Consider the following 57,671-nt stretch of genomic DNA (forward strand, 5'->3'; position numbering starts at 1 on the left):
AGAAATGGTTGAAGTTGATGAGAGTATGCTAGAGGACGATAAATATCGAATATCCATTTCCATACATGCTCTGGATGACGATAATTTACAAGCTTATGCAGAAAAGGTTGGGGCAAGTTTCGATCAGCTTAACAATCTAGATGATTTAAAAGCTATCGTGGTTGACACAACTACCCTTAAAGATGTAGAGGCTAAGAAGTTTGTAGAAGCAAAAGTGATCGAAACGGAAACCGGTGAGAGTCTTGAGATGAACTCTATCGACTGGGAGACAGAGGAAGAGCAGTTTTTAGGATCCGTGGAAATTGCCGCGCTGACGGATCAATTGCCTATGGGAATTACGCCATCAGGAATTGGTAGGTTAAATATCATTGTATCTCAACAAGCACTAGACCAAATCATCGGCAATAAGCCAACCCACGGTATCGAATCTAGTATCTTCTTTAATAGTACAGACCCGATCTCGACCCAGCAAGAAATACAGGACATGGTGATCACTATTGGGGAAAACCAATTGAATGTGTACAATGTATATCAAGTAAAGCAACAAGAACAGCAAATGATTTTGCTAATGTCCGTTTTTACGTACGGATTTATCGTGTTAATTACAGCCATTTCAATTGCCAACATCTTCAATACGATTTCGACCAGTATTTCACTGCGGAAACGGGAATTTGCCATGCTGAAGTCTGTCGGCATGACACCAAAGGGCTTTAATAAAATGATTAACTACGAAAGTATCTTTTATGGAGTGAGATCGTTGCTTTATGGGCTCCCCATCAGTATTGGTGTCATGTATTTGACTCATAGAGCATTGAGCGGAACCTTTTCTTATGAGTTTACGCTCCCTGTGATGAGTATGGGATATGCTGTAGCTGCTGTCTTTATGATCGTAGGAGCTGCCATGCTCTATTCGAGTGCGAAAGTGAAAAAAGAGAATATTATTGATGCACTAAAGCAAGAGAATCTGTAAATCCCATCAACACAAAAATCCTGTCTGAGCCAGATCACAGGCAGGATTTTTTGTTGATCGAGTTTTTGCTCCCTACAGTGTTTCCAATACTTACGGACACTGGTTCCGTCATTGTGAAACAAGAAAATCCAGGTGGTGGCACCATCAAAAGTAATCCAGAAACGCAGTCTGTCTAGTCGTTAAATAGCGTGCGAATTTTTGACAGGCAAGCCGTTCTCCACGTAAGCGTCCTTGGTCGTGTGCTTGTTCCGCTGTGATGTAGCCAAGAGCGAGTGCGGAGAGTGTTTGGATGTCGACCTCAAGCTCACTCGTTTCTCCAGACGGCACCTTCACAATCGACGTTCCTTCTATGCGCCAGTTTCCTTCATTCCATGGGGCGTAAGGGTCTTCTACTGTCAAAGTAACGGGTGCACTTTCACTTGTTTGCGCGATATATTTTGAGAAGAACGCTTCCACGTCAACGATTCGCGCCATGAAATAAGGAACTGTTTTTTGAGTGAAAATGGGGTTGGTTATTTCAAAAGCAAGCGTATCATCCGCTGTCATGACCATTTCGACTTCCTTCACCATCGAGTCATGCTGGCAAATAAAATTCCACAACCCTCTGCGTGCATCCTGATCTAGTGCCACCCATTCCGTCACGGTCATCTTTTCGTCCCGTACACGTGCAACGAGATACCCGGTTTGGTCACCATGATGATTTGTATAAACGGCCGTATATGTACCCTCTTTGACGAATTGACGCTCTAACCATTTGTCGGATCGGTTTAGAGTGCCGTTATATCGTGTAGCGAATTGCCGATAAATGTGTTGCATCGAGTAAATGGCCTCTTTGTGAGGAAAACGAGCGATCGTCCCATTTGCAGGTTGCATGGGGTGCAAATTCTCGAGCGACAATGTGTACCACTTTTGATCGACAAATAGCTCCCATCCAAATTTTCTGTAAAAGCTCACTTTGAACGGATGCAATAAGCTAATCGTTTGGCCTTTTTCCATCATGTAGGCAAGGGAGTGTGTGAGTAATCGAGACACGCTTTGCTTACGCCGGTGCTCAGGCCATGTGGCAACAGCAGCCACGCCACCCATCTCGTATGATTCTCCGTTAATCCATAGCTGAAGGGGGTAGACGTGAAGCTTTGAGATCATCGTATTTCCTTCAAAATCTCCCCATATATCTTGCTCGTGCCACAGTTCAAATCGTTTTTGCTTCGTTGCTTCGTCCAATTTGTATTGAAAAGCATATTCAGAAAGCGCGTTTGTGATGTCATACTGTTCTGGTTTGATACGGCGAATGGTAGGCATGTCGTTCCTCCTTGATATGTATCAATGATAATTACATTGTTTCACTTTTTTGAATAGAGCGCTATACTCATTTGTAATTTCAAATGAACTCTAGGCTGTTACGGACGATCAGACGAATATATCCGCGATCAGAGGCGGATATCCGCGATCAGGGGCAGATATCCGCGGTCAGGGGCGGATATCCGCGATCAGGAGAATATATCCGCGGTCAGAGGCGGATATCCGCGGTCAGGGGCGGATATCCGCGATCAGGGGCAGATATCCGCGATCAGAGGCAGATATCCGCGATCAGGAGAATATATCCGCGATCAGGAGAATATATCCGCGGTCAGGGGCAGATATCCGCGGTCAAAGGCGGATATCCGCGATCAGGGGAATATATCCGCGGTCAGGAGAATATATCCGCGATCAGGAGAATATATCCGCGATCAGGGGCAGATATCCGCGGTCAAAGGCGGATATCCGCGATCAGGAGGATATATCCGCGATCAGGAGGATATATCCGCGATCAGGAGGATATATCCGCGATCAGGAGGATATATCCGCGATCAGGAGGATATATCCGCGATCAGGAGGATATATCCGCGATCAGGGGAATATATCCGCGGTCAGGGGAATATATCCGCGATCAGAGGCAGATATCCGCGGTCAGAGGCAGATATCCGCGATCAGAGGAATATATCCGCGGTCAGGGGAATATATCCGCGATCAGGAGGATATATCCGCGATCAGGAGAATATATCCGCGATCAGAGGCGGATATCCGCGGTCAGGAGAATATATCCGCGATCAGGGGCAGATATCCCCCGGTCGCTTTTGAAAAGGCGGATGCTGACGTTGGAATCTGTGTTGGATTCAGTTGTAGAACGGGCTAGCAAAAAATAATGTCGTTCAGCAGACTATTTTGAATTTCAAGGTGTCTCTTTTGATGCTTTCTCTCTATATACAGGGTAGACAGGATCAAAGGAGGAGTCACTTTTGAATGCTAGAGTAGTAAATGATAGCTTGGCCATGGAAATTGGACTGAACGAGTCACTTTTGTTACAGGAGCTTTATGCCCAGGTGGTAGCGAGTCAGGCTGAATTTGAGGGGCGCAGGTGGGTGTATAAAACGTATGAGCAATGGCAGCAGCATTTCCCGTTTTGGACTATTTCGACAGTGCGACGGATATTTAGAAAACTTGAAAAGCTTGGCTACGTGCTGACGGAGCGCTTTAATAACCCCAAGACGGTCCACACAAAATGGTACACGATTGATTTTGATAAGACGGATATGCTTAAAGAGCAGCTTGATCAAACATGTGGTCAAAGTGACTGTTTGCCAGTTCAAAACGAATCGGTGACGACCCAAGTGGAAACGAGCGAAGTGATTCAAACAACTCACAAAGGGAATCTGTCCAAAAAAGACACACCTATAAAAAGCTCTTTAAGTACTTTAAGTTCTTTAGATCTTTATAAACCCAATTCTTTACAAACAAAAAAGCCTTTACATAACAAAGCACTTCTTTTTTTTGAACAAAATGGATTTGGAAAGGGAGAAGGTCATGTTCGTGAAGCCATTTGTAATTGGATAAACGAACTGAACGAAGACCTCGTGTTACATGCACTGACCCTCACTCGGGAAAAAGGTGTGGCGTCATGGGGGTACGCCCAAGGTATTTTGCGCAACTGGAAGAAGCAAGGAATTTCTACAGTTGAACAGCTCGAACCAAATCACAAAACTAAACGCACAATCCGCAAAGAAATGATTCCGGATTGGTATGAAGATCACCAAAAGGAACTTGCCATCGAAGTGCAACGAGCAAAAGCAGAGCAGAAAGCACGAAACATCGCGGTGGAGCGAAGGGAATTGGAAAAGCTGTTACGCGGTTAAATGTAAAATGTACAAGTTTCGAAACTAGATTCATTGGCCAGGATCCATACCTATCGAGCTAAATCAAGACTAGCACGCGTGCCAGGCTCGAACAGGAAAATTCAAGCCTACATCGAAAACGAGTGCGCGACGAATAATCGCCGAATTTGGGAAAATCCGCTCTGGGTCGTATGTGTAATTGACCGAGAACATATAGTGAAAACAACAGAATAGCATCGACATTTACGATTAAGGAGGCATTCCGTTGATCACTATGGATGACTTTGTAAGGGAGAACGATCCGGCATTGCGAAAAGTTGCGCGTGAAATCTCAGTACCTTTTGCAAAGGAACATCGAGAGTTACTTCAAGAAATGCGCACTTTTTTACTAAACAGTCAAGATACCACTTTGTGTAAGCGATATGAATTACGTCGTGGAGTTGGATTGGCGGCTCCGCAGTTAGGAAAGAGCGTCCAGCTGCTTACAATCTATACGTCAGATGAAGAAGGAAATCAGGTAGATCTCCAACTTGCGAATCCTAAGATCGTCAAGCAATCTGAGGAGCTCATCTATCTCGCTAGTGGGGAAGGCTGCTTAAGCGTCAATCGACCGGTCTATGGACTTGTGCCCAGATCGGCTACAATAGAAGTTGAGGCAAGCATACAATCAGGGAAAGCTTTTCGGGGCACTTTTGAAGGGTTTACTTCAATCGTACTCCAGCATGAGATTGACCATTTACAAGGTATCTTGTTTTATGATCGAATAAACAAGGAAAACCCATTTCATTTACTGGGAAATCCATGTGCAAAGCCGGTTCGCGATCTACAATAAGTGAACCGTAAACACCCACTGTATACAATAAGCGACACAAAGTACGAACTTTTTTGTCCGAAAGCAGGAATAGAGCACCATTTGTCGAAAGAAGTTTAGTAGGTAGAACTTTGTTCGTGTGAGAAAAGAGGTGACCGACTTGTCTATTTTCCAAACAGAACTTTTGGCGCAGGGGAACGCGTTGTTCTTTATTGTCCGTGTTTTATTGGAATGGGGGATGATCGTACTCACTGGGGTAGTGCTTGTCCGTCTAGCTATGAGGGCAAATCGTCACACATGGAAAGCAGTGCGCGATCGGCATTTACGGTTGGAATGTGCACGTTGGGAGCACACGAAGTATTGTCCACCTGTCATCATGTATTACTTAGAAAAAGAATCCGTATCAGTTCATTTTGATTATAAATTGTTTCGGCAGTTCCGCTCTGAGATGGAGCGCATCCACTCTACCCATAAGGATGAACTCGCCAAGCAGCGTACTCCGTTTCGAAAGCTCCTTGGTCGCCGCGAATGGGGGCTGTTTGCCGTAACGAGCTTTGCCTTTTTGCTCATTGTTCTTTTGGCAACGTCTGTACCGGTTCGTGACTGGATAGAAGAAGGCGTTTTTTATTTCCTTCCCATTTGTGTGGCAATTGCCGTTTTATGGAAAGGGATATTCCAAACGATTTTGCATTTTCATATAGAAGAGTGGAGTCACCGGCTGCATCATTATGAGGAATCACCGATTGAACTGGATCTTCTTCAGCCGCAAACTCCTCAAGGGAAAAAGATTGTCGAAGAATGGGCGACTCGCGCAAGGCAGCTACCAAAACCAACAGATATGCTAACGGAGCTGCCCTTTCCTTACCCAGGCTGGTCGTTACACGAGTGGGAAAAAGCACAAATCAAATCTGAACCTAAACAAAATGCAAAAGTGATCCCATTACAAAAACGAACGAAGCCGTTCACACGGTAACGTTCGTTTTTCTTGTAAGGCTGGCTGTTTTCTAAAGGCTGTTTTCTAAAAGATTGTTGCTTTTTTAATGAAATCTCATTATACAGTAGCATTATGATGCGACATACTGCTGTGTTGATTTCCGCTGCAGGCGGATGCTTTCCGCGGGGCGGGCGGTGAGCCTCCTCGGCGCAAGCGCCTGTGGGGTCTCACCTGTCCCGCTGATCCCGCAGGAGTCGCCGCCTTCTGCTCCAATCAACGAACAGATGGCGAGTCAAAACTAGCGAAGTGTATTTCCGCAGCGTATTCTAGCAGTTTCTTCATTACGTCGCATCATGAGATTACTGTATTGTAAAAACAACAAAGGATACGAAAAGAGCCTTTCTAAAAGATTGTTGCCTTTTCCAAAGATTCTCAGCTAGTCGTTGCGATATACATTTTCGAGGAGTCGACTGCCCTCCGCTCCAATCCTGAACTCAAACATGAACAATGTCATTTATGCAATGAAAATGCCCAGTCTCAATTCCGTCCATCGTTCATACAGTAGGAGGGAGATTTTCTGGAGGGGGATGCGGTTGGAAACGGTCGCTTTATTTATCAATGTGTTTGTTGTGAGTGGTTGGTTTTTGTTTGCGATTTACGAACGGGGATGGGGGTACACGAAAATTCAACAAGCGATGGGGACACCGGCGGAGCGCTATCAATTGAAGCAATTTTTCCGGTTGCTTCAGCATGTCAGTTCTTGGCTATTAGGTATGCTAGTTGCGACGACACTGGTACAGATTTGGGAGAGGGGGACGGTTTCCTTTGCAGAGGGAGTTCTCCTCCTTGCGTTTGTCTTATTTCTCGGTTTATTTTTGCCAGCTCAAAAAAAGGTGGAGCGTCTTTTCCGTCTCTCCAATGAACGACTGCCCATGCGAACTGTATTTTGGGCGCAGTTTCAGCGCATGCGTATGACGTTATATTTGCTGCATGCGATGATCTTGCTCCACGTTGTTTGGAGACTGGTGGAACAAAGGTAATTGTACAAAGGGTGCTAAAAAACCATCTGAGATCACTAGAAAAGGGAATGACCCGTCCAAGGTCATTCCCTTTAGTATTTCACTGAATTCCTTGTTCCTTTGCCATTTTCTTAGCGACTTGAGGAGCAAGCCATAAGGATGGCAATAAGATGAGCGATACAGGTACCGCAGTAACGACAATGAACGATTGAATCGAATTGACGCTGTTTTCTCCAAGGTTGAGCAGTACAACTGCCACCGCACCCATGGTGAGTGCCCAAAAAATCCGCATGAATTTCGGGGGATCACTCAACCCAGTGACAGATGCTGCGATTGTGTATGACATTGAATCAACAGTCGTTGCCACGAATAAAATCGTCACGAGTAAGAAAGCAAAGGCCAGTACGGTTCCAAACGGCACTTGTTCAACGATGGAAATCATCGCTGCGGGCATCCCGCCTTCGAGTAGTGCCCCCGTAACAGAGCCCTCATTTTGCTGTTCATAAAAGATTCCACTTCCGCCGACAATCGTAAACCAAAAATTTGAAACGAGCGGAGCGATTATGGCAACGGCCACAAATAATTGGCGAATGGTTCTCCCGCGGGATATACGACCAATAAAGATCGCCATCATCGGTGCATAGCCGAGGAACCAACCCCAGAAGAAAACAGTCCAAAGCGAGAGCCACGCTTTGTCCCCTCTGTACAAGCTGAGATTGAAGAATTCGCGAAGATATACTCCGTATCCGCCAAGGAAGGAGTCGATAATGAAGCCTGCTGGTCCCAGAACAAGCATGAGAACGACGAGTACTAACGTCCCAACAATGTTTAATACGCTCAGAAGCTGTATTCCTTTATAAATTCCAGTTGCAGCTGAAATAGCAGAAATCGCTACAAGCCCAAAAATGATGAGTGCTTGTGTCCAATACTCATTCGGAACTCCGAATAAAGATTCGAATCCGTAAGCTGCCTGCAAGCCAAGTAACCCGATTGGGCCAATTGTACCTGCTGCCACGGCAATGATCGAAAAGGCATCCACCAAAATACCAAATACATTGTTTTTCTCCATGATCTTCTTGCCAAACATCGGATAAAATAATGTTCGTGGCTTTAGTGGCATCCCTTTATGATAATGCCCATACATGACAACGACAGTGCTTAATGTACCGAGAATGGTCCAAGCAAGAAATCCCCAATCAAGAAACGACTGTGCTAGCGCATTATAGACGTTAAACGGCGACCCGGCTTCAGCTTCTGGAAGCATCGGTGGTTGTTCCATGTAGTGAAACATCGGTTCAGCAGCAGCCCAAAACACGCCGCCACTCGCGAGTAAAGTACACATAATCATAGAAATCCATTTAAAGTAGCCCGTTTCTGGTTTATCTAACATTCCGAGCTTTACTCTTCCTAACCGCGAACACGCCATAACAATTGTTACCGCAAAAAACGCAAGAACCAATAATTGCCAAAAGGCACCAAAATAATTGGCAGACCAAGCGAACGAATCATTTACAAACCTCTCGAGAAAATCCATATTGATCCAAGATAAAATAACAAATAAGATCAATACCCCTCCGCTAATGAAGACAACAGGCCAATCAGTACGAGGTGATTTCAATTGTGAGCCTCCCTTTTTTTCCTTAGTGTGATGTGTCCAAACTGTGACGAACATTTAAAACACATGTTTGACATCGTAACATGTGTTTACATGAAAAGAAAGCCATAACCCTTTTGGTCAACTTGGTGTGGTTGTCCTATAAGATGTTGTTTAAAAGTCTGGGGAAAATCCTCATAATAAGAGTGGACTTTGGCAGATGACTTAGGAAGGAATTTCGGAAAAAACCTAACAAAAGATCAAAAAATGCGCTATAATACACAAGAAGTTTATAGTGACTTGAAGACGAAATTTTTACAAAGTAAGGTGATGTTCTTATGATGAATACCCTTGTGCAGCGCATGGAGAAAGTACCCTTTTACATCGCTGGTGTGATTTATCTCGCATGTCTCATTGGAGCAGGATATGGGTTTTATGAAATTGGCATGTGGCTTGGGGACAACTATTAATACATGGGAAAGGGGATGACTCCTGACGTGGTCACCCCCTTTTGTTTTATCGAAATTCAGAGTAGGTTCGGCTAAAACATCTGCCCCTGACCGCGGATATCTGCCCTTGACCGCGGATATCTGCTCCTGACCGCGGATATCTGCCTCTGACCGCGGATATCTGCCCTTGATCGCGGATATATTCTCCTGACCGCGGATATCTGCCCTTGACCGCGGATATCTGCCCCTGATCGCGGATATATTCTCCTGATCGCGGATATCTGCCTCTGACTGCGGATATCTGCTCCTGACCGCGGATAACTGCCCCTGATCGCGGATATCTGCTCCTGACCGCGGATAACTGCCCCTGACCGCGGATATCTGCCCTTGACCGCGGATATATTCTCCTGATCGCGGATATCTGCCCCTAGCCGCGGATAACTGCCTCTGATCGCGGATATCTGCCCTTGACCGCGGATATATTCTCCTGATCGCGGATATCTGCCCTTGACCGCGGATATATTCTCCTGACCGCGGATATCTGCCCCTGATCGCGGATATCTGCCCTTGACCGCGGATATCTGCCCCTGATCGCGGATATCTGCCCTTGACCGCGGATATCTGCCCCTGATCGCGGATATATTCTCCTGACCGCGGATATATTCTCCTGACCGCGGATATCTGCCTCTGACCGCGGATATCTGCCCTTGACCGCCGCGGATTAGGTAGGTTGCGGAGATATCAGCACGCGCATGGTTTCCTGCATGTAATGGTCATACGGGAACGATACAACGATATGATGGTGACTTTCCTCATCCCGATATATTTGTCGAAAATCGGCAACACTCATCCCGCGAAATGAGCCATTTGTTTCTACAGATACCTTTTTTTGCATGGTCGTCAGCCGATTCATATGAACAATCCCATAAATGACCAGCAGATCATGAAGGGGAGGCCCATCCAATGAAGGTTTCAATTCTTTATACGCTTTTGCGTAATATTCCAGCATGGGACGGTACAACTGCCTAAACGAATTTTCACTTTTTGCATATAATGTTTTGCGAAACACTTTTGGCCACACAGCATTTACCGTAACGTTTAGTGGAAAAATAGTCACTTTCTTGCTTTTTTGCAAAACGATGTTCGTGGCAATCGGATCTCCGTGCCAATTTGCCTCAGCAACAGAGGTTACGTTTCCTGGCACGTGAAACGCACCGCCCATAAGTACGATATGTTGGACTTTTTCCATTGTCTTCTCGGATAAAATAAAGGCAGATGCCAATGATGTTGAACGGCCCACATCTACAATAACAAAATCAGGATCACTTCCACATTTGTCAATAATGTCAAATAGGGTACCGAAACCTTTTTCAACTCCTGGATACGACGGCGAAATAACTTGCCCAATCCCGTATTCTCCATGAATTTCCGGATAAAACACTTTGAAATCAGCAGACAAAGGTCCAACTGCCCCTTCAATAATAGGGATAGATTGTTTGCCAGCGAGATGGGTTAAAAAGTGGGCGTTATCAATTGTTTTCTGCTTACTAACATTCCCATAACTCGTCACAATCCCTACAACTTCAATTTTTTCATGCAGCAGCGCATACATAATGGCAAACGCGTCATCAATGCCCGGATCACAAAAAAGCAACACCTTCACACAACCGCCCCCCAAATATTTTAAAATTTTCCATATGCTACACTGTATCGTATGCAATTATCGGGAACAGGTACGCCCCGCCTTTTGTCGAAAAAATTCCAGGAACAGGTACGCCCCGGAATTTGTCGAAAAATATAATAAAAGCGCACTCAGGACAAAATCCCTCGGTGCGCTTTCACATATTACTGGTTTTCAACCCACTCCCGCCGCAGTAACCCCATCTCCACAAGCGACCACATTTCGCCTTCAAATGGCATGTTTTCGCGGAGAAGTCCTTCCCGTTTAAAACCGATTTTTTCGTACACGCGAATGGCCGACATATTGAAGTCCCAAACTCCTAGCGACACTCTATGTAGATTCATTTCTTCAAATGCGATTTGACAGGCTTTGTGCACCATTTTTGTAGCATACCCTTTTCCTCGGTGTTCAGGGGAAATAAACACTTTGCCAATCCGAGCTGAGTGTTGGAGTGGACCGAGTTGTCCGAGCGAGATGTGTCCGATGGCTTCCGAAGTTTGTGGATCGTAGGCAGTAAAGTTTCGCTGCGCCGCTTCACCTCGATACTTGTCCAACTGTTCTTTTGTTAATGGATATGTGAGCTTTGTACCTGCCCATTGCGCGGTGAGGCGAGCCGAGTTGATCCAGCTCATGAGCAGCGTGTCGTCTTCTTTGATGTACTCGCGTAAAGAAATCGTCATCGTGTACCCTCCTGTTGAAATTTTCGCCATCTTTAGTATACTAAACTGCAAAACTTACGAAAAGAAAGAGGAGAGTGAGCCGAGTGAGTCATGTGTATAGCAGAGAAAGACTGGAAGCAGAGCTAGGAAAGAACCCGGTAGATCCATATATAAAGGAAGAAGATGTGCTGGAGTTGCTAGACGCCATCGCAGCTGTTGGTCGCACGGCTGAGGGAGGCTTTACACGTCCACCGTACTCTGCAGAAGACAGAGAGGCGAAAGCAATTTTCCGTTCGCATATGGAGCAAATTGGATTGCCCACGTGGGAAGATGCTGCTGGAAATTTGTTCGGGAGATATGAAGGGACAGATCCGGATGCAGCCGTTGTGCTCACAGGTTCCCACTTAGATTCAGTGCCGAATGGAGGCGCTTTTGACGGGCCGCTCGGTTGTGTCAGTAGTTTGCTAGCTGTGAAGGCGTTGAAGGAGGCTGGCATTCGTCCGAATCGTTCAATTGATATCGTCGTGTTCATGGACGAAGAAGGATCCCGCTTTCAAAACGGCTTGTACGGAAGCCGCGTTGTCATGGGGGACGTGACGCCGGAACAGCTCCTCGCTTTTTCAGACGACAAAGGAATTGAACTTGTCGACGCGATGGCGGAACAAGGCTATGACTACAAAAAAATCGGTGAAGCGAAACGAAACGCAGCCGACATTCATGCCTTCATAGAGCTGCACATTGAACAAGGGAAACAATTAGAGGAAGCTGGCGTCCCGATCGGTGTCGTAAACGGAATAGCTGGACCTTCGTTTACAAATTTCACGTTTATTGGAGAAACTGACCACGCAGGGAATACCCCAATGACTAACCGCAAAGATGCGAACGCGGCTGCCAGCGAATTTGTCCTTGCCGCCGAAGAGGTAGCACCAACGATCAGTGAAACAGCCGTGGCAACTGTGGGTCGAATGATCGTTCACCCCTGTGGATCGAACGTGATTGCTGGGAAGGTAGAACTCACGCTAGATGCGCGTGATATTCACGAAGGAAACCGCGATAAAATGGTGGAAGAACTGATGGATAGAGCAAAGGCGATCGCCACGAAACGCGGACTTACCGTGAACATCGAAACCGCCATCCGCATCCCACCAGTACCAATTCACGAGGAGATGCAAACCCTGATCCGAAACGCGGCAGAGACGGCAGGTACTAAAAGTATGCCAATCGTCAGCGGAGCGGGACACGACGCCATGAACATCGGCCGCCACGTCCCAGTCGGCATGATTTTCGTCCCAAGCCACCGCGGCAAAAGTCACTCCCCGGAAGAATGGACCAGTTTACCTGACTGTGTGCGGGGTGTTGTTGTGTTACGGAATGTGTTGTTGGAGTTGGCCGAGGGGTAGGAAAGAGATGGGGAAAAGCACACCATTTTATGGGTGTGCTTTTTTAGTGGAAAGGACAGAGACTCAGGGAGGGATGCGGAGAATGCTCAGACTCAGGAAGAAATACGCAGACTCAGTAGGGGGATGCGCAGACTTAGAATGAGATACGCAGACTCAGTAGGGGATGCTCAGACTTAGGACGAGATACGTAGACTCAGTAGGGGGATGCTCAGACTCAGGACGAGATACGCAGACTCAGAGGAGAATGCGCAGACTTAGGACGAAATACGCAGACTCAGCAGGGGATGCTCAGACTCAGGAAGAAATACGCAGACTCAGTGAGAAATGCGCAGACTTAGGAAGAAATACGCAGACTCAGGAAGAAATACGCAGACTCAGCGGAGAATGCTCAGACTCAGGAAGAAATACGCAGACTCAGCGGAGAATGCTCAGACTCAGGAAGAAATACGCAGACTCAGTAGGGGGATGCTCAGACTTGGTCAAATAATACCCAACTTAGAGCCCGATAAATCGATAGGTGCTTGGTACCCGTCGTATTATACAAACCGGAATTGCCCCCCACGCCCAACCATCCTCAATAATGGAAGGTCCTCTGGATGAACATATCCAATAACCGCTACGTCGGGATGGGCAGTGAGGGCTTCTAATGTGATTTGCAATCTACCGGCGTAGCGTCCATATGGTACTTGATCAACGGTAATGCTGCCTACATTTCTTTCCGTATCGGTATACGCATCTAACCTCGTAAGAAAAGAAGTTTGCAAAGCGGAGTACCACCGAATTCTTGCTAGATTCATACCAACTAAAATCCCCAATGAAGCAAATAATGCCCCACCAATGGCAAGTAAAGTCATGATCAAAGTGTTTTCTCTATCCGCACCAGCGTTCACGGCGAAGTTTGCTCCCTGTTAGTTGCTTTGTAATGCCCCTCTTACAAACCCCTTTGATTCTAGCAATCTATTTTTTGCTTCCTGTAAGGAGCATGTAGACAAAATCATGACAATCGCTGTTTTTACATGTCGTTCCGAAGCCTCGAAATACTCCTGAGCCACTTCTTCGGTTACTCCAGTTGCATCTTGGATAATATTGAGGCTTCTTTGCTGGAGCTTCTCGTTCGTTGACTTCATATCAACCATCAAATTCTCATACACTTTTCCAATTCCGACCATAGAAAGAGTGGAGATCATGTTGAGCACAAGCTTTTGGGCGGTGCCGGCTTTGAGGCGAGTGGAACCTGTCAACACCTCTGGACCCGTTTCCACTTCAATCGGATAATCGGCATATGTGCTCATCGATGCCTTTTTGTTGCACGATACGCTCGCCGTCACTGCACCGAGCTCCTTCGCTTTCTTTAGGGCGCCGATTGCATATGGTGTGCGACCACTTGCAGCAAGTGCGATAACGACATCTCCTTTACGAACACCATGATTTTGCAAATCTAGCGCTGCGGCTTCCTCAGAATCCTCGGCACCCTCTTCTGCTTTCACATACGCCTCAGCCCCACCTGCGATAATTCCTTGCACTTGCTCGTAGGAAGCACCGAAAGTAGGGGGGCACTCCACCGCATCGAGAACACCGAGTCGACCACTCGTGCCTGCACCAATGTAGAAGAGTCGGTTGCCGTTCTGGAAAGTCTCTCTTACGGCTTCAACCACTTTTACAATCAAAGGAAGCTCCTTTTCAATCGCGACAGGTACTGTCTTGTCTTCGGTATTCATGACACGAAGGGCTTCCAAAATAGGAAGTTGGTCTAGTAAAGTTGTTTTGCTATTTCGTTTCTCAGTTGTTAAATGATCTATCATGTGAACACCTCTTTTAAAACGCTCTCATTTTACTTGTAGTGTAACACGGTGGAATTAAACGTCAATATTATAATAATTATTTGTGAAATTTAATTCCATACAGGATCAAAAAAGACGAGGGCTCGTGTGCCTACCGTCTTAATTTTACTGCCTCTGAGCGAGCATTATCAAACTGCTCAAGAACGTCCGCACCGATTTGGTGAAACAGGCTTACATAGAGCCCGTCAATAATATTCAGCTGCGTCATTTTAGAAGCAATACTTCCGATTCGATAGTCTTGCTCCAAATTTGGAGTGACGAGGAGTGTGTTGCTAATTTTTGCCAATTGGGATTTTGAGTTTGCTGTGATCGCCAACACATGGGCACCACGATTTTGTGCAAATTTAGCCAGTTCGCAGACGTCACTCGTTTGACCGGAGTGGCTCAAACCAATCAAAATGTCGTTTTCCCCGAAATGAGTGAGGTAGGAGAGCATGAAGTGGAAGTCCCCGGAAGTGAGCGCTGAATACCCTAGCTTGGAAAATTTGTAATAGCCATCGAATGCAGCTGTTGCGGAGCCTCCGACACCAAAAAAGGCCATCCTACGTGCTTCACCTAATGTTTTTACAGCATTTTCAAATTCCTTTTTCTGTAGAGTGGACTTTGAAAACTCTAGCGCATCCTTATTTAGCTGCGTTACTTTTTGGAACAATTCATGTGGGGTGTCCTTCTCTTTTAAAATGGAAAAGTCGTTTACGTTGATTGTGTGAGTGGCAAGCTCCCTAACAAGGGTCAGCTTGAACGTTTTAAAACTCCCGACCCCGATCGACTTACAAAAGCGAACGACTGTTGCATCACCCACTCCAACCTTTTGTGCAAGCTCATTGGTTGTCAAGTTTGGGATCAAATTAGGGTACTCCAACACATACTTTGCAATTTTGTGCTCTGCCTGAGTAAGGTGATCTTTCCATTGACTGATTGTTTGCAATAAACTCAAGCGCATTCACCTGCTTTGTGTATGATGTTTTCAGTATAGCATAGGCACGCTCTACGCTAGTTCCTTCTAATTCAAGACAATTGTGGTAGGTATTCACGGTGTGCTACTTGTAAATCGTCCAGCACAATTTTTACCTTCGTATTACTTGGTACGAGAGGGTTCATTGTTAATGCAAGTAGTGCCTTTTCATAGGAATCTTCTACATCAGTTTCAACAGCTACCCACTCATATGACTAAATTGTTGTACAAGTCCGTGTGCAGATTCAGGCAATCGATCGATGTGATGAGGAATGGGGGCGTCACTGTAATGAACTTCCATGTCGATCCCCTCAGCTTTAACCATCCTTTGTGCGAGTGACCCTACAATTTGTAATTTCTCTTTACCAGATTTAATATTCACAAGCCATAGTTCTGTGACTGGGAATTCACTCCAAACGTTGAAACAAAACTTCTACAAATCCTGGCGTGTAACTGGAGCCCCCACCAACTGTAACAACTTTTTACTTTTTGCGTTCAATGAAAACACCTCTTTACCCTTCAAATAATCCGTTCATATTTCCGAATACAATATAAAAAGTGACAAGTGCACTAACTAATAGGGAGATGGCTATGAAAAAGTAAAGTTGCTTTTTTGTATATAGTTTTCTTTCAATTTTCCATAGAACAAAGGTAAGACCTAAAGATAGAGATAAACTTGCAGAAATAAAGGTGGAGAGTTGGGTGTAAATCCCCATGATTTCAAATAAACTTGTCCCCGCAATAGTCCCTGCCACCGCAATGATAAAGAAAATAAGAACACTTTTGATCCCTAACGATAACGGATGTCGTTTTTCCATCATATGATTACCTCCTTATGCTAGAAGGGATAGGTAAACACCTATCCCCTTTATCGTCTTACATAGAAGTCGTCGATTCTGTCGTGGAAGAAGTCGTTACATCTTGTTGTTCTTCTGCCAACATTTTTTTGTCGTACATTTTAAAGAATGGGAAGTAGATTAGAACTGCAATGGTAATATTTACGAGTACAAGTACAACTGCTCGCCAATCCCCCCCAGTAGCTAAATACGCTCCAATTGGTGCAGGTAGTGTCCAAGGTGGCATTGTATAGGTTGCACTAACAAGTCCAACAACCGTTGCTATATACGAAAGAGTTCCCAATACTAATGGTGTAATAATAAACGGAATAATTAAAATAGGATTTAACACAATTGGTGCTCCGAAAATCACTGGTTCGTTAATGTTAAATAGTCCTGGGACAATGGATGTCCGCGCTAAAGTTTTAGTGTATTTTGCGCGACCAAAAAGCAGCATGGCAATGAGGAGACCGAGTGTTGCTCCTGAGCCTCCGATCCAAATGAACCATTGGTAAAAAGTTTCGGGTGCAATATAAGGAAGGGAAGAAGACCCACCAGCTACTGCTTCAGAGTTTGCAACAAGATAGACTTCCCAAATTGGACGAGCAACCGTTCCAACTACAGAAACCCCATGAATCCCGAAGCTCCAGAAGAACGTAATCAAAAAGACCGGAGTTAACACACCAGGAAGACTATCTCCAGCCGTAATGAGTGGTGCGGTTAAATCGCCTACTACTTCATGAAGATTCACACCAATGACAAGTGTAATAATCGCCATGAGCCCTACAAGAAAACCTACTGGTAGTAATGCCTCAAAAGAACGGGCAACAGAATCAGGGACCTGTTCTGGCATTTTAATGGTAATGTTTTTGGACTTGCAGAAGCGCAAAATTTCAACTGCAAATATTGAAACAAGCATCGTAACAAACAAACCTTCGCCACCGAGAAATTTCATTGGTAAGACAAACCCAAAATCTTCAGTAATTTGTGGTGTAAGTGTAAGTAATAAAGCACCCACAGCCATTTGAGCTCCAGACAATGGGTCTAGGTCATAGCTTTTCGATAAGTTATATCCTACCCCAAACGCTATATATAAGGACATGATGAACATTGTGACACGGTACGGAATTAAAATCTGCGCTGCGTTTTCGCTTGCCCATTGTGTAATACCCCAATCCTCTGGAAGCGGTGGGAAAGCCAAAATTAAGAAAAAGCTTCCGATAATGATGAACGGTAGTGCCGAAACCACCCCATCCCGAACTGCGCGTAAGTGACGTTGTTCAGACAATCGTGCCATAGGTCCTGAAACTCTGTTTTCAAGAAAGTTTACGAAGCGATCCAAGTAAATTTCCCCCTTTGTTAACGTTGAAACAACTTAGGAAGTCATTTCATTTAATTTTTGAAGTAATTTCGGTCCACCTAACGGACTATAAGCTTGTGGTGGAATCGGTTCACAAGGAACCCCCGCTTGATCCGCGACCTTTTTCACAGCGTCAAAGCGGTGACGTACTTGTGGGGCGACCATGACAACGTCCCATCCTTTACCAATTTCGCTCTCTACGTCACTCGTACCCACGGCATTTACGTCTACTTCCAACCCTTGTTTACTGGCTTCGATCTTCAATGCCTTTACGACAATCGCCGAGGACATACCGCCAGCACATACAAACAGAATCTTCTTCATTCTCTAACTCCCTTCTTAGTCAAATAATCACTGAGGCAAAAAGTACATCACGATCAAGTGCTCTTTCGACCCTTTCAGATTGACAAGATGATGATAAATACATATAAGCAATCAATGGCTGTTTGCAAAAAGATGCTATAAGAGGATGTTCAAAAAGTCCGGGAAACATAGCTGTCGAATTTCTTCGTCAGCTTGCTCCTCCGCTCCTCACGTACTCACACATGCGCACCGGTGCACGGAGTCTGCGCTTCATCGAAATTCTCGGCTCTTTTTGTCCTCCTTTTTGAACACGCATTATAGGGAAAATTTACTAATCTGAAGTTTTGAAAAAATGAAAGGGTTTTCAACCATAAATTCAGTATAGTGTTTTGATAGAGTAATTTCAATACATTTTTTAAATGATTGAAATAATACTCCGTTTTGTATGGACATGTTCCGAAACCATCTTGTATTCTGTAGGTAAGCGTTTTCTTAGGAGGATGAATATGAAAAACATAGAAACGGAAATTTTTGAATTAATCTCTTTTGGTGGGAATGCACGTGCACTCGCCTTTGATGCCTTAAAAGAAGCAGAGAATGAGAACTTTTCTGAAGCAAAAAAGTTAATGGAAGAGGCGGAGGCGGAATTAAATAAAGCGCACAATACGCAGACCAAGCTGATTCAATCTGAAATCAACGGAGAAGAGTTTGAAAAATCATTGTTGCTCATTCATGCACAAGATCATTTGATGACGGCAATAAGTGAACAAGGGCTCATCAGACACATGATTCGCATACTCGAAAAAGTAGAAGAGAAAATGAAAGGAGAGGATTTGTAATGGGTAAACTCGGAATTTCAATTTATCCCAATCATAGTACTCCGGCTGAGGATCAGACATATATCGATCTTGCAGCGAAGTATGGCTTTGAGCGGTTGTTTACTTGTCTCTTATCTGTAGAAGGCAACAAAGAACAAATTATTCGCGAATACCGTGAGACGATTGAGTATGCGAAAGAGAGAGGCTTTGAAGTGATTGCCGACATTAGCCCACGTGTGTTCGGTGCACTCGATATCTCTTATAGCGACCTCAGCTTCTTCAAAGAAATTGGAGCAAGCGGGATACGTTTAGACCTCGGGTATTCCGGTAATGAAGAGTCGATTATGACGCACAACGAACACGACTTACTTATCGAAATTAACATGAGCAACAACACCCCGTACGTCGATCAAATTTTGAGCTACCAACCAAACACGAAACGGTTGATCGGTTCGCACAACTTCTACCCGCATCGTTATGCTGGGCTTGCTTTCGATCACTTTGTCAAATGTAGTGAGCGGTTTAAAATGCACGGGCTAAGAACCGCAGCATTTGTTAGTTCACACGAAGCGAGCTTTGGACCGTGGCCAGTTGTGGAAGGACTTCCGACTTTAGAAGAGCACCGTGAGCTCCCGATTGAGACGCAAGCGAAGCACTTGTTTGCGACAGGATTGATTGATGATGTCATGATCGGTAATGCGTATGCATCCGAGCGCGAACTGGAGGCTTTACGCGACATTGATCAAGAGCGACTTACACTCAAAGTCCAATTGGAGGATGGGCTAAGCGATTTAGAGAGAAAAATTGTTCTAGAAGAATTCCATTTTTATAGAGGAGACGTATCAGATTATTTAGTTCGATCCACACAAAGCCGTGTGAAGTACAAAGGTGAACCCTTCCCACATCATCATACACGCGACATCGAACGGGGTGATATTCTAATAGAAAGTGATCTGTACGGACAATACGCAGGAGAGTTGCAAATTGCACTAAAGCCGATGAAAAACTCCGGTAAAACAAACGTCGTCGGTCAGATTGTAGAGGAAGAACGTTTTTTACTCAATTATTTGGCACCGTGGGGCAAATTTGCGTTTACTGTAAGGGGAGACGTATGACACTTTATATCGGCTGTATGACGGGAACCTCTTTAGACGGATTAGACGTTGCCTTAATAGAGGTGACAGGCGAAAAAATTTCGAGAAACACCGTACGCCTTGTCGACTATTCTTCTAGTGAGTACACACCTGAAGAGCGCGAACGCCTCGAGAACTGCATGAATTTGGACTCGGTTTCGATTGGGGCAATTAGCGAATTGAACTTTACGCTAGGAAAAAAAATTGCGGATGCCGTCAACGATTTGTTGGAGAAGACAGGCTATAGGTGTGAAGACATTCGTGCGATTGGATCTCATGGACAAACGCTCTACCACGGGCCCCCAGGAGTTGACGCGACTCCATCGACGCTTCAAGTCGGAGAGCCAGCCGTCATCGCTTACGAAACAGGCATACTCGTAGTCTCTAATTTTAGATCGATGGACGTCGTTGCAGGAGGACAAGGCGCACCACTCGTTCCATTCACCGAGTTTCTTCTATATAAAGGAGAGGAAGGTCTGCTCCTGCAAAACATCGGAGGAATCGGGAATGTGACAGTGCTACCACCTAACCCTTCAATTGACGACGTCTTGGCATTTGACACGGGACCTGGGAATATGATGATTGATGCGGTTTGTCGTAAAAAGTTCAACGTACCCTATGACAAAGGTGGCCAGCTCGCGGCGAACGGTGTTGTTCATGAAGGCTTGTTGGCAGAGCTTATGCAAGACGATTATTTAGAAAAGCCACTTCCCAAGTCCACCGGTAGAGAACGGTACGGTAGCCAGCTTGTCGACCCGCTACTCGAAAAGTGGGCAGAGCTTGATCGTCATGACATTCTAAGAACAGTGACGGAGTTTACCGCCCGTACGATCGAATTGAATTTACGAAAGTTTGTGTTGCCAAAGCATACGATCGGTAAACTAGTCCTGGGTGGGGGAGGAAGGTATAATACGACACTTATGGAATCCATCAAGGCTTGCTTGCCAGAGCTTGAAGTTTGTACACAAGAAGACCTAGGCTACCGATCCGATGCGAAAGAAGCAATTGCTTTTGCTCTTTTTGCCCATGCGTGTTTAGAAAGAATGCCTTCTAACGTAAAATCAGTGACTGGCGCCGCTAAATCGGTTGTGCTAGGAAGTATTACGAACCCATGAGTCTTGTAGTGCTAGGGATTGATGCTGGTGGGACGAAGACAGAAGGGGTTTTGTATGATGCCTTATCGAAAAATGAGATCAATAGATTCTTAGCCGGGCCTGGAAATCCCATTGTCCGAAAGAAAGAAGCATGGCAAAACATCGAGCATGTCATTTGTCAGGGCATCCAGCATGTCAATCTGGTCGGGCTCACGATGAAGCATATTGTTTGTGGCGTGGCAGGTGGGAACGCGTCAGAAGAATCAAGTAATTTTGCTAGGAAGACAAAAGAGAAGTACCACTGTAGCGTAATAATACTCAACGACGCCCAACTCGCGTACTATGCCGATTTTGGTCAGAAAGAGGGCGTGCTGACGATCGGAGGAACAGGCTCGATTTCCATGACGAGAAGGGGAGGAGACTGGATTTCAGTCGGCGGCTGGGGACATTTGCTTGGTGATGAGGGCAGTGCGTATTGGATAGCTATGGAAGCACTACGAAAGGTGATGAAGGAACTGGATCAAGGGCAGCTGTCGCGATTCAGTCAGATCATCGTAGACGAAATCGGCAGTGTGGAATCCATTGAAAAAAGAGTCAAGCAGTTTGTATATACGTCTGACAAGTCTGATATCGCTTCATTAGCTGTCACAGTCGGAGAATTGATGGAAGAAGGAAATATGGAAGCGATTGGGATCGGGGTAACTGCAGGGTACTTTCTTGCTGAACAAACGATCCAATGCGCTAGCCAGATAACTAATGCGGGAAAGCTGTTCGTCTCAAAGAGAGGCAGTGTACTAAAAAAAAATGAAACTGTCAGCAAAGCTTTCGACTTCCGAATACAACAAAAAGTCTCCCTATATCAATTTGATATGATCACAAGTACTGAGGGGAGCTGCTGTATAGGAGCTTTATATGCAATTTAACAAACCCCCTGGCCCTGAGGTTGAGTCAGGGGTTTTTTGGAACAAGCCACAATTAGTAGCTCGTTTGCTTTATTGGCACGTTCGTGGAATGCACTGAAACAACAGAAGTGAGCTTAGGAGGACTTAATCATCATCTGGCGAATTGTTAAATAGAGCACGGATAATCATGTAACGGTAACTTATGTAATGAGTATTATTAAAATGAATTTGTATTTTTACACGCCCCCAATCAAGGGGTGCACAGAAAGTAGTTTACATGTTTTTCTAGAATTGAAATCGTGGTAAGAAATTAATAATAGTATAGCGTAAATCGAACAGGGGAGGAGAATTGAATGGGTAAATTGGAAGTTGTTAGTTTGTCAATGTTTATAATAGGGATTTTGTTTCTCATTTTTGGTTGGACGCAATCATGGTCTTTTGGTGCGGACTCTTCTGAATTTGATGAAATTTTTATTGCTAGAACCGTAAAAACCTATGTGTTCATAATAAACGGAATAATTCTAATGCTATTGGGTTTGATATTTGAAGTAATTGATAGACACTTTAAGTCATTAGAAAGTAAAATATCGAATTTAAGTGATGAGTAAGATAAAGGATAACATTCTAGGATGAGAAGGACTGTTTTTACGGTCTTTTTTTTCATTATACTAACTAAATACTAGCGGGTACGCCAGAGTCTGATGAAGTTACTCAATCAGATAATTGGTATTATTCTTTCTGAATGGAAAAGTAGCTTATCAGGCTGTCGAGGGTGTCTCGACAGCTTTTATCGTTACCATGGATCGAATTACCTATACAAATATTTACAGTTCAATTCCGTTGACGTAGGATGTGTCTCTCCGTTATTGTAAAGTATAGTTTTCCAATAGGGATTTGTTATTCGTAGTTTTTCATGCTCGCTTTGGTTTTACTTCAGCATTTCGTCGTTTTGTGGCGGTCGGAAATGGTGAGGCGTTGCGGGCGCATATGGTGATGCTTGCTATATCGAGTACGTTATTTGCAATTATTCTTTCTACTGGATTTAGTTTAACAGGCGGGTCTGTTGCTGGTTATGTTTCACCAATTGGCGTGAGCGTTCTCGTTGGTGCTTTTTTGTTCGGATTGGGAATGCAGCTCGGGAGTGGGTGTGCGTCTGGAACGTTGTATGCGGTTGGTGGCGGAAAATCGTCTATGTTCATCACCCTTGCCGCGTTTATCGTTGGTTCTGTGTTAGGGGCGTATCATTGGAATTTTTGGATGAACGAAACGCCTTCCCTTGAACCGATTTCGTTGGCTGAAGTGACGCCGTTCGGTTACTTAGGTGGTTGGGTTATCCAAATCACCGCGTTTGCGTTGATCTACTTCGGAACGCTGTGGATTGCACGCAAGAAAAACCCTCCAAAAATGGAGCAGCCACCGACTACAGTAGGTTGGAAGCGATTATGGCGCGGGTCTTGGCCATTATTGACGGCGGCGATCGTGTTGGCCGTGTTGAATGCGCTCACACTTGTTCTTCGCGGTTCACCGTGGGGCATTACATCTGCCTTTGCGCTATGGGGTTCACAAGGACTTATGGCAATGGGTATAGATGTTAGTGAGTGGGCTTACTGGCAAGGGAAAGCGAGTCTGACATAATCTGTCTTCATGGATTCCACTAGTGTCATGAACTTTGGCATTATAGTGGGTGCGTTTTTAGCGTCACGTCAGCAGCGGCAGGTACGTTCAAGCTAGGCAAAATTAAGCCGGGCATTGCAGCAGCGTCTGTGATTGGTGGTCTTATGATGGGCTACGGTGCACGACTCGCATTCGGTTGTAACATCGGTGCCTATTTTGGCGGCATCTCATCATTCAGCGTACACGGCTGGGTGTGGATGGTGATGGCGCTTCTAGGAACAGGCGTGGCGTTACTCGTTCGCCCAATGTTTGGTTTGAAAAATCCGAAGCCGAATGATTCAGTTTGTTAGCGTAGAAAAAGCGTGTTCTCCTAAGGGAGGGCACGCTTTTATGATACGGCATTTTCGTAGGTAATCAGCAGTTACGTGATCACCTCACGTTTCGGAATTATTTACGCGATCATCCTGGGTGGCGAGACGCTTATGGAAACCTTAAACAAACATTGGCAAAGGTGTACAAGTTTGATCGAGAAGCGTATACCGAAGCGAAGACGGAGTTTGTTCTTGCAAGATTGAGACGGGCGTGGGAGTTAGGGTACTAAAGGAAGTATGTATGCATTTCCTAATCGGTGTAAACCCAGCAAAACGAGGATCCTTCTTGCCAGATGCCGTGATGGGATGTTGAGAAAGTGTTGCGCTTGTTGGATGGTGATGCTGGTGCCGTATAGAAATGCGTAATCTTGCATTGACGGTAGGTGGGCCTCTTTGCTGCGCGTGTAGCAGTGGGGGCACAACCAGTATCCATGCTCTCGGTTCATAGGGAGTGTGAAACAGGATGGACAATGAACGCCGGTTCGTATGTCAGTTACAGGAATTTGGAATAAGTTTAGGACGTTGTACTGGGGTGGAGTGTGTTTTTGTACTAGCTCAGTGGCTAATACTTCAAGCGTGGTGGGCGTGAAGACTTCCGGAGAGTAGAGTTGGTTTATTTTTGTTGGAAGGTTTTCGGCGCGCACGACCTTTCGTTGAATGATATTTTTGTGGTTGGTCTTGATGAGAGATGAGGCGTTAGCCAATACGACGAAAGAGTGAATAGAGATTTGCGGGTAATGGTGATGTGTAAGCCAAGTTGTGAGTTGGTCTTGGAGGCGATTGACTTGTGTGATCGGGTCTTTAAAGGCTTCTTCAAGGCCATCCTTTGTGCGAACGAGCTGATGAAATTCTTGGTCAAAATAGAGGGAGCCCAGTATGTTTTTCACTTCGAGGATGAGTGCATATTGCGGGCATAGGAGTAACGTGTCTAGTTGGAAGTGTCTGTTTTTGTGGTCAGCGAGTCGAAGGTCATGGAGTATATGGTATTTGTCTTCGGGTAGAAAGCTAAGATGATAGTCTAGTGACTGCTCCCCTCTGTATCCTGCCCAGCTGATGGCGAGCTCCTTTGTGATTTGTGGCATCTTCGGGTGGTTGAGGGGAAGACGACGTTTGGCTGCCTCCAATGCCCGAATCCGTATGGGAACACTTCTTTGTTTTCTAATCATGGATGGTCCTCCTATTCTATTTTCCTGTCCATATCCTAGTTCGACACGTTCTGCCAAAGTCCTTCTAATAGTTGCGCAAAAACGAGTCGAACACGCGCAAAACATGGCGCGCGTGCGCAAAAACGTGTCGAACGTGCGCACAAACATGGCGCACGTGCGCAAAAACGTGTCGAACGTGCGCACAAACATGGCGCGTGCGCAAAAACATGTCGAACACGCGCAAAACATGGCGCGTGCGCAAAAACGAGTCGAACACGCGCAAAACATGGCGCGCGTGCGCAAAACCATGTCGAACGTGCGCAAAAACATGTCGAACGTGCGCAAAAACATGTCGAACGTGCACACAAACATGTCGAACGTGCACACAAACATGTCGAACGTGCGCAAAAACGTGTCGAACGTGCGCAAAACCATGTCGAACGTGCGCAAAAACGTGTCGAACACGCGCAAACGGAGGAAAGTATCCCCAGTCCCCCGCACCCGCACCTCACTACTTCGCGGCCTTCTGTAATTTATGAATCACTTCCAATGACCGTCCTGTCCCAATCGCCACCGATTCGAGTGGGCTCGGCGCGAGGTGCACGGGCACGACGATTTCCTTTGAAAGCCACTCTTGCAAACCGTTTAACAACGCGCCGCCACCTGTCAAAATAACACCTCGATCGACGATGTCTCCACTAAGTTCAGCTGGGCAGTCTTCTAACGTCGCACGAATCGCTTCCAAAATATGTTCCATTGATTCGCGCAAAGCTGCTTGAATTTCTCGTGAAGATAGCGTAACGGTTTTCGGTAGGCCGGTCACGAGGTTGCGCCCGCGTACGTCCATCGTCATTTCAAGGTGATCATTAAGCACGTGACCGATTTCCATTTTGACTTGTTCGGCCGTACGTTCACCGATTAACAGCTTGTATTTTTTGCGAACGTATTGCATGATTTCGTCGTCCATGACGTCGCCACCGATACGGATCGATTGGCAAGATACGACACCGCCATACGAGATGATAGCCACTTCAGTTGTTCCTCCACCGATATCCACGATCACGTTTGCCACTGGTTCGTCGACTGGCAAATCTGCTCCGATCGCTGCAGCAACAGGCTCCTCGATCAAATGGACATTTTTCGCTCCGCACTGCTTGATTGCGTCGTGAATCGCACGGCGCTCTACGGAAGTAGAACCAGATGGCGTACACACAACGACATTCGGTTTGCGCATCGACACACCTACGCGTTTACTTGCTTTTCGCATGATTTGTTTGAGCATGCTGGTCGTAATGTCAAAATCGGCAATCACGCCATCCTTCAAGGGACGAATCGCCACTACATTCCCCGGCGTCTTCCCGATCATATTTTTCGCCTCAATACCGACAGCAAGTACTTGTTTTGTTTCTGTATTAATGGCGGCCACGGAAGGCTCGTTCAAAACGATCCCTTTTTGTTTTGTATAGACGAGGGTATTGGCAGTTCCTAGGTCAATTCCAATTTCAGCTGAAGATAACATAAAATTGTTCCTCCTAATTTGTCAATCAACTAATTTTTTTACATCACGTTTAAGAGCTTTATGTAGGACGCCCGTCAATGTGGGGCATGTCAACGACCAATTTCGACAAAAGATTCATGGTGTACTCTATCATTTTTGTCCGTCGGTTTGGGAGGAAGTTTATGGAAACCCATTGATGGCAGGGGGGACAAAGGGAAAAATGAATCAACTGTCTTATGACTAGGTAGGAAGTTGGGTGGCGATTGCTTTCTATATGAGTGCAAAAATTGTGATTATTTCGACCCAATTTCTGTTATGATAAGAATAAGGCTACGATGTGATCGGTGCTGAATAAATTCTTCAAGCCAAAATATGGGGTGGAAATGTGATGCGAGCGTACGTCGAAGATATTCAACAACACGAACAAAAGTACTTCGAAAAACTGTTTGCTTTGCTTAGACAAGAAAGTATTAGTGCGGACGGGACGGGTATCCGCGAATGCGCAGAACTCGTCGCTGATTATATGAGGAAAGCCGGTCTACAACCAGAAATTATCGAAACGAACGGTCATCCAGTCGTGTACGGAGAACGAATGATTGATGAGGCGTTACCGACGATTTTGTTTTACGGGCATTACGATGTGCAGCCTCCAGATCCTTTGGACGAATGGGTGTCACCACCGTTTGAGCCATCGATTCGCGATGGAAAACTGTTTGCTCGTGGTGTAGGCGACAACAAAGGGCAGTTTCTTTGTCACCTGTTGGCGTTTGAAACGATGCTACGCGTGGATGGTGAGCTCCCTTGTAACGTGAAGATGGTTGTCGAGGGGGAAGAAGAGAGTGGTAGCCCTAATTTAGAACCGTTTGTTGCAACTCATAAGGAGAAACTAGCAGCTGATCTTGTCTACACATCAGACGGGCCGATGCATTCTAGTGGAGCGCCGTTCGTATTACTAGGGGTGCGTGGCATGTTATACGTAGAATTCACGGCAAGAGGAGCCAAATGGGACAATCATTCGGGGAACAAAGGGAACATTGCCCCGAATCCAGCGTGGGACCTCGTTTATTTATTAAATACGATGCGGGATGAGAGCGGTCGCGTGACAATTGAAGGGTTTTATGACGATGTCTTGCCAGTAACCGAGATTGAGCGTAATCAGCTACGCGCCTTGCCATACGACGCGGAGGAAGTGGCAGAGACAGTTGGGGTGGAAGAAATACGATTCGATGGAGAAGAATATTACGAGCGACTCACGCTTGAGCCGACGTGTAACATTGCAGGCTTTCATAGTGGATACGGCGGACCTGGATCGAAGACGATTATCCCGAAGGAAGCGATGTTGAAGATGGACTTCAGGCTCGTGGCTAATCAAGATCCCGTCAAAATTTTTGAAGCAATTTGTGCTCATGTAAAGAAGCACGCTCCACTTGTTGACGTGCGTCACCACGGCTATATGTACCCGTCGCGAACCTCGTCTGAGTACCCGCTCGTGCAGGCAGTGATTGGCGCAGTGGAGACGGCTTACAGGCAGCCACCTGTCCTGCAACCGAGTTTAGGTGGAAGTTTGCCTGACGCAGTGTGGACGAAAACATTAGGCACACCGTCCGTCATTGTACCGTACGCCAACTCTGATGAAGCGAATCACTCACCGAATGAAAATATGAATGTCGATCTCTTTCCGAAGGGGATTCTGTGTACGTGTTCCGTGTTAGCTAAAATTGCAAAGTAAAGAAACGAGCTCCTCTGCGTTATGAGGGGCTTTTTTTTTTTTTAGCAAAATTGTTTCCTGGGATAAAAAAGCGCCTTACTTATCATATTTACACCTCTGCAACGTACAAATTCGATACAGAGACTTTTGGGTAAACCTCCATTTGATCGACAAAAAGGGCGATTTGATGGATAAAGTTTTATCATCGAGCGATAAACCCGCCCCTCATCTGCTATACTGTTCGATTAGAGAGGTGTTGGGTTCATGATTCATAAATGCTTACAGGCATTGAATGAAGCGAACATTCCGTATACGATTGGACCGAGGAATTCGGAGCTGACGAACGAACTTTGGGGACAGCACTTTCTTTAGACAAAAGAAAGTTCTTGGAAACCGAGCTTCGCAACATACATAGAAAGAGGCGTTAACATGAAACGAATTGTGCTGACAGGAGGGGGAACGACCGGGCACGTGGCGGTGAACGTATCGCTCATTCCTCATTTGCAAGAAAAAGGGTGGTCAATTTCCTACATCGGTTCGTACAAAGGGATTGAAAAAGAGTTGATCGAGCCGCTTGAGGGAATTGATTACCACGCGATTTCTACTGGAAAGCTAAGGCGGTATTTGAGCGTAGAAAACGTAAAAGACGTGTTCCGTGTGCTCAAAGGCATACACCAAGCAAAAAAGATTCTAAAAAAATTGAAGCCAGATATCGTGTTCTCCAAAGGTGGTTTCGTGTCTGTCCCTGTTGTGTTGGCGGCAAAGCAAATGAAGATTCCGGTTGTGACACACGAATCTGATCGCTCACCAGGACTTGCTAATCGTATCGGTCTTCCAATAGCAAAAAAAGTGTGCGTGACGTTTGAAGAGACGATCAACCATCTACAAGGGGACAAAGGGGTTTTTGTCGGGCCAGTTATTCGCGAAGCCATTTTTAACGGTTCGAGAGACGCTGGTCGTGCGCTCGTTGGTGCCCAAACATCAAAGCCGATTCTCCTAGTCATGGGAGGTAGTCAAGGTGCGGGCAGCATGAATACGTTCGTGCGCAAAAAGCTAACCGCATTGACAGAGCAATTTCACGTCGTCCACCTTTGCGGAAAAGGCAAAGTAGATGAAATGCTTACAGATGTTACGAACTATACACAATTTGAGTACGTAAACAAGGAGCTTCCCGACGTGCTCGCTGCAACCGATCTTGTCATGACACGAGCGGGGGCCAACTCTATTTTTGAAGGCATTGCCCTGCGCAAACCTATGCTGCTCGTCCCGCTGCCACTCAGTCAAAGTCGAGGAGACCAGATCGAGAATGCTGAATATTTCCAGCAAAAAGGCTTTGTGCATGTCGTGGGTGATGAAGTACTCGAAAAGGAACCGGACCGTGCCTTTGCAGCGCTTATGAAGACGTACGAAGCACGCTATGAGTTAAAAGAGACACTACGAAGTGAGACATCTGAAAATGGTGTTCATAAACTGGTGGGCGTTCTAGAAGAAGTCGCAAGGTAACCAACAACAGTTCTCTTAAGGAGTTTGTCCGATGAATTTTGACGACCAATACATTTTACCTGCTGTTCGTTCTATGAAGGAATTCGATAAAATGCTGGAGACTTCTTATACGTGTGGGGTATTTTTGGACGTGCATGTCGGGATGTTGAAAAGTATTTTTGCCTACGCACGTCAACAGGAAAGAAAGATGTTTTTACATGCCGACCTCATTCAAGGCTTGAAAAACGACGAATATGCAGCTGAGTATTTAGCTCAAGAAATAAAACCATACGGCATTATTTCAACAAAGGGAAGCACCATTCAAAAAGCACGACAAAAAGATGTGTTTGCCATTCAGCGTGCGTTTATCATTGATTCAAGTGCACTGGAAAGAAGCGTCCAGCTCGTGAAAAAGACGAATCCAGATTTTATCGAGATTTTGCCTGGCGTCGTTCCGAAAGTGATCTCGCAAATGAAAGAACGGACGGGTAAACCGATTATTGCCGGAGGACTAATTGATTCGAAAGAAGAAGTGGAAGCAGCGATTAAAGCAGGTGCGACAGCGGTTAGCACATCTAATCAATCTTTGTGGAAGGTATTTGATCAGAGGGACTAGCCAAACGGAGTTTTCTGTTAAATTGGATCCCACCTGTTGACAGCGTTTTCAAATGAGGGTATGATAGTATCAAAGTTAATACTTGTGACGGAGATATGGAGACTCACACATCGAACCTGGTTAGGGAGAAGTGTGAGTCTTTTTGTTGTACGTTGCAAATCCAGTAAAGGGAGGAACGATGATGTCACCATTTTTAGGGGAATTGGTTGGTACTGCCATTCTTGTTGTTTTCGGAGCAGGAGTCTGTGCGGGGGTCAATTTGAAAGGCTCGTTCGCGAATAACTCCGGATGGATTGTCATTACGATGGGATGGGGTCTAGGTGTCGCCATGGCAGCGTATGCTGTAGGGAACATTAGTGGGGCACATCTCAATCCAGCGGTCACCTTTGGGTTGGCGTTCAATGGAGATTTTGCGTGGCAAGATGTACCCGCTTACATTTTAGCACAAATGCTTGGAGCGATGATCGGTGCAGCGCTCATTTGGCTGCATTATTTGCCACATTGGAAAGCTACTGAAGACCCAGGGACAAAACTAGGAGTCTTTAGTACTGGACCGGCAATACCAAACTATTATGCTAACTTGATTAGTGAAATCTTTGGGACATTTATTTTAGTACTAGGAATTTTAAGTATCGGAGCGAATGAATTTACAGAAGGGTTAAATCCATTTATCGTTGGGTTCCTTATCGTAGCTATCGGACTTTCTCTTGGCGGAACTACAGGATACGCTATCAATCCTGCTCGTGACCTAGGACCAAGAATTGCTCACTTTCTTTTGCCTATTGCAGGAAAGGGTTCGTCGAATTGGAAGTACGCGTGGGTACCGGTAGTAGGACCGATCCTCGGAGGTTCTCTTGGTGGACTGTTTTACAAGACGGTTTTTGTAGGAGAGTCTACACCGTATTTAGTCATTGTACTCATTCTCACAGCAGTGGTACTCATTGCAGCATACGTCGCTGGAAAGAAGCAGCAATCTGGAAACTTACCCAATAGAGTAAGTGCTTAATAGATTAAGAAGGAGGAAGATACATGATGGAAACGTACATTTTATCACTCGACCAAGGCACAACAAGCTCGCGCGCTATTTTATTTAACAAAAAGGGACACATCGTACACGTCGCTCAAAAGGAATTTCAGCAAATCTTTCCGAAGCCGGGTTGGGTGGAACACAACGCGAATGAAATTTGGGGCTCTATCCTGTCTGTCATCGCATCTTGTTTGTCAGAGGCATCGGTGAAACCGGAACAGATTGCAGGGATCGGAATTACGAATCAACGGGAAACAACCGTGGTGTGGGACAAAGAGACAGGTGATCCGATTTACAATGCGATTGTTTGGCAATCTCGTCAAACCGCAGATATTTGTGATGAATTGAAATCAAAAGGACATAACGACACATTCCGGCAAAAAACTGGCTTGCTCATTGATGCGTATTTTTCCGGGACAAAAGTGAAATGGTTGCTTGACAATGTGGACGGAGCGAGGGAACGCGCTGAACGAGGAGAATTGCTTTTCGGAACGATGGATACGTGGTTGATTTGGAAGTTGTCTGGTGGAAAGGCGCACGTTACCGACTACTCCAATGCGTCTCGAACGCTCCTGTATAACATCCATGAACTAAAGTGGGATGAGGAATTGTTGGAAATTTTGGGAGTGCCAGCTACTATGCTTCCTGAAGTAAAGCCTTCATCTGAGGTTTACGCTCATACTGTTCCGTATCATTTCTTCGGACAGGAAATCCCAATTGCCGGGGCAGCGGGCGATCAGCAGGCGGCACTCTTTGGGCAAGCATGTTATGAGGAAGGAATGGCTAAAAATACGTACGGAACAGGTTGCTTCATGCTCATGAATACGGGGGAAAAGGCTGTTGCTTCAGAAAACGGATTGTTGACGACAATCGCCTGGGGTGTTGACGGCAAAGTTGAGTACGCGTTAGAGGGGAGCATTTTTGTGGCAGGCTCCGCGATTCAATGGCTGCGTGATGGGATGAGAATGTTGAAAGAGGCAAAGGACTCAGAAGGCTACGCGACGAAGGTAGAGTCAACTGATGGTGTGTATGTCGTACCTGCTTTTGTCGGACTCGGTACGCCGTATTGGGACAGTAACGTGCGTGGCGCTGTGTTTGGATTAACACGCGGTACGTCGAAAGAACACTTTGTTCGCGCTACGCTAGAATCGCTTGCCTATCAAACGAAAGACGTACTGACAGCGATGGAAGCAGATTCTGGGATTTCTTTGAAAGCACTACGAGTCGATGGTGGCGCAGTGAAAAATGACTTCCTAATGCAATTCCAAAGCGACATGCTTGAAGTCGATGTCGAACGCCCAACAGTAAACGAAACGACGGCCTTAGGAGCTGCTTATTTAGCAGGATTAGCAGTAGGGTATTGGGAAAACCGAAAAGAAATTGCTACCCAGTGGAATCTAGAAAAAACATTTCGTCCAGAAAAACCGAAAGAAGAGACAACAGCCCTTTACGAAGGTTGGAAAAAAGCCGTACGGGCAGCTCAAGCTTTTCAATAATTAACTTTCCTGTTATACTAAACACAAGTTAATACTACGGTTGGAGAAATCGAGAGACCATACTTTCCTGTACGCAAATTTTGCATAACAGGCGAAGTGTGGTCTTTTTTAAATTATAGGAACTGGTACGACCCGAAATTTGTCGAATTCGACAAAAAACGGGTCGTACCAGTTCCGGGAATGGGGAATTTCATATGACGACTCACACATTTTCAAGTTTGGATCGTTCCGATGGCATACGAAAGCTGCAGCAAACAAAATATGATCTCATCATCGTTGGGGGTGGGATTACAGGAGCCGGGATCGCGCTGGATGCTGCTTCTAGGGGGCTGAAGGTGGCTCTTGTGGAGATGCAAGATTTTGCTGCGGGTACTTCTAGCCGTTCTACGAAGCTCGTTCATGGTGGATTGCGATATTTGAAGCAATTTCAAATTGGCGTAGTGGCTGAGGTGGGTAAGGAGCGGGCGATTGTGTATGAGAATGGGCCTCATGTAACGACCCCGGAGTGGATGCTATTGCCTATTTATAAAGATGGGACGTTTGGGAAGTTTTCGACGTCTATAGGATTACGTGTGTACGATTTTTTGGCTGGCGTTGTGAAAAAAGAACGGCGAAAAATGCTATCTGTAAAGCAAACTTTAGAAAAGGAGCCCCTCTTAAAGCGAGACGGTCTTGTTGGAGGTGGACATTATGTGGAATACCGTACTGATGATGCGCGCCTGACCATTGAAGTGTTGAAAAAGGCAGTGGAATTCGGGACTACGGCGCTTAACTATACGAAGGTGACGGCGTTTCAATACGATGAGAACAAACGTGTGCAAGGTATCGAGGTGGCCGATCAACTGACTGGCGAAACGTATGCCATTTCAGGGTCTATCGTCGTGAATGCTGCGGGTCCATGGGTAGACCAGCTCCGAGAAATGGATCGCTCGAAAACAGGAAAAGTGCTTAAGCTTTCAAAAGGCGTTCACATCGTGTTGGACAAATCGGTATTTCCGTTACAGCAGGCTGTCTACTTTGACACACCAGACGGACGCATGATATTCGCTATTCCACGGAACGGGAAAACGTACGTCGGAACAACGGATACTTTTTATGATGGAAACATCACCAATCCGAAAATGACAGAAGCAGACCGAACGTATTTGCTGGAAGCGATCGATCGCCAATTCCCAGACGTTCAAGTGACTGCGGAAGACGTGGAGTCTAGTTGGGCAGGGGTGCGCCCACTTATTTACGAAGAGGGGAAAAATGCTTCTGAAATTTCCCGTAAAGATGAAATTTGGACGTCTCCAAGTGGGCTCATCACCATTGCTGGGGGAAAGCTAACCGGCTACCGAAAAATGGCAGAAACTGTTGTGGACGTGGTGAGTAACCAGCTGGATAAGAAGGTGGAATCAAAAACAAAGACGTTGCCAATTTCAGGTGGAGATATCGGCGGATCGGAAAAGTTGTCCGACTTTGTTGCTAAAAAGGCGCGGCAATCGCTTACGTACGGATTTACTGAAGAAGAAGGAAACATGCTGGCAAAATGGTATGGATCCAACGTCGATGAAGTGTTCCGCTATAGCAAACGAGTGGATGAACTCCAATTAAAGATTTCAAAAGTAACAGGCGCGCAATTGCTCTATGCGATTTATCATGAAAACGCCGTGACTCCGGTTGATTTTCTCTACAGAAGAACGAGTAAAGCCTTGTTTCGTCACGCAGATTCCATTGAAGAAAAAGAGGAAGTCATTCAAGTAATGAGCAAAGTGCTTCAATGGAGTGAAGATGAAAAAATGAAATATGCCAAAGAACTAGAAACCGAGTTACATGATACGGTTAGAGGCGAATAACCCGTTACTAAAAAGAAAATTTCAAGAAGAAAAAGCGAACGTTGACGACTAGTTCCTTACTGTCGCCCCCGTTCGTTTTTTACTTGTCTCTCTTTAGAAGCCCATTCCTTCAGATGGCTATCAATCTCCGCCCTGATAATGTTCATTTCCTTTTGTGATGTAGATTGAAGCAGATCGAGCAAGAGCAACTGGAAAGTGAGACGATCCTGACTTATTTCTTCCTTCTCTCTACGAATGACTCGGTCACTCCTTCGCGGCAAAGCTAGCTTGTTTTCTTCTCGCTTTGTGGGGAAGTCGAGAATTCATTTCTTAGTTGTTGCTGAACATCCTGCACGTGACCGTCAAGTAACGTACGTAACCTAGCAGCTTCCAATTTGGCAACGAGTGCTTCTCCGCCATACCCAGCCAGCACTGCGGTTAATAGTAACTGCCCCATAGTGGACGGGGTTGTGATGGTGACAAAGGCTAGTGACGCAACACCACCAAACATCATGTCAAGCAGAAAGCCGTATTCAAATACCCGCTTCTTGTTGTGAGGTTTAACCACTTTCCCATTGCGCTTTGCGTGCGTCAGAATGCCCATCCCACAGCCGATTAAAAACGCATACAAGTACTCCATTTGGGTTCTTCCTCCCTTCCGAAACCGTTATGAGTATCCTCACCGCGGGTAGATCTCACCTCCTCTCTTATGACAAGCTTATTCAACATCTTGAGCAAATTTCCATAAACATCCTCTAATTCCTTCATTTTTGGGAATATTTATCAAAAATCGTTCTCTTGACTGATGCGTTACGCTAGGAACCTTGTGTCAATAGACCCGGTGTTTCATACAAGAACGTGTGTATTAGGCTATAATTACCAGACCTATCCGAAATCTATATAAAGAGAGCAGCAAACAAAAAAGCAGGGAAGAGTAACCTCCCTGCTTTTTCACTGTTATTCAGCTTTTTCGATCTTGACAGCAGTCCCTGATGCAACAATCATCATCATTCCGTTTCCATTTCCAACGGTTTCGAAGTCTAAGTCGACTCCGATAACCGCATTTGCCCCGATACGCGCAGCATGATCTTTCATTTCCTTTAAAGCGATTTCTCGGCCTCCCGCAACTTTGTCTTCGTAAGTACCACTGCGCCCAGGAAATGCACCACCTAACCTATTGTTTTCTTCAGTATAATAGAAGAAAGCGAAAAAAGAGGGGGGCTAGAGAACTGGCCACCTCAAATTTTGTCGAATCTATGTTTGTGATAAAAGAACTTCTAGACAGGAGGATTAGCCCATGACAAAAAGAAAAGGCACGGAACTATATGATATTTCGTCTTTCACACATTCGTATTTTGAGAGGCGGGAACGACGTGATAATCCCAATGACACGTTGGAATTCCCTTTGTTGCAAAGTTTGCTACCACCTTTGGCAGGAAAACATGTTCTTGATATCGGTTGTGGGGACGGCCGTACTGCACAGTGGGCGGTTGTCGAAGGAGTGGCTACTTACATGGGAATAGATCCATCTCAAACTATGTTGGAGAAGGCACAGAATCGTCATCTTCCTGATCTTGTAGGCTGGCATCATGGAACAGTCGAAACACTGCCGAGCACATTTTCAACTGCTGACATTGTCATAAGTCGTCTTGTGCTTCACTATATCCCTGATTTACCTGCTACACTTGAAAAGCAAGGGGACTGGTCAACGCCAGTCCTTTTACATTAAAGCATTTTCTTCGTCGTTTTCTCAGCATGGTCGATCATTCTATTGGCAAGGTTTCTAGCCTGCTCCCAATGACGATCGTTTCCTAAGATTTTGGATGCATTTCTTGTCATAAGCCTAGTGAGTCTACACATTGGTTTTTAACACCCCCTAATAAAGACTGTACACATAGTTTATGGACAACCTTTATAAGTTGCTTCATGACTCTGCCTATTAGAGTGAAGAAAAGGGCTTTTATTATGGCTATGTGGACAACAGATTCTCATTAAGGAAAGCTTCGACAGCGTTACATCTCACGAAGAAAAAGAGTACTTTATTTTCGAGGAGTCGACTGCCCGCAGCGAAGATCACTGAACTTTCACCTAAGAAATCTTACGCTTTGCCTCACTTCTTAAAACGCCCAATTCCCATCACGGAAGATTGGAATCGTGTTACCGTCTTTTGTCACGGCATCAATGTTCATCTTGTCTGAACCGACCATGAAGTCAACGTGCGTAATACTGGAGTTTACGCCATTTTGTTCGAGTTCTTCTTCAGACATTTCTTTTCCACCTTCTACGCAAAAGGCATAACCGTTCCCAATCGCAAAGTGGTTAGAAGCATTCTCGTCAAAGAGTGTGTTGTAAAAGAGTATGTTTGAATTAGAAATTGGCGAGTCGTGTGGTACGAGTGCAAGTTCCCCGAGGTAATGAGAGCCTTCGTCTGTTTCCACAAGCTGCTTCATTATCGCTTCGCCTTCTTTAGCTACAACGTCTACGATACGGCCATTTTCAAACGTCAAAGTAAATTCATCTATAATATTTCCACCGTAGCTGAGTGGTTTTGTGCTCGATATATTTCCGTTCACTCCATCTTTTTGCGGGACAGTGAACACTTCTTCTGTCGGCATATTGGCCATAAAGTTCGTTCCTTGTGTATTCACACTTCCTGCGCCTACCCAAATGTGAGTGTCGGGTAGCTTCACATGAAGGTCAGTACCTGGTGCAGTGTAGTGCAACTCAGCAATACCCTTGCTGTTCAAATAATCAACTTTTTCATGAAGCGTTTTGTCGTGGTCTTCCCATGCTTTAACAGGATCCTTCAAGTCAGCACGCACAGCCTTGAAAATAGCGTCCCAAAGCTTTTCGACTGGGTTTTCTTCATTCGGAAAGACTTTCTCCGCCCATGCTTGAGAAGGAACAGCAGCTACACACCAGCTCACTTTATCTGACTGCACGTATTGGCGGTATTTTCGCAACGCTTTTCCAGCTACCTTTTGGAATGTTGCGATACGACTTGAGTCGACACCAGAAAGCAAATCAGGGCTTGAAGAAACAATGGACAAAAATGCGGCTCCCTCTTCGGCAAGGGCTTCGCGCTCTTGTGCACGGTATGTAGGGTATTCTTCAAATGCCTCATCAGGTGCAAGCTCATATTTCGTACGAGTGAGGACATCATCTGCCCAGTCGACTTGTACATTTTTTGCTCCGGCTTCGTACGCTTTCTTGGCAACGAGGCGAACGAAATCGACAGCGTCCAAACTAGCACCGATGACTAGCGTTTGCTTCGGTTGAATATTGACGCCGACCTTTACGGCAAGCTCAGCGTAGTTTTCTAAATGTTGATCAAACGACATGTGAACCCTCCTTGTGTAAATATTTTCTTTCCTAGTGTACCAAATGAAGAAGGAGGAGGAAATGGTACTGCGTTGACGCGCGAAACCCGACTACGCTAATCGGCTTACTTTCCTTCTGAAGAGAAACTAGATAAACTAGTAAAAGGAAAAGGGGAGGCGATGGACATGAATTGGAAACGATGGGCCCGATCTTCTGTTGATCATAGTTGGGGGGACGTTGCGTATCGACTAGCTTTGCAGTTTCGTGAGACGGCAAAGCAACACGACAAAGAAGCGACGTTCCCGTTTGATCATTTTGAAGCCTTGAGAAAAGAGGGCATTCTTTCACTCACAACGAGCAAAAGGTGGGGAGGAGCTGAGGCTGATCTCTACACATTTTTGCTTGTACAGGAGATTTTAGCTTACGGTGATGGGGCGACGAGCCTGAGTCTAGGTTGGCATAATGGGACGATGCTCCACTTACATGAGCGCAACCATTGGCCTACAGCAACCTTTGAACGCGTATCAAAAGAAGTGGTGGCGTCCGGCGCTCTCATCAATAGTGCTGCAACTGAAAAGGCAACAGGCTCACCAACGCGTGGAGGAAAACCGGAAACAATTGCTGAGGAAACAGCTACCGGTTACCTTCTTTCGGGACATAAGACCTTTACTTCTTTAGCCCCTGCACTTACGTATGCTATTGTTCCGGCAACACATAAAGAAACCGGCGACGTAATTGAATTACTAGTACCGATGAATGCTGATGGAGTTGAAATCGAAAGAACATGGGAAACGCTTGGGATGCGTGCGACGAGAAGTGATGATTTGTACTTGAGAAACGTTCGCTTACCTAAAGAAGCGAACGTGGGGATTCGAGGTCAGGATAAATCTCCGCAGCCGTGGCTATTGCATATTCCAGCATGTTACTTAGGCATTGCGGTGGCAGCTCGGGATGAGGCGTTGGAATTTGCGAAAAGCTATGCTCCCAATTCCTTAGGTCATCCGATTGCACAACTTGCAGAAATTCAACGTTCTTTCGGAGAAGTGGAGACGATTTTATTAAACGCACACCAACTATTGTATGGGGCAGCTTCTCGATGTCTTTCTAATGAAGAGATAAGAGTCACTATGGGGCAGGAATTGATGGCAGTGAAAACGGGCGTGGTAAATGCAGCCGTTGACGTTATTGATCGAGTGATGCGGATTGTCGGTGCTCATAGTATGAGGAAAGAAAGCTCTCTCGAAAGGTATTATCGGGATGTACGAGCAGGTTTACACAATCCACCCAGTGATGATGTTGTCTATAGAGTTCTTGGGGCCACATCTGTACGAGAGTAAGGAGGGTTACCGTGATCGTAAAGGAATTCACGGGGGATCGAGCCAAAGTCAAATCGCTTCTTTTATTGGCTGACTCTCGTGAGGCAATTGAACAATATGAACGGCAGGGACGTATATTTGTCGTGATGAAAGCAGAAGAGATTGTAGGAGTCGTTTTAGTGTTGATTGATGAGGAGTCACACGCTGAATTAAAAAATGTGGCAGTTGCCGAGAAGATACAAGGGCAAGGCGTGGGCAAGTTACTGGTTCAAAAGGTACTATCTTATTTGCTACAAGAAGGCTTGAATAAGGTGACAGTGTGCACAGCTAACTCAAGTATAGGAAACTTGGCGTTCTATCAAAAACTAGGGTTTCGGATTACTGGGGTTCGTGTAGGGTTTTTTGAATCGTATGATCCACCAGTGATCGAACATGGCATCCTCGGTCGTGATCTTATTGTGCTATCATACGATCCACCGCTAAAAACTGACTAAGTCCGACAAATATTTCCGTGGAAATTGTCAAAAGACGGTGGAGGAGCGGGTACGCCCATATATTTTGTAACAATCTTCCATTCGACAAATTTCGGGGCGTACCAGTTCCCCTGAGCCGTCTCGGGGCGTACCAGTTCCTTGAGTTCTTTTATTTTTCTTCGGGTTCTATGCGGTTTTTGAAGGCTTCTTGGACGACTAGGAATTCTTCGTCTTCTTGTGCTTCTGTGGTGGCTTGTTTTTGTTGGAATGCTTGTTTGGGTAGGTTGCCCGGATGTCCTTTTGTCTTGCTGTTGAATGCTTGTCCTCTGCTCAAATCTTTCACCCTCCTTTCTCTATGTACAATGCCCTATGAACACCCTAATTATAAAACGTTTACCAAACAAAGATACTCTTGTTGACTATGTATCTATTTGACACCGCTTACAATCACAGATATGATAGAATTATTACACATTAACGTACAGCAGAGGTGACGCAATGCTACAACAAACTTGGGGGAAAATGTGGGAGTGGCATGACGATATCAAAAGTTTATTCCGTTTACTTGCACCTTCTACAGGAACAGGTGGAGGCAGTAGTAAAGCAACGTCGTCAACACAACCTAACCCGGAGCCAAACAAACGAAAATTATCCACTCGACAATTAACAGGCTTATGGCTAGGTCCTGTACTCTTTTTAGCTATCTTGCTCTTCTTACGACCAGAAGACTTGTCGCCAGAAGCTGTAGGGGTTCTTGCTAGTACGGCTTGGATCGCGACGTGGTGGATCACAGAGGCAATTCCGATTCCTGCCACATCCCTTTTGCCTATCGTTTTATTCCCACTTACTGGGGCGATGACAGACGGCGTTACGAGTGCCTATGGTGACCCGAACATCTTTTTATTCATGGGTGGTTTTGTGATTGCCATTGCGATGGAAAAATGGAATTTACACAAACGAATTGCTTTAAACATTATATTAGTTGTCGGGACTAGTACTTCCAGGCTCGTGCTTGGATTCATGGTGGCGACAGGATTTTTGTCACTTTGGATCTCTAACACAGCTACAGCTATGATGATGATGCCGATTGCTCTCGCGGTCATTGCGCACGTCTCATCATCTTTAAAAGTAGAAGGAACACAAACAAACTTTGGGAAAGCGCTAATGCTTGCTGTTGCTTATTCTGCTTCTATCGGTGGACTTGGTACATTAATTGGTACGCCGCCCAATGCTATTCTTGCAAGTACAGTGAATGAATTGTACGGCATCGAAATTTCGTTTGCGACGTGGATGCTATTCGGTGTTCCGATCGCAGTGATTTTGCTTGCTTTTACGTGGTTTTATTTAGTGAGAGTTGCCTTTCCTCTTAAAATTAAAGAGCTCCCAGGTGGAAAAGGCGTTATTCTTGATCAAAGAAAGCAATTAGGTGCTATGAGCTACGAAGAAAAATGGGTTATGTTTGTATTCGTAGCTGCTGCCTTTTCGTGGATTACACGTTCTTTCTTCTTGAATAACTTCTTACCAACCTTAAACGATACGATTATCGCGATTACGTTTGCAGTGTTACTGTTCTTGTTGCCTTCACGTGCTGCAGCTGATGGGCGCATTGTAAACTGGGATGATGCGAAGAAGCTTCCTTGGGGCATTCTGTTGCTCTTCGGTGGTGGTTTAGCCATCGCCGCTGGATTTAGAGACACAGGTTTGGCAGTTTGGATCGGTGACCAGCTTACTGGGTTAGCAGCCGTACCATTTATCTTTATTATTGCAGCTGTCACTTTTTTAGTTTTGTTCTTAACGGAAATCACTTCGAATACAGCCACAGGAACGATGATGATGCCTATCATGGCGTCCCTAGCGCTCGCGATCGATGTTCATCCTTATACTTTAATGGTGGCAGCAGGTGTCGCTGCATCTTGTGCGTTTATGCTTCCGGTAGCAACACCGCCCAACGCGATTGTGTTTGGTTCAGGGTATATTGAAATACAGGATATGGTCAAAGCAGGATTTTGGATTAATATCGTGTCGGCATTAGTTATTACGGTGATGGTGTACTTCTTACTAGGTGCTGTGTGGGGAATTGACATCTCGGTATTCCCAGAAGCTTTTCGGTAAACAGTGAAAAAATTAGGACATAGCCACCCAACGCGGCTATGTCCTTTTCTTATTTGTAGAGTGCTCCGTTATTTGCACGCGAGCTTTTTGTTCATATTTTTTAAATACACCGCTATTTGTCATCTCCTTACGTTCAGAGAGAAGGCGGTTCCATTGTAGTAAGCGCTTGTTAATTTCGCCTTGCAATTCTTCCTGTTTGTCAGGGTCCGTTGCCGAGCGCATAAGGTCATTCAATGATGTGAGTTCCTGTTGAAGTGCATCCTTTTCAGGGGTAAATCCACTATTTTTGAGTACACGGTACGCCATGCGAAGCTCTTCGGGAAGGTGAGCCGCTTCGTCTTTCGGTAATGGTTTTCCTTGTCCAGGAAGATTATTGAAATCACCATCTTTATAAGCTTTACGAATTACATCTTCAATCCAATGTTCCGTCACTTTGACACCTCCGTTAAAAGAAGTATACGCCTCGTGTGCTCAAAAGTCCTTCCCTTTGTGAAAAAGCTATCGACATACTGACAAGAGCCGTACATGCAGATAGCTATGTTAAGAATGTGACGAGATCTCTCTACTTTTACCCCGAGATGTTTGCAAATTGGGTCGCATATAGAGTAGGTAATACAACCCAGCCCCGAACAGAACCATCACAGACGTAATACCGTATAACCCTTCATAGTTAAAAAGTCCAGACACGTAGCCGAGCAAATAGGACCCAGCAGCAATACCAATATCAAACAACGTAAAAAATGTCGCCGTAGCTGTCCCGCGTCGACTGTCCGGTGCTTCCGAGATCGCGATCGTTTGGAAACAAGGAACGAGCGTGCCGTAACCAAGACCGATCAGTGCACCTGCGAGTAAAAAGGGCATAGTGGAAGTGGCAGTACTTAATAAAAAGGCACCTATAGAAAACAGGAACATACTTGGCAAAATCACGGCGTGTGGCCCAAAGCGGTCAAACCATTTGCCTGTAAATGGACGAGCGAGCATCATGAATGCCCCATATACGGCAAAGTAGACGTTTGCTGCTTCATACAATTCTAGGCTAGACGCATACACAGAAACGAATGAAAGAATACCAGAGTACCAGAACGCTAAAAAGGCTCCGACAACGGCAATCGGTAATGTCGCGCGTTCAAATAAAGCAAAGAAACCTTTTTGCGGGATGGATGTTTGTTCTTTCGTTTGACGTTCCTTTTGCTGATCTATGATTGGGGAGGCATTGGGAACTTTTGCTATATAACCACATATCCACGCTATTAAAGCAAACACTATAGAAAGATAAACGACGCTAGTAAATGAAAATTGCTTGAACATGGTTAAACCGACAAACGGACCGACCACCATCGCAAAGTTCATAAACATGGCAAAATAGCCAAGTCCTTCACCACGCCGTTTGCTCGGTACTAAATCTGCTGCTATCGTTCCGGTTGCTGTTGTTGCCATAGCAAATGAAATCCCATGGACGAACCGTAGCACAAGTAAACTCCAAAATGAAGTTGTAATTATATAAAAACAACTTGCAACGAAGAAAAATACGAGAGACCACACGAGCATTGGTTTTCGACCCCACGTATCCATCCATCGGCCTGCAAATGGTCTAAACAGCACAGATGAAAGTAAAAAGATCGTTACGACAAGACCGATCTGTTCACTCGCAATGGATAAATCTTCGAGCGCATACAGTGGGAGAACTGTGAGCAACATGTAAAAGGTTAGAAATAAAAAGAAACTAGAAATTGAGACTGAAAGAAAGTCACGTGTCCATATAGGTTGTGGCTTCATGACGTCACCGCCTTACGTATCGTTCGTTCGAATTTTTTTCACCAATATAGAATAACGAACGGAGTGGTAACTGTCTACCAACTCGGACTAAAGCGTTGGCGTGTGTGAGACCCCGTAAGAGCGCAGCGATGAGGAGGCTCACCGCCCGCCCCGCGGAAAGCGTCCGCCTGGAGCGGAAATCAACATAGCATTACGTCGCATCATGAGATTACTGTATAGTAAAAACAACAAAGGATACGAAAAAGAGCCTTAATAAAAAAGAAAAGACTGCCGGGGTGTTGGCAGTCTGGAAACAAACTGTAGCAGGTGTAAACTACACATTATCTGGCTGTAAGCATGTAACTCCACAGAAGCAACTCAAGTCAACCGTGATGCAAAGACCACTTGAAACAAGGTTTCCTTCTTGCTCAGCGCTGGCGAGAACTAATGCAGGGTTATCGAATTGATTTTGAGCTGGATCCAAATCAATTGGGCTAAGCAATTCAAGTGTCGCACAACATGTTTCAACATCCACTTCATTCACACGGAAAACACCAGATACAACAAAGTTTCTAGTTCCGTTTAGTGGTTGTGCAGCGAGACCGATAAAAGGAGCACAAGTGCTTTTGCAAGTGAGTGTCACAGGAATTGTGTTATTCCCAGTTGAGAATGGACTTACCTCACCTAGCAATTCCTGGATGGATCGATTACAGCTTGTTGTACAATTCCCATTATTATTGTCGACTGAGTCTTGTGCGTCCGCAATGGCTGCTAGTGTATCGCACACACAGCTACTTGTGTAATAATCTTTACCACAACTCATTGATTTTCCTCCTTAACAAAAAAATCTGTTATCAGTTACAGACTATGTGAGGACGATGCTACTGGAATCAGTAAAACGCCCAATTTTGGTTATTTTCCTCAATTATACGAGCCTATTTCAGGACAACTTTTCTTCCACTCTACAGCAGGTCGTGAACCATGTTTTGAAAATGTTGAGCATATTTTTCTGGAGAGAAGACATTTCGTATGAACTGCTCTCCAGTTTTTCGTATGCGTTCACGGAAAAGAGTATCGTCGAGTATATGTGTAGCTTCTTCAACTGCTTTTCTAACATCTCCGAGCGGATACATTTTTCCCGTTCGATTATGAGTGACAAATGCTTGCACCCCATCCGAATTAGTGACAAGGACAGGACAACTGCAGCTCATCGCCTCTAAAACTGCATAGCCAAATCCCTCAACTTTTGATGTAGAGCAAAGAAAGCCTCCAGAGTCAGCAATTTGAGAATAATAGCGCGGCATTTCGTGGTGAGAGACGTTTGAGAAGAACGTACATGAGTCGCGGAGGCGATATATATCAAGTAATGCTTCAAATTGCCTTCTTTCTGCCTCCTGACTAAGTGAAGGGTCCTCAAACATCCATATTCGAATGTTTTGTTTACTGCGCTTTAGTAACCTTACGATCGCTAAAAACTCTGTCCAATTTTTATTTCCTTCGATTCGCCCTACCCATCCAATTATCGGTGTCTTGTGGAACATACGTGTATCTTTATAGGAAAATGTGGTCGTGTCGAGACAGTTATGAAAGGCAAAAATCGGTGTGTGTTCATATAACTCCGTAACAATTCTTTCAAGATGAGGCGTTTTCGGAATGAGAATGCCACTCGCGTGTTTTTCCAATATGGGTTTAGCAACTGTAAGCCAGTGCTTTGCTGTCTCGAAATTCCCAAGCCCTTGACACTCGTAAAGAAGTGGACCTGTGTACCCCAACTCACGAATAGTGCGTGTCCATAAAAAGTCCGAGCAAACGATAACGAGATCATAACGACCTTCTTCTAAAATGTGGCTTACTTGCTCACGATCCTTTGTTATAAATACCTTTTCATTTTGCAGGTTTTGACGCCCATTACCATCTTGAAAGTATAAATAATGAAATGTTATTCCGTGTGGCTTCAATGCTAGTGCCCGCTGCCGAGCCAACGTTTCTACTCCCCCGCTAGGCACGTAATAGACAAACAATATGTTCAATGCAATCTCCCTCTCCCTTTGAAACACTCTCTTGAAAATTATATGCACATGTCCTTGAATGTGATTGTATCGTCTCAACATTTCCTTGTGATTTACATATGGTGGGAGAGGACGAGTTTTATTAAAGGAATGTGAAGAGAAGGAGAGTAACGATGAAAAATCCTAAAGTTTCAATTATCATCCCTTTCTATAATTGTGACTATATAGATCAAGCGATTCACAGTGCGCTTGAGCAAACGTATCCGACGACGGAAGTCATTGTAGTCGATGACGGTTCAACAAAGAACGTAGAAAAACTGCAAAGCTTTCGTGGGCAAATACGTATTCTCCAGAAAGCAAACGGGGGAACGGGGTCGGCTTTGAATGAAGGATTTCGCAACGCTACAGGCGAGTATATCGCTTGGGTGAGTTCAGATGATATTCTTGCCCCTACGAAGGTAGCGAGACAAGTGCAATGGATGAAAGAACAACGTGCGGATATATCGTATACGAACTACACGCTTATGAACTCTGTAGGAAACGTAACGCATGCTGAAGCAGGCATCGGCTACGACACCATGGCAGGTTTACTACAACACTTTCAAGTAGGTTGCCCGATTAACGGAAGTACAGTGATGATGCGACGAGAAGTATACGAAACCATCGGGGAGTTTCGAGAGGATCATTTGTACACGCAAGACTTTGACTATTGGTTACGAGTAGTCCAACGCTATCATTTCGCTTACCTTCCAGAGGTGCTCACCTATTATCGTGTACATGAGCAAATGGGTTCACAGCAAAAGAAGGCGGAACAAGAGGGGGAAATACAGACGCTATTACAGGTATACGCGGACCCTTTACTGCAGCTCATCGAACGGGTTACGAGAAGACGTTCCTTCACGTTTCCGGTATTGACCCTTTGTCAAGGAGGGGCGCAGCGCATGCTCGTAGAAATTACGAACGGACTCGTAGAAAAAGGGCATCAAGTGTATTTGCTCATGCCATCAGGGGGTGTAGTAGAATTTGATGACGTAAAAGGGACTATATTGCGAACTTCTAAAACAGTGTTAAGGGCAGAGGATTTTCCGACTACCGATATCATTGTGTCAAATTTTTATTTAACTGTACCTGTAGCAACAGAAGCGAGTCGTGCTGGAAAGGGTAAGCATATCCGATTCAGTTTGTGCTATGAACCGATGTTTTTGCAAGGCCAGCACCAAAGTTTTCCAACGTATCACGCAACGCCATATGTCATCGTTCTATCAAAGTTCCAGCAGCAACTTGTGAGTATAAACCATGGAATTCATTCGCATATTGTACCAGTTGGCGTCAGTGATCGTTTTTTTGATCAAGGGGTTCGCTTTCATACGGGGGATAAACTCCACGTATCTACTATTTTACGATACCAACAGGACCAGTATGCTTGGCATAGGGAGCAAGAATATGTGCTAGAAACGTTTGATCACTTATCAAAAACGCATCCAAACGTCCAATTTTCGATTATTTGTCCCCCTCAAGAACTCGCAAATTCTAGAGAACTACAAGCGATTCGTCAACAGTACCATTTTACGTTCTATACACCAGTAGACGACAAGGAACTAGCGTATTATTACAGCCAATCAGACATCTTTGTCGCTACAAGCATTCATGAGTCAGCAGCATTGCCTGGACTAGAAGCGATGAAATGCGGAGCGACCCTAGTCGCATTGCACTCAGGAGGGAATTTAGAATATTGTCGAGATGAAGAAAATTGTTTGCTATCGTACCGATATGAGAATCGTCTATACACGGATATTGAAAGGTTGCTCCAAAACGCTGAACTTCGCAATAAGTTAGCACATCAAGGGAAAGAGGAAGCAACACAGTGGACTTGGAAGCGAAGTATAGACAAATTTGAAGAGGCTATTTGGCGCATGATCTAGTAGTAACGGGTGGTTTCCATAGGATGGAGGTCACCCTTATTTACTAGTAGGTAGGGAATTATGGGAGTGAGTAGTTATTTATGACTAATATTTACACGAATGAGACACTTGTCCAAACATAGGGAGCGGGATAAGCATATGAAAGTAGAGAACTGCACCAACTGGTGAATTAAACAAAAAGAGGAGTGGAAAAATTGATCAACACAAATTCGTTGCGCGACCAATTCATCGAGTTTTTAGAAACGGGAGCCGTCATCACCGAACTTTACGTCTTGGACACTCAAGTTACTGGAGAACCGGACTTAACAGGATTAACGGTTGTGGAAGTACAAGCAAACTTTGTTGTGTTCCAACAAGTTGCTTCCCCTGGAGTTGGTCTTATCTATGTAGTGCTAGATAAGATTGTCGCTTTCGCAGTATAACAAGATCCACACGTTTAACGGACCTCCTTACTTTTTAAGTAGGGAGGTCCGTTCTGACTATAAAGGAGGAGTGTGCAGTGAAGGATTTACACCTTCTGTTCTTCACAAAGGACTTTCAACACAGAATGGAAAAAAGCAGCGAATATTTACGTGAAGAGTTATCGAAACGAGTGCATTTAACAACATGGCAAGAAGACGGGCAGATAGAGGAGATTTTATCAACATTACAACGTCCTCCTGATGCCATTTTGCTCAATGACTTTAAACCAGATTATTCGCCACGTATCTATGGTCTGGAAAGTATCCATGTACCTAAGGCAGCGATCGTTCATGACCTCGACTATCGGGTGAGAGCGAGAACAAAATTTTATAAAGAAGCGAATATTGACGGGTTGTTTGCTCACTATGAGATGGCTTTTCGCCAATCATTTCCGACCTTGATCTCTAAATTTCAATCATTCCCCCACCACGTACCCATCGAACGTTTCTGTGATTGGAAACTCCCGCGGGCAACCCATTGGTTACTATCAGGAGCCAATTTCCCACATCTCTACCCAGACCGTTATGCGTTCTCACAAAAGCTACAGGGGAAGCCCGGGTTTGTACAATTGCCTCATCCTGGATACGGACACATCCAGCACCCCCGTGAAAGTATGCGAATTGGTGAGGAGTACATCCGGGCTTTAAATGAGACGAAAATGCATGTGACGTGCGACTCTAAAAAGCATTACCCGTTATTGAAGTATTTTGAGACGCTTGCGTGCAATACACTATTACTCGCTACACCATCCGATGAACTGACTTCGTTAGGGTTTATGGATGGCGAAACATTTGTGGCTGTCGATCAGGATAACGTCGTCACAAAGTGTGAGGAGTATTTATTAAATGAAGAAAACCGTCTACAGATCGCCCAAAGAGGATACGAGTATGTTCGCGAGTATCATTCCACTTCCAGGCGCGTGACGCAACTTATGGAGTGGTTTCTCTCTCAACTAAACTAGCACAAAAGAACGACTTCCTGCAGATGCATAGTTTTTAGGCAAAGGCACGTGTCAAAAAAGGCTTGGCCACATAGAGTATAGGGGTAAGTGGAAAAAATGGGAGGTAATTACATGAAGGTCATGACCATTTTAGGGACAAGACCTGAGATGATTCGGCTCAGTCTGATTATCCAGAAGCTTGATCAATTCGCATCAAAGCACATTCTCGTGCATACAGGACAAAATCATACAGCTAGTTTAACAGATATTTTCTTTGAGCAACTCGGCATTCGAAAGCCTGACGTGCACTTACAATTGCCACACCACAGTATTGGGGCGCAGCTTGGCACGATGTTTGCACAACTGGAAGCCGTACTTCAAAAAGAGCGCCCCGATCGAGTGCTCGTGTTAGGAGATACGAATAGTGCACTTAGCACCATTCTAGTGGAACGATTAGGCGTGCCTGTCTATCACATGGAGGCGGGAAATCGGTGCTATGACTTACGCGTTCCCGAAGAAAAGAATCGCAAAATAATTGACGTCGTGTCTACGTGGAATTTGCCGTATACGAAAAAGAGTCGAGAAAACCTGTTAGCAGAAGGCTTTCCGAAACGAAGAATTTTTCTCTGTGGCAACCCTATTTATGAGGTACTACACCATCACGAGAAATCGATTGATAAGAGCGACGTGCTGACGAGGCTCAATTTGAGCAGACAAGCGTATTTTGTCGCTACTTTGCATCGTGCTGAGAATGTAGACGATCAAAAGAGACTCCGAAGCATACTAGAGGGCTTTAAACAGCTTGGGAAAAAGTATGGCATGCCTGTCATATGTAGTTTGCATCCGAGAACGAGATCAAAATTGCAAGGCGATGAATGGAACGACGCGTGGAGTTCCCACATTCAATTTCATGAGCCGTTCGGGTTGTTTGACTTTGTTCACCTGCAAAAGCATGCCTTCTGTGTACTGACAGATAGCGGAACGGTACAGGAGGAAAGCTGCTTATTTCGAGTTCCAGCCGTTACGGTACGAGAGTCGTCGGAACGCCCGGAAACGGTGGAATGCGGGAGTAACGTCGTGTGTGGTACGGAGACGGACGCTATTGTTCAAGCAGTTCAAGTGATGGTGCAGCAACCAAGAACTTGGACGATCCCTGAAGGCTATGAAGATCCGCACGTATCGGATAAGGTCGTAAAATTTATTTTAGGAGGTAAGGAACGTGTTTGATAACCAGACCATTTTAATTACAGGGGCGACGGGGTCTTGGGGACATGAGCTTGTGAAACAGTTATTAGAGAAGAATCCAAAAGAGGTGCGAATTTTTTCGAGGAATGAGTCGAGCCAAGTGGACATGCAGCGTCAATTTTTTCATCCGAAGCTTCGGTTCATTATTGGTGATATAAAAGATAAGGATAGTTTATACCAGGCGACGGAACTGGTAGATTACGTATTTCATCTTGCTGCATTAAAGCATGTCCCTGTTTGTGAAGATAACCCGATGGAAGCCTTGAAAACAAACGTTTTGGGAACACAAAATGTTGTCGAGGCAGCGATTGCCCATTCAGTGAAAAAGGTTGTCTATATTTCAACAGACAAGGCAGCGAATCCGTCGAACTTTTACGGGTTAACAAAAGCGATGGGTGAGCGCCTCATTCAGCATGCCAATACGCTTCCGACGAAGACACGATTTGTCTGTGTACGTGGTGGAAATGTATTGGGTACTAACGGCAGTGTCATTCACGTGTTTAAACACCAGATGCAGACGAAAGGTGAAATTGGCATTACTCACAAGGACATGACCCGTTTCTTTTTGACATTGGAAGATGCGATCAAACTATTGTTTAAGGCGACTTATGAAAGCTACGGTGGAGAGACATTTGTGATGAAAATGCCGACGTGTCGCATTTTAGATTTAGCTTATGTGCTCATGGATGATGTTGGTTTACAAGATGTGAAGATTCGCGAGTTAGGGATTCGTCCGGGAGAAAAAATGCACGAATTATTATTTTCAGAGTATGAAAGTCAAAACACCGTTAGCTATGATGAAAACTATTACGTGATCTTGCCCTATATTGACATTCCGGGGCTTCGTGACGCTTATAAAGAATACAAGCCTGTGCAACTGAAAAACTATATTTCTAGTGAGGGGCTGATGACAAAAGAAGAACTTAGCGAGCTTCTCAAAAAAGGAGGATTCCTCTCATGAAGATACTCGTATTCGGAGGGGGCGGCATGCTCGGTCATATGGTCGTTTCGTATTTGCGAACGAAAGGATACGATGTTTCCTACACCGTTCGAGGTGACGACAATGGAAAAGGCGGAATTCCTTTTGAAGCCACGAATTTTGCAGCTATAAAGCCACTGATACAGGCAACGAACCCAGATGTAGTCATCAATGCAATCGGACTTTTAAATCATCATGCAAAACAGCATGTAGCGAAGAGCATTTTAGTCAATGCGTACTTTCCACACAAACTGTCAGAGGTGTTAATGGAGACTGGTGGACGCCTTATTCATATTAGTACAGATTGTGTATTTTCGGGGGAGAAGGGGGCGTATACAACAGACGACCCACACGATGCCGTTACAGTGTACGGAAAGACAAAATCGTTAGGAGAAATCACGAATTCGCCTCACCTTACAATCCGCACTTCGATTATTGGTCCTGACCAAAAAGAAAACGGTATCGGGTTGTTGAAATGGTTCCTTTCCCAAAATGGAGAGATTCGGGGGTACAAGAACGCCATGTGGAACGGCGTGACGACACTCCAACTCGCAAAGGCAATCGAAGTAGCTATTCGTGAAGAGACAAAGGGGTTGCTACAATTTACTGCCCCTTCTTCGATCTCAAAGTATGATTTGCTATGTCATATGAAGCGAGTATTTCAGCATGATGTGACGATTATTCCGGAGGAGCGTCCAATTATTGATCGCACGTTAAAAGTTGAGCGAACAGATTTCCCTTACGAAGCCCCTACGTACGACATCATGTTGGAAGAGCTCCGTGATTGGATGAACGGTCATGACGACTAGTCGGAAAGTGTTGATTACAGGGGCAACAGGGTTTACAGGACAGCACGCTTGTCGCTATTTTGCAGAAAAAGGATGGCAGGTGGCTGCTTGTAGTAGAGATCAGCACAAAATCATTCCTTTTTCGCAGCAAAATATTGAGATGGACTTAATCGATCCATCATCTGTAGAGCTCGCTGTAGAGAAGGCCCAACCGACACACGTTCTACACCTTGCAGCTCAAAATTCCGTTGATGTATCGTGGACGAATCCAGCAGAGACAATGAAGACGAATTTACTCGGAACGATGAACTTATTAGAGGCAATACGGAAAAGAAGCGACAGTATTCGTACGGTGATCGTAGGCTCAGCACTTGAAGTAGATTTGATGAAAGGAGAACCGGTCCATCCTTATGGCGTATCTAAGACGTTTCAAACGGCCTTAGCTCGTTGTTGGGGGTCCCTCTTCCAAATGCCCATCATTCTCGCAAGACCGAGCAATTTAATCGGCCCCGGTCCGTCAACGGGAGTGTGTAGTAAGTTTGCCCAGCAAATAGTAGACATGGAGCAATGGCTAGAGGAGCCTGTTCTTTCTGTAAAAGGGTTGCAGCAACAACGCGATTTTTTAGACGTACGAGATGCGGTGAGTGCCTACGAAATACTCCTTAAAAATGGAGAGATTGACCGTGTATACGATATAGGATCTGGGGTGCTACGTTCACTCCAGCACGTGATAGAGTATTTACAGCATGCGTCCACCGTACAATTTGAAGTGGAGGAAGAGGATATTCAAACACAGTCTTCACTTTCATACACGGACAGGTCTATTCGTGATGTGCTTGACTTAGACTGGAAACCGACCTACACGTTTGCAAGCTCGATTCACGATATCTTGCAGTATGAACGAACCAGTAGGGGAGAAGGAAATGGGTGAGCTAGTTTCTGTTATCATCCCTTTTTACAATTGTTCTTACGTTCACCAAGCAATTGAAAGCGCACTGGCACAGACGTATAGCCCGGTTGAGGTCATTGTCGTAAATGATGGCTCCATAAAAGAGGTGGAGCGCGTAACGCCTTATCTTCCGTACATCCACTATATAGAAAAAGAGAACGGGGGAACAGCCAGTGCACTAAACGCAGGAATTCGTGCGGCGAGCGGTTCATATTTTTGTTGGTTAAGCTCTGATGACGTTTTTTTGCCCGGTAAAGTTGACACGCAATTGACGGAGATGAAGAGGATTGGCGCCAACTTTTCCTTCACGGCCTTTGATACGATGGACGCCACTGGCCAAACAATTGATGCAAACGTCGAACTCGTTGAAAGAACCGTGCTTGATTTGTATCGTAGAATGTCAAAAGGGTGCCCTATTAACGGCTGTACTGTCCTGTGTGAAATGGATTTATTTTATCGAATGGGTGTGTTCGACGAATCTTTTCGGTTCACCCAAGACTATGAGCTATGGTTGCGATTTTTACCTAGTATACGCGTTCACTATGTTCGACAACCGCTGACTCGGTATCGTGTGCATACAGAAATGGGGACCAAACAATTCCCAACCGCGATTAGGAAGGAGATTCGACAAGTTAGGGAGAGGTATAGTGAACAAATGGGGGAACTCATCAGAGAAGAACGCCTCAAAAACAGTCAGTTATAAACGTAATTTTCAGTATGGTAACGAGATTCTTATCGGATCTCGTCTTTTTATGGACAAATTGAATAAACAAAGAAGAGGGACAATTCAGGTTACTTATTGTAAAATAGAAGGTAGTTTGGGAATATTTCCGGAAAGTACCCGAAAATAGCGATAGGTACGCCCATCAACTACGAGGAAAGGGAGGAAGACAATATGTTTCCAGAAGAACTCGGAGAAAAAGTCATTGCCTTACGAAGGGCATTTCACGAAGAACCAGAACTTAGTGGTGAAGAAGTAAAGACTTCCAGAAGAATTCAAGCGCAACTTACTGAGTGGGGAATCCCGTTTGAAACTGGTTTTGCAAAGACGGGTGTTCTCGGGATTGTCAAAGGGGCACATCCAGGTCCTACGGTTGCGCTCCGAGCAGATATTGATGCTTTGCCCATCACAGAAGAGGTGGATGTCCCATTTCGTTCAAAAGTACATGGAGTCATGCATGCGTGTGGTCATGATGGACATACAGCGATGCTTCTAGGCTGCGGAAAGTGGCTTTTTGATATGCGTGAGGAGTTAGCGGGCACCGTATTGCTTATTTTTCAACCAGCAGAGGAATTTTCACCAAACGGTGGTGCACGTCCAATGATGGAGGATGGATTGTTTCGTGATTATAAGCCGGATTGTATTCTCGGTCAACATGTGTGGCCCCAGTTACCAGTGGGGACAATTGGGGTACGGCCGGGTCCGATGATGGGAGCGTCTGATCGGTTCCACGTGTGGATTGAAGGAGAGCAAGGGCACGCGAGCATGCCGCATCAAACGACGGATGCAGTCATCATCCTAACAGCAGTCGTCTCGCAATTGCAAACGATTGTGAGTCGAAATGTCGATCCACTTGCTTCAGGAGTACTGACCGTAGGCAAGGTAACTGCTGGGGATCGATACAACGTCGTCGCAGGGAAAGCGTACTTCGAAGGAACGATTCGCACCTTTGACGAAGACGTAAAAAACCTTATGAAAAAGCGATTCTTTTCTATCGTGGAAAATACGGTAGCATCACATGGAGGGCGTTGCAAAATTGAGTACATCGATGGGTACGGACCGACAGTCAATGATGCCAAGTGGGCTCACGTTGTGCAGGACGAGGCTACAAAGGTTCTGGGAGAAGACGGTACGCCAGCAGTTGCTCCAAGTTTAGGAGGGGAAGATTTTTCCCGGTTTTTAGAAAAGTATCCAGGCGCATTTTACTGGCTCGGGACGGCGATTCCAGGGCGTGACACGCAAAGACCGCTGCATGATTCGAAGTTTGAACTGGATGAGCGCGCCTTGCCGATTGGGGCTCATTTGCTTGGGAAGTTAGCGTTGCGCACGTTAACAGAATTGAGAAGCAAGGAGGGGGATGAATCGTGACCGTAGAAATAAACGCTTTTTTTGAGAAGTATCAAGGGAAATGGACATCGTGGCGGAGACAGTTCCACCGCTCGCCTGAGGTGGGGTTTTGTGAGTATGAAACGTCGTATCGAATTGCCGTGTATCTAGAATCGTTAGGATTTGAAGTGTTTTTAGGTGAAGACGTGATGGATCGTACAGAGCGATTAGGGGTGCCTTCCACTGCTGCTTTGCTGGCTGCTGAAGAACGTGCGCATGAAGCAGGGGTTCCACAAAACGTGTTAGAGAAAATGGCTGGAGGGATGACAGGCGTTGTAGCAAGACTTAAAACAAATCGCCCCGGAAGTACATATGCGTATCGATTCGATATTGATGCCTTGCCGATTCAGGAAACGGACGACGTTTTGCATACACCGAACAAAGAACGGTTTCGCTCAGAACTATCAGGAGCAATGCATGCGTGTGGACACGATGGACACGCGACAATTGGGTTAGCAGTGGCCCTTTTTTTAGCTGAACATCAGGAGGGATTGGCTGGAGAGTATCGGCTTATTTTTCAACCTGCAGAGGAAGGCGCGCGCGGAGCAAAGGCCGTCGTGGCAAAAGGTTGGTGTGACAACGTAGATTACTTCATGTCCGGTCATATTGGCATTCATGACTTGCAAGTAGGTGACATCGTAGCGTGTACGACGAACTTTTTAGCCACAACCAAAATAGATGTTACGTACAGTGGAGTATCTGCCCACGCAGGCTTGGCACCGAATGAAGGTCGGAATGCGTTGTTGGCAGCAGCCCACGCAGTGTCAGCTCTTCACGGGTTGCCACCTCACCAAGAAGGTGCGACCCGGCTCAATGTGGGGACGTTGCAGGCAGGTAGTGGCAGAAACATCATTGCGGACGCTGCCTTTTTACAAATGGAAACGAGAGGTGTGTCACAAAAAACCAATACGTATATGAGAGAACGAGCCATTCAAACGATTAAAGGGATGGCGGATGCACACGGTGTCGATGTAGAACTGTCGATCGTAGGCGAAGGAAGAGAAGGCTCATGCGACAGCTGTTTTATCGAATGGGTGTCACAAGCTGTCCAATCGTCTCCGTTTCGACAAAATGTAATCGATTCAATGGAAATTGGGGCTAGTGAAGACGTGACGTATATGATCGAACGAGTGCAGGCACATGGAGGGAAAGCGACCTACTTACTGTTTGGTACACCGCTCGCAAAAGGACACCACCACCCTGCCTTTGATTGGGATGAAGGCGTCATTCCGGTAGCTGTCGATACGATTATTCGCACAACTTTGCACTTGAATCAATTTCATGAATCACTATCTTAAAGAAACAAATAGCAGCAGAATATTAGTTGCTTTAAATTTTTGATTTTTAACCGTTGAACTGGGATGTTGATTTCCGCTACAGGCGGACGCTTTCCGCGGGCGGACCGTGAGCCTCCTCGTCGCTCCGCTCCTGTGGGGTCTCACCTGGTCACGCTTTTCCCGCAGGAGTCGCCGCCTTCCGCTCCAATCAACGGTTTAGAAATTAAGATTGAGCATGAACACAGCCTATAGATGCATCTAGTTGAGCTTTGATCTTCTTTTCAAAGAGGGGAAGAGTGGCTTCTTTTTCAGCTTGTTCAACTAGCCACTGCTCACGTTCTGCTTTCAGTTTGCGTCCGCGTTTTTTAGGTTCAGTTTTGGGCTTTTCTTCTTTTGGCGGTGCCTGATCACGGGCTTCAAAATGGGTGGCATCAATAGCGATCGTATCATCTGTAATAAAGCCCTCATCTATCGCTGAAATCATCTCTTGATAACGTTGGGTAGGTTCCATCTCGTATAATTCTTGGATGCTAAACAAGCTCTCTTGTCATATAATGGACAAAGGGAGTCTTTTGGGTTTGAGTTGATGCTTACCATTATACAAGACTTGGGGAGGTACTCCATTTTTTGTGCCTGAAAACCCTTGTGCCGCATGGTCTCAGAATTATGAAATTCACTCACTTACAAAACAAATAAAAATAGGAAAGGACGAACGAGTTTCAGTTCGCCCTTTCACCCTATTCCTTTTCCACTTTTCGGCGAAGTCGACCTAACTCCTCCGCGATCGCCTGATACTCACTCGGCGAAAAATGATTTTGACGCTTTATTACATCGTATAAATCCTTCAATTCATAATACAGCTCTTCATGTAAATCAGCCGCCTTCAAGGCACCAAGATTTAACATATTTAGCTTTCGTTCCATTTCCTCCACCATAAATCTCATATTATCTTTCGATGCCTTTAACAGGTCCATACTCATCATTCCCTTCCACTTCTATCTTTTCAAAGGAAGAGAAAAGTGTCAACTGGATGTAGATTAGATTTAAAAGAAGCACTACCTGTTCAATTTTTAAGGCTATTTTCTAAAAGTTTGTTGCTTTATTAATGAAATTGTAAAGTCAATAGTGTTGCGTATCACTTCGAAACAATCATTTCAAAAATATTTCCTCTTAACGTCACAATAACCGTTTTCACACAACACATTTAATTGTGAAGCAACCACGAAATTGAAAACGGGAGGGACGACACCAATGAGTAAAAAAGGTTATATCTCCGCAAGTAAATTTCACTCCGAATTCATAAGAAGCGACGCAACCGACCGACTAATTGC

Annotated in this window: 55 protein-coding genes and 4 pseudogenes (1 of these 59 running past the window's edge); 36 read left to right on the plus strand and 23 right to left on the minus strand. The window is 45.2% G+C overall.

Annotated features, from left to right (window positions below; translation table 11 throughout):
- Positions 1–970, plus strand: the 3' portion of a protein-coding gene (locus HHK01_RS03335) for an ABC transporter permease (RefSeq protein ID WP_170006419.1). 1,652 nt of this gene lie to the left of the window's left edge; 970 of the gene's 2,622 nt are visible here — the last part of the coding sequence; the start codon falls outside the window, past its left edge; the stop codon is at positions 968–970.
- A gap of 144 nt (positions 971–1,114) precedes the next feature.
- Here the strand turns inward: HHK01_RS03335 and HHK01_RS03340 are convergent, their stop codons facing one another.
- On the minus strand, positions 1,115–2,272 hold the full coding sequence (locus HHK01_RS03340; protein WP_170006420.1) for a GNAT family N-acetyltransferase: 1,158 nt from the start codon (positions 2,270–2,272) through the stop codon (positions 1,115–1,117).
- 83 nt (positions 2,273–2,355) lie between these two features.
- Here HHK01_RS03340 and HHK01_RS03345 point away from each other — a divergent pair, with 83 nt between their 5' ends.
- The 5 genes from HHK01_RS03345 to HHK01_RS03365 all read left to right on the plus strand — a co-directional run bounded on the left by HHK01_RS03345 (position 2,356) and on the right by HHK01_RS03365 (position 6,907).
- The gene (locus tag HHK01_RS03345) at positions 2,356–3,156 is read left to right on the plus strand and encodes a hypothetical protein (RefSeq protein ID WP_170006421.1); all 801 of its coding nucleotides are present in this window, start codon (positions 2,356–2,358) and stop codon (positions 3,154–3,156) included.
- A 93-nt stretch (positions 3,157–3,249) separates the two neighbouring features.
- Positions 3,250–4,143 carry a DnaD domain-containing protein gene (locus HHK01_RS03350; protein WP_170006422.1) on the plus strand — a complete coding sequence of 298 codons (894 nt, stop codon included), beginning with the start codon at positions 3,250–3,252 and terminating at the stop codon, positions 4,141–4,143.
- A 253-nt stretch (positions 4,144–4,396) separates the two neighbouring features.
- Positions 4,397–4,954, plus strand: a complete 558-nt coding sequence (def, locus tag HHK01_RS03355; RefSeq protein ID WP_322619389.1) for a peptide deformylase — start codon at positions 4,397–4,399, stop codon at positions 4,952–4,954.
- Between the two features lie 139 nt (positions 4,955–5,093).
- Positions 5,094–5,906 (plus strand): hypothetical protein, encoded by an 813-nt coding sequence (locus HHK01_RS03360; RefSeq protein WP_170006424.1) that lies wholly within the window; start codon positions 5,094–5,096, stop codon positions 5,904–5,906.
- Between the two features lie 554 nt (positions 5,907–6,460).
- On the plus strand, positions 6,461–6,907 hold the full coding sequence (locus HHK01_RS03365; RefSeq protein WP_170006425.1) for a hypothetical protein: 447 nt from the start codon (positions 6,461–6,463) through the stop codon (positions 6,905–6,907).
- Between the two features lie 79 nt (positions 6,908–6,986).
- On the opposite strand, the gene HHK01_RS03370 is transcribed toward HHK01_RS03365, so the two are convergent.
- Positions 6,987–8,558: a BCCT family transporter gene (locus HHK01_RS03370; protein WP_170006426.1), complete on the minus strand. Its 1,572-nt coding sequence runs from the start codon at positions 8,556–8,558 to the stop codon at positions 6,987–6,989.
- Between the two features lie 260 nt (positions 8,559–8,818).
- On the opposite strand from HHK01_RS03370, the gene HHK01_RS15730 reads away from it, so the two are divergent.
- Positions 8,819–8,950 carry a hypothetical protein gene (locus HHK01_RS15730; protein WP_265575551.1) on the plus strand — a complete coding sequence of 44 codons (132 nt, stop codon included), beginning with the start codon at positions 8,819–8,821 and terminating at the stop codon, positions 8,948–8,950.
- 700 nt (positions 8,951–9,650) lie between these two features.
- Here HHK01_RS15730 and HHK01_RS03375 read toward each other — a convergent pair.
- Positions 9,651–10,592, minus strand: coding sequence for a nucleoside hydrolase (locus tag HHK01_RS03375; protein ID WP_170006427.1), 942 nt, complete (start codon positions 10,590–10,592; stop codon positions 9,651–9,653).
- 182 nt (positions 10,593–10,774) lie between these two features.
- A complete protein-coding gene (locus HHK01_RS03380) occupies positions 10,775–11,290 on the minus strand; it encodes a GNAT family N-acetyltransferase (protein ID WP_170006428.1) in 516 nt (171 codons plus the stop codon).
- An 83-nt stretch (positions 11,291–11,373) separates the two neighbouring features.
- Between HHK01_RS03380 and HHK01_RS03385 the strand changes: the two genes are divergently transcribed.
- Complete coding sequence (locus HHK01_RS03385; RefSeq protein WP_170006429.1) at positions 11,374–12,669, plus strand: Zn-dependent hydrolase; 1,296 nt, start codon at positions 11,374–11,376, stop codon at positions 12,667–12,669.
- Between the two features lie 536 nt (positions 12,670–13,205).
- Here the strand turns inward: HHK01_RS03385 and HHK01_RS03390 are convergent.
- The 7 genes and pseudogenes from HHK01_RS03390 to HHK01_RS03420 all read right to left on the minus strand — a co-directional run bounded on the left by HHK01_RS03390 (position 13,206) and on the right by HHK01_RS03420 (position 17,985).
- On the minus strand, positions 13,206–13,559 hold the full coding sequence (locus HHK01_RS03390; RefSeq protein WP_170006430.1) for a phospho-sugar glycosidase domain-containing protein: 354 nt from the start codon (positions 13,557–13,559) through the stop codon (positions 13,206–13,208).
- A gap of 18 nt (positions 13,560–13,577) precedes the next feature.
- Positions 13,578–14,471, minus strand: a complete 894-nt coding sequence (murQ, locus tag HHK01_RS03395; protein ID WP_170006431.1) for an N-acetylmuramic acid 6-phosphate etherase — start codon at positions 14,469–14,471, stop codon at positions 13,578–13,580.
- A gap of 130 nt (positions 14,472–14,601) precedes the next feature.
- Positions 14,602–15,447 carry a MurR/RpiR family transcriptional regulator gene (locus tag HHK01_RS03400; RefSeq protein ID WP_228027642.1) on the minus strand — a complete coding sequence of 282 codons (846 nt, stop codon included), beginning with the start codon at positions 15,445–15,447 and terminating at the stop codon, positions 14,602–14,604.
- A 307-nt stretch (positions 15,448–15,754) separates the two neighbouring features.
- Positions 15,755–15,893 (minus strand): annotated as a pseudogene (locus HHK01_RS15875) (6-phospho-beta-glucosidase); the annotation flags it as partial.
- 84 nt (positions 15,894–15,977) lie between these two features.
- Positions 15,978–16,286, minus strand: coding sequence for a hypothetical protein (locus HHK01_RS03410; protein WP_170006434.1), 309 nt, complete (start codon positions 16,284–16,286; stop codon positions 15,978–15,980).
- 55 nt (positions 16,287–16,341) lie between these two features.
- Positions 16,342–17,643, minus strand: a complete 1,302-nt coding sequence (locus tag HHK01_RS03415) for a PTS sugar transporter subunit IIC (RefSeq protein WP_170006435.1) — start codon at positions 17,641–17,643, stop codon at positions 16,342–16,344.
- A 33-nt stretch (positions 17,644–17,676) separates the two neighbouring features.
- Positions 17,677–17,985 (minus strand): PTS sugar transporter subunit IIB, encoded by a 309-nt coding sequence (locus tag HHK01_RS03420; RefSeq protein ID WP_170006436.1) that lies wholly within the window; start codon positions 17,983–17,985, stop codon positions 17,677–17,679.
- Between the two features lie 479 nt (positions 17,986–18,464).
- Here HHK01_RS03420 and HHK01_RS03425 point away from each other — a divergent pair, with 479 nt between their 5' ends.
- The 7 genes and pseudogenes from HHK01_RS03425 to HHK01_RS15880 all read left to right on the plus strand — a co-directional run bounded on the left by HHK01_RS03425 (position 18,465) and on the right by HHK01_RS15880 (position 24,126).
- Positions 18,465–18,803, plus strand: a complete 339-nt coding sequence (locus HHK01_RS03425) for a PTS lactose/cellobiose transporter subunit IIA (protein WP_170006437.1) — start codon at positions 18,465–18,467, stop codon at positions 18,801–18,803.
- Positions 18,803–19,897 (plus strand): DUF871 domain-containing protein, encoded by a 1,095-nt coding sequence (locus HHK01_RS03430; RefSeq protein WP_170006438.1) that lies wholly within the window; start codon positions 18,803–18,805, stop codon positions 19,895–19,897. Before HHK01_RS03425 ends, HHK01_RS03430 begins: the two co-directional genes overlap by 1 nt.
- Entirely contained in the window at positions 19,894–21,030 is a 1,137-nt protein-coding gene (anmK, locus tag HHK01_RS03435; RefSeq protein WP_170006439.1) for an anhydro-N-acetylmuramic acid kinase AnmK, read from the plus strand. Before HHK01_RS03430 ends, anmK begins: the two co-directional genes overlap by 4 nt.
- Positions 21,027–21,932, plus strand: a complete 906-nt coding sequence (locus HHK01_RS03440) for a BadF/BadG/BcrA/BcrD ATPase family protein (protein ID WP_170006440.1) — start codon at positions 21,027–21,029, stop codon at positions 21,930–21,932. The genes anmK and HHK01_RS03440 overlap by 4 nt, the downstream gene beginning before the upstream one ends.
- A 332-nt stretch (positions 21,933–22,264) precedes the next feature.
- Positions 22,265–22,519, plus strand: a complete 255-nt coding sequence (locus HHK01_RS03445; RefSeq protein ID WP_170006441.1) for a hypothetical protein — start codon at positions 22,265–22,267, stop codon at positions 22,517–22,519.
- 298 nt (positions 22,520–22,817) lie between these two features.
- A pseudogene (locus HHK01_RS03450) lies at positions 22,818–23,875 on the plus strand (YeeE/YedE family protein); the annotation flags it as partial.
- Positions 23,876–23,925: 50 nt separating this feature from the next.
- Complete coding sequence (locus tag HHK01_RS15880; RefSeq protein ID WP_170008636.1) at positions 23,926–24,126, plus strand: GrpB family protein; 201 nt, start codon at positions 23,926–23,928, stop codon at positions 24,124–24,126.
- Here HHK01_RS15880 and HHK01_RS03460 read toward each other — a convergent pair.
- Positions 24,115–25,062 (minus strand): nuclease-related domain-containing protein, encoded by a 948-nt coding sequence (locus tag HHK01_RS03460; protein WP_170006442.1) that lies wholly within the window; start codon positions 25,060–25,062, stop codon positions 24,115–24,117. The genes HHK01_RS15880 and HHK01_RS03460 overlap by 12 nt on opposite strands.
- Before the next feature lie 103 nt (positions 25,063–25,165).
- Here HHK01_RS03460 and HHK01_RS03465 point away from each other — a divergent pair, with 103 nt between their 5' ends.
- Positions 25,166–25,573, plus strand: coding sequence for a hypothetical protein (locus HHK01_RS03465; protein ID WP_228027643.1), 408 nt, complete (start codon positions 25,166–25,168; stop codon positions 25,571–25,573).
- Here HHK01_RS03465 and mreBH read toward each other — a convergent pair.
- Positions 25,553–26,560 (minus strand): rod-share determining protein MreBH, encoded by a 1,008-nt coding sequence (gene mreBH / locus HHK01_RS03470; protein ID WP_170006444.1) that lies wholly within the window; start codon positions 26,558–26,560, stop codon positions 25,553–25,555. The two genes, HHK01_RS03465 and mreBH, sit on opposite strands and share 21 nt — an antisense overlap.
- Before the next feature lie 367 nt (positions 26,561–26,927).
- On the opposite strand from mreBH, the gene HHK01_RS03475 reads away from it, so the two are divergent.
- From HHK01_RS03475 to HHK01_RS03500, 6 genes are all read left to right on the plus strand, one after another.
- Positions 26,928–28,268 carry a M20/M25/M40 family metallo-hydrolase gene (locus tag HHK01_RS03475; protein WP_170008637.1) on the plus strand — a complete coding sequence of 447 codons (1,341 nt, stop codon included), beginning with the start codon at positions 26,928–26,930 and terminating at the stop codon, positions 28,266–28,268.
- A 408-nt stretch (positions 28,269–28,676) separates the two neighbouring features.
- A complete protein-coding gene (locus tag HHK01_RS03480; RefSeq protein ID WP_170006445.1) occupies positions 28,677–29,750 on the plus strand; it encodes an undecaprenyldiphospho-muramoylpentapeptide beta-N-acetylglucosaminyltransferase in 1,074 nt (357 codons plus the stop codon).
- A 31-nt stretch (positions 29,751–29,781) separates the two neighbouring features.
- Positions 29,782–30,345 carry a glycerol-3-phosphate responsive antiterminator gene (locus HHK01_RS03485; protein WP_170006446.1) on the plus strand — a complete coding sequence of 188 codons (564 nt, stop codon included), beginning with the start codon at positions 29,782–29,784 and terminating at the stop codon, positions 30,343–30,345.
- Between the two features lie 181 nt (positions 30,346–30,526).
- A complete protein-coding gene (locus tag HHK01_RS03490; protein ID WP_170008638.1) occupies positions 30,527–31,351 on the plus strand; it encodes an MIP/aquaporin family protein in 825 nt (274 codons plus the stop codon).
- Positions 31,352–31,377: 26 nt separating this feature from the next.
- Positions 31,378–32,868 (plus strand): glycerol kinase GlpK, encoded by a 1,491-nt coding sequence (gene glpK / locus HHK01_RS03495; protein WP_170008639.1) that lies wholly within the window; start codon positions 31,378–31,380, stop codon positions 32,866–32,868.
- Between the two features lie 194 nt (positions 32,869–33,062).
- Positions 33,063–34,706, plus strand: coding sequence for a glycerol-3-phosphate dehydrogenase/oxidase (locus HHK01_RS03500; protein ID WP_170006447.1), 1,644 nt, complete (start codon positions 33,063–33,065; stop codon positions 34,704–34,706).
- A 262-nt stretch (positions 34,707–34,968) separates the two neighbouring features.
- Here HHK01_RS03500 and HHK01_RS03505 read toward each other — a convergent pair whose 3' ends face one another.
- On the minus strand, positions 34,969–35,325 hold the full coding sequence (locus HHK01_RS03505; protein ID WP_170006448.1) for a DUF4257 domain-containing protein: 357 nt from the start codon (positions 35,323–35,325) through the stop codon (positions 34,969–34,971).
- A 317-nt stretch (positions 35,326–35,642) separates the two neighbouring features.
- A pseudogene (locus HHK01_RS03510) lies at positions 35,643–35,840 on the minus strand (heavy metal-binding domain-containing protein); the annotation flags it as partial.
- 142 nt (positions 35,841–35,982) lie between these two features.
- On the opposite strand from HHK01_RS03510, the gene HHK01_RS03515 reads away from it, so the two are divergent.
- Positions 35,983–36,414, plus strand: a complete 432-nt coding sequence (locus HHK01_RS03515) for a class I SAM-dependent methyltransferase (protein ID WP_170006449.1) — start codon at positions 35,983–35,985, stop codon at positions 36,412–36,414.
- Between the two features lie 388 nt (positions 36,415–36,802).
- On the opposite strand, the gene HHK01_RS03520 is transcribed toward HHK01_RS03515, so the two are convergent.
- On the minus strand, positions 36,803–38,026 hold the full coding sequence (locus tag HHK01_RS03520) for an aminopeptidase (protein ID WP_170006450.1): 1,224 nt from the start codon (positions 38,024–38,026) through the stop codon (positions 36,803–36,805).
- Between the two features lie 165 nt (positions 38,027–38,191).
- Here HHK01_RS03520 and HHK01_RS03525 point away from each other — a divergent pair, with 165 nt between their 5' ends.
- The gene (locus HHK01_RS03525) at positions 38,192–39,343 is read left to right on the plus strand and encodes an acyl-CoA dehydrogenase family protein (protein ID WP_228027644.1); all 1,152 of its coding nucleotides are present in this window, start codon (positions 38,192–38,194) and stop codon (positions 39,341–39,343) included.
- An 11-nt stretch (positions 39,344–39,354) separates the two neighbouring features.
- Positions 39,355–39,816, plus strand: a complete 462-nt coding sequence (locus tag HHK01_RS03530) for a GNAT family N-acetyltransferase (RefSeq protein ID WP_170006452.1) — start codon at positions 39,355–39,357, stop codon at positions 39,814–39,816.
- 148 nt (positions 39,817–39,964) lie between these two features.
- Here the strand turns inward: HHK01_RS03530 and HHK01_RS03535 are convergent, their stop codons facing one another.
- Positions 39,965–40,129 carry a hypothetical protein gene (locus HHK01_RS03535; protein ID WP_170006453.1) on the minus strand — a complete coding sequence of 55 codons (165 nt, stop codon included), beginning with the start codon at positions 40,127–40,129 and terminating at the stop codon, positions 39,965–39,967.
- Between the two features lie 164 nt (positions 40,130–40,293).
- On the opposite strand from HHK01_RS03535, the gene HHK01_RS03540 reads away from it, so the two are divergent.
- Positions 40,294–41,907, plus strand: a complete 1,614-nt coding sequence (locus tag HHK01_RS03540; protein WP_170006454.1) for an SLC13 family permease — start codon at positions 40,294–40,296, stop codon at positions 41,905–41,907.
- 36 nt (positions 41,908–41,943) lie between these two features.
- Here HHK01_RS03540 and HHK01_RS03545 read toward each other — a convergent pair whose 3' ends face one another.
- The 4 genes from HHK01_RS03545 to HHK01_RS03560 form a co-directional block, all read right to left on the minus strand.
- A complete protein-coding gene (locus HHK01_RS03545; protein WP_170006455.1) occupies positions 41,944–42,339 on the minus strand; it encodes a DnaJ family domain-containing protein in 396 nt (131 codons plus the stop codon).
- A gap of 108 nt (positions 42,340–42,447) precedes the next feature.
- Positions 42,448–43,683 carry an MFS transporter gene (locus HHK01_RS03550; protein WP_170006456.1) on the minus strand — a complete coding sequence of 412 codons (1,236 nt, stop codon included), beginning with the start codon at positions 43,681–43,683 and terminating at the stop codon, positions 42,448–42,450.
- A gap of 313 nt (positions 43,684–43,996) precedes the next feature.
- Complete coding sequence (locus HHK01_RS03555; RefSeq protein WP_170006457.1) at positions 43,997–44,485, minus strand: CotY/CotZ family spore coat protein; 489 nt, start codon at positions 44,483–44,485, stop codon at positions 43,997–43,999.
- A gap of 139 nt (positions 44,486–44,624) precedes the next feature.
- Positions 44,625–45,692, minus strand: coding sequence for a glycosyltransferase family 4 protein (locus tag HHK01_RS03560; protein ID WP_170006458.1), 1,068 nt, complete (start codon positions 45,690–45,692; stop codon positions 44,625–44,627).
- A 152-nt stretch (positions 45,693–45,844) separates the two neighbouring features.
- Between HHK01_RS03560 and HHK01_RS03565 the strand changes: the two genes are divergently transcribed.
- The 10 genes from HHK01_RS03565 (at position 45,845) to HHK01_RS03610 (ending at position 56,361) form a co-directional block, all read left to right on the plus strand.
- Positions 45,845–47,593, plus strand: coding sequence for a glycosyltransferase (locus HHK01_RS03565; protein ID WP_170006459.1), 1,749 nt, complete (start codon positions 45,845–45,847; stop codon positions 47,591–47,593).
- A 194-nt stretch (positions 47,594–47,787) separates the two neighbouring features.
- Entirely contained in the window at positions 47,788–48,015 is a 228-nt protein-coding gene (locus HHK01_RS03570; RefSeq protein ID WP_170006460.1) for a hypothetical protein, read from the plus strand.
- Positions 48,016–48,092: 77 nt separating this feature from the next.
- Positions 48,093–49,016 carry a glycosyltransferase gene (locus HHK01_RS03575; RefSeq protein WP_170006461.1) on the plus strand — a complete coding sequence of 308 codons (924 nt, stop codon included), beginning with the start codon at positions 48,093–48,095 and terminating at the stop codon, positions 49,014–49,016.
- Between the two features lie 111 nt (positions 49,017–49,127).
- Positions 49,128–50,222, plus strand: coding sequence for a non-hydrolyzing UDP-N-acetylglucosamine 2-epimerase (wecB, locus tag HHK01_RS03580; RefSeq protein WP_170006462.1), 1,095 nt, complete (start codon positions 49,128–49,130; stop codon positions 50,220–50,222).
- Positions 50,215–51,201: a polysaccharide biosynthesis protein gene (locus tag HHK01_RS03585; protein ID WP_170006463.1), complete on the plus strand. Its 987-nt coding sequence runs from the start codon at positions 50,215–50,217 to the stop codon at positions 51,199–51,201. The genes wecB and HHK01_RS03585 overlap by 8 nt, the downstream gene beginning before the upstream one ends.
- Positions 51,198–52,028 (plus strand): dTDP-4-dehydrorhamnose reductase family protein, encoded by an 831-nt coding sequence (locus HHK01_RS03590; RefSeq protein ID WP_170006464.1) that lies wholly within the window; start codon positions 51,198–51,200, stop codon positions 52,026–52,028. The genes HHK01_RS03585 and HHK01_RS03590 overlap by 4 nt, the downstream gene beginning before the upstream one ends.
- Complete coding sequence (locus HHK01_RS03595) at positions 52,018–52,938, plus strand: SDR family NAD(P)-dependent oxidoreductase (protein WP_170006465.1); 921 nt, start codon at positions 52,018–52,020, stop codon at positions 52,936–52,938. Before HHK01_RS03590 ends, HHK01_RS03595 begins: the two co-directional genes overlap by 11 nt.
- Positions 52,904–53,659 carry a glycosyltransferase gene (locus tag HHK01_RS03600; RefSeq protein WP_228027645.1) on the plus strand — a complete coding sequence of 252 codons (756 nt, stop codon included), beginning with the start codon at positions 52,904–52,906 and terminating at the stop codon, positions 53,657–53,659. Before HHK01_RS03595 ends, HHK01_RS03600 begins: the two co-directional genes overlap by 35 nt.
- A 192-nt stretch (positions 53,660–53,851) precedes the next feature.
- The gene (locus tag HHK01_RS03605; RefSeq protein WP_170006467.1) at positions 53,852–55,045 is read left to right on the plus strand and encodes a M20 metallopeptidase family protein; all 1,194 of its coding nucleotides are present in this window, start codon (positions 53,852–53,854) and stop codon (positions 55,043–55,045) included.
- Positions 55,042–56,361: an amidohydrolase gene (locus HHK01_RS03610; RefSeq protein WP_170006468.1), complete on the plus strand. Its 1,320-nt coding sequence runs from the start codon at positions 55,042–55,044 to the stop codon at positions 56,359–56,361. The genes HHK01_RS03605 and HHK01_RS03610 overlap by 4 nt, the downstream gene beginning before the upstream one ends.
- Positions 56,362–56,569: 208 nt before the next feature.
- On the opposite strand, the pseudogene HHK01_RS03615 reads toward HHK01_RS03610, so the two are convergent.
- Both HHK01_RS03615 and HHK01_RS03620 read right to left on the minus strand, forming a co-directional pair.
- Positions 56,570–56,815, minus strand: a pseudogene (locus HHK01_RS03615) (IS5/IS1182 family transposase); the annotation flags it as partial.
- Between the two features lie 262 nt (positions 56,816–57,077).
- The gene (locus tag HHK01_RS03620) at positions 57,078–57,323 is read right to left on the minus strand and encodes a DUF1128 family protein (protein WP_322619379.1); all 246 of its coding nucleotides are present in this window, start codon (positions 57,321–57,323) and stop codon (positions 57,078–57,080) included.
- Between the last annotated feature and the right edge of the window lie 348 nt (positions 57,324–57,671).

The organism is Bacillus fonticola, from assembly GCF_012955605.1.
In the GTDB taxonomy this organism is placed as follows: Bacteria; Bacillota; Bacilli; order Bacillales; family JC228; genus Bacillus_CG; species Bacillus_CG fonticola.

Bases quoted from the DNA above. Each gene is read 5' to 3' on its own strand.
- wecB (WP_170006462.1), top strand. From the start codon at position 49,128: ATGAAGGTCATGACCATTTTAGGGACAAGACCTGAGATGATTCGGCTC.
- HHK01_RS03465 (WP_228027643.1), top strand. From the start codon at position 25,166: ATGGCGCGCGTGCGCAAAAACGTGTCGAACGTGCGCACAAACATGGCG.
- HHK01_RS03595 (WP_170006465.1), top strand. From the start codon at position 52,018: ATGACGACTAGTCGGAAAGTGTTGATTACAGGGGCAACAGGGTTTACA.
- HHK01_RS03565 (WP_170006459.1), top strand. From the start codon at position 45,845: ATGAAAAATCCTAAAGTTTCAATTATCATCCCTTTCTATAATTGTGAC.
- HHK01_RS03340 (WP_170006420.1), bottom strand. From the start codon at position 2,272: ATGCCTACCATTCGCCGTATCAAACCAGAACAGTATGACATCACAAAC.
- anmK (WP_170006439.1), top strand. From the start codon at position 19,894: ATGACACTTTATATCGGCTGTATGACGGGAACCTCTTTAGACGGATTA.
- glpK (WP_170008639.1), top strand. From the start codon at position 31,378: ATGGAAACGTACATTTTATCACTCGACCAAGGCACAACAAGCTCGCGC.
- murQ (WP_170006431.1), bottom strand. From the start codon at position 14,471: ATGATAGATCATTTAACAACTGAGAAACGAAATAGCAAAACAACTTTA.
- HHK01_RS03420 (WP_170006436.1), bottom strand. From the start codon at position 17,985: ATGAAGAAGATTCTGTTTGTATGTGCTGGCGGTATGTCCTCGGCGATT.
- HHK01_RS03540 (WP_170006454.1), top strand. From the start codon at position 40,294: ATGCTACAACAAACTTGGGGGAAAATGTGGGAGTGGCATGACGATATC.
- HHK01_RS03410 (WP_170006434.1), bottom strand. From the start codon at position 16,286: ATGATGGAAAAACGACATCCGTTATCGTTAGGGATCAAAAGTGTTCTT.
- mreBH (WP_170006444.1), bottom strand. From the start codon at position 26,560: ATGTTATCTTCAGCTGAAATTGGAATTGACCTAGGAACTGCCAATACC.
- HHK01_RS03490 (WP_170008638.1), top strand. From the start codon at position 30,527: ATGTCACCATTTTTAGGGGAATTGGTTGGTACTGCCATTCTTGTTGTT.
- HHK01_RS03600 (WP_228027645.1), top strand. From the start codon at position 52,904: ATGAACGAACCAGTAGGGGAGAAGGAAATGGGTGAGCTAGTTTCTGTT.
- HHK01_RS03475 (WP_170008637.1), top strand. From the start codon at position 26,928: ATGCGAGCGTACGTCGAAGATATTCAACAACACGAACAAAAGTACTTC.
- HHK01_RS03445 (WP_170006441.1), top strand. From the start codon at position 22,265: ATGGGTAAATTGGAAGTTGTTAGTTTGTCAATGTTTATAATAGGGATT.
- HHK01_RS03345 (WP_170006421.1), top strand. From the start codon at position 2,356: ATGAACTCTAGGCTGTTACGGACGATCAGACGAATATATCCGCGATCA.
- HHK01_RS03550 (WP_170006456.1), bottom strand. From the start codon at position 43,683: ATGAAGCCACAACCTATATGGACACGTGACTTTCTTTCAGTCTCAATT.
- HHK01_RS03485 (WP_170006446.1), top strand. From the start codon at position 29,782: ATGAATTTTGACGACCAATACATTTTACCTGCTGTTCGTTCTATGAAG.
- HHK01_RS03555 (WP_170006457.1), bottom strand. From the start codon at position 44,485: ATGAGTTGTGGTAAAGATTATTACACAAGTAGCTGTGTGTGCGATACA.
- def (WP_322619389.1), top strand. From the start codon at position 4,397: ATGGATGACTTTGTAAGGGAGAACGATCCGGCATTGCGAAAAGTTGCG.
- HHK01_RS03380 (WP_170006428.1), bottom strand. From the start codon at position 11,290: ATGACGATTTCTTTACGCGAGTACATCAAAGAAGACGACACGCTGCTC.
- HHK01_RS03620 (WP_322619379.1), bottom strand. From the start codon at position 57,323: ATGATGAGTATGGACCTGTTAAAGGCATCGAAAGATAATATGAGATTT.
- HHK01_RS03440 (WP_170006440.1), top strand. From the start codon at position 21,027: ATGAGTCTTGTAGTGCTAGGGATTGATGCTGGTGGGACGAAGACAGAA.
- HHK01_RS03520 (WP_170006450.1), bottom strand. From the start codon at position 38,026: ATGTCGTTTGATCAACATTTAGAAAACTACGCTGAGCTTGCCGTAAAG.
- HHK01_RS03370 (WP_170006426.1), bottom strand. From the start codon at position 8,558: ATGTTCGTCACAGTTTGGACACATCACACTAAGGAAAAAAAGGGAGGC.
- HHK01_RS03425 (WP_170006437.1), top strand. From the start codon at position 18,465: ATGAATATGAAAAACATAGAAACGGAAATTTTTGAATTAATCTCTTTT.
- HHK01_RS03515 (WP_170006449.1), top strand. From the start codon at position 35,983: ATGACAAAAAGAAAAGGCACGGAACTATATGATATTTCGTCTTTCACA.
- HHK01_RS03500 (WP_170006447.1), top strand. From the start codon at position 33,063: ATGACGACTCACACATTTTCAAGTTTGGATCGTTCCGATGGCATACGA.
- HHK01_RS03460 (WP_170006442.1), bottom strand. From the start codon at position 25,062: ATGATTAGAAAACAAAGAAGTGTTCCCATACGGATTCGGGCATTGGAG.
- HHK01_RS03430 (WP_170006438.1), top strand. From the start codon at position 18,803: ATGGGTAAACTCGGAATTTCAATTTATCCCAATCATAGTACTCCGGCT.
- HHK01_RS15730 (WP_265575551.1), top strand. From the start codon at position 8,819: ATGATGAATACCCTTGTGCAGCGCATGGAGAAAGTACCCTTTTACATC.
- HHK01_RS03480 (WP_170006445.1), top strand. From the start codon at position 28,677: ATGAAACGAATTGTGCTGACAGGAGGGGGAACGACCGGGCACGTGGCG.
- HHK01_RS03605 (WP_170006467.1), top strand. From the start codon at position 53,852: ATGTTTCCAGAAGAACTCGGAGAAAAAGTCATTGCCTTACGAAGGGCA.
- HHK01_RS03505 (WP_170006448.1), bottom strand. From the start codon at position 35,325: ATGGAGTACTTGTATGCGTTTTTAATCGGCTGTGGGATGGGCATTCTG.
- HHK01_RS03525 (WP_228027644.1), top strand. From the start codon at position 38,192: ATGAATTGGAAACGATGGGCCCGATCTTCTGTTGATCATAGTTGGGGG.
- HHK01_RS03590 (WP_170006464.1), top strand. From the start codon at position 51,198: ATGAAGATACTCGTATTCGGAGGGGGCGGCATGCTCGGTCATATGGTC.